Annotated in this window: 39 protein-coding genes and 1 tRNA gene; 13 read left to right on the top strand and 27 right to left on the bottom strand. The window is 68.6% G+C overall.

The genetic code is table 11. From position 1 onward, the window contains the following. The first annotated feature begins 108 nt into the window (after window positions 1-108). The 6 genes from E3O49_RS08530 (at window position 109) to E3O49_RS08505 (ending at window position 6,211) form a co-directional block, all read left to right on the top strand. Complete coding sequence (locus E3O49_RS08530) at window positions 109-981, top strand: MBL fold metallo-hydrolase (protein WP_134366820.1); 873 nt, start codon at window positions 109-111, stop codon at window positions 979-981. Between the two features lie 475 nt (window positions 982-1,456). Then, the gene (locus E3O49_RS08525; RefSeq protein ID WP_160141064.1) at window positions 1,457-2,149 is read left to right on the top strand and encodes a ferric reductase-like transmembrane domain-containing protein; all 693 of its coding nucleotides are present in this window, start codon (window positions 1,457-1,459) and stop codon (window positions 2,147-2,149) included. Then, window positions 2,128-2,868, top strand: a complete 741-nt coding sequence (locus E3O49_RS08520; protein WP_134366822.1) for a ferric reductase-like transmembrane domain-containing protein — start codon at window positions 2,128-2,130, stop codon at window positions 2,866-2,868. The genes E3O49_RS08525 and E3O49_RS08520 overlap by 22 nt, the downstream gene beginning before the upstream one ends. After that, the gene (locus tag E3O49_RS08515) at window positions 2,868-3,347 is read left to right on the top strand and encodes an FMN-binding protein (RefSeq protein WP_134366853.1); all 480 of its coding nucleotides are present in this window, start codon (window positions 2,868-2,870) and stop codon (window positions 3,345-3,347) included. The genes E3O49_RS08520 and E3O49_RS08515 overlap by 1 nt, the downstream gene beginning before the upstream one ends. Window positions 3,348-3,360: 13 nt before the next feature. Further along, the gene (locus E3O49_RS08510) at window positions 3,361-4,170 is read left to right on the top strand and encodes an FAD:protein FMN transferase (RefSeq protein WP_420898194.1); all 810 of its coding nucleotides are present in this window, start codon (window positions 3,361-3,363) and stop codon (window positions 4,168-4,170) included. A 256-nt stretch (window positions 4,171-4,426) separates the two neighbouring features. Beyond that, window positions 4,427-6,211, top strand: a complete 1,785-nt coding sequence (locus tag E3O49_RS08505; RefSeq protein ID WP_134366823.1) for an ATP-binding protein — start codon at window positions 4,427-4,429, stop codon at window positions 6,209-6,211. Window positions 6,212-6,617: 406 nt separating this feature from the next. Here E3O49_RS08505 and E3O49_RS08500 read toward each other — a convergent pair whose 3' ends face one another. Continuing rightward, window positions 6,618-7,079 (bottom strand): SRPBCC domain-containing protein, encoded by a 462-nt coding sequence (locus E3O49_RS08500; RefSeq protein ID WP_160141063.1) that lies wholly within the window; start codon window positions 7,077-7,079, stop codon window positions 6,618-6,620. Between the two features lie 202 nt (window positions 7,080-7,281). Further along, window positions 7,282-7,371 (bottom strand) — tRNA-Ser (locus E3O49_RS08495). Between the two features lie 100 nt (window positions 7,372-7,471). Between E3O49_RS08495 and E3O49_RS08490 the strand changes: the two genes are divergently transcribed. Together E3O49_RS08490 and radA are read left to right on the top strand one after the other, a co-directional pair. Next, window positions 7,472-8,413 (top strand): SGNH/GDSL hydrolase family protein, encoded by a 942-nt coding sequence (locus E3O49_RS08490; RefSeq protein ID WP_241976067.1) that lies wholly within the window; start codon window positions 7,472-7,474, stop codon window positions 8,411-8,413. A 10-nt stretch (window positions 8,414-8,423) separates the two neighbouring features. Then, entirely contained in the window at window positions 8,424-9,788 is a 1,365-nt protein-coding gene (radA, locus tag E3O49_RS08485; protein ID WP_134366825.1) for a DNA repair protein RadA, read from the top strand. A 50-nt stretch (window positions 9,789-9,838) separates the two neighbouring features. On the opposite strand, the gene E3O49_RS08480 is transcribed toward radA, so the two are convergent. From E3O49_RS08480 to E3O49_RS08450, 7 genes are all read right to left on the bottom strand, one after another. Further along, a complete protein-coding gene (locus E3O49_RS08480; protein ID WP_134451359.1) occupies window positions 9,839-11,173 on the bottom strand; it encodes an HNH endonuclease signature motif containing protein in 1,335 nt (444 codons plus the stop codon). A gap of 125 nt (window positions 11,174-11,298) precedes the next feature. Continuing rightward, window positions 11,299-12,810, bottom strand: coding sequence for a GGDEF domain-containing protein (locus tag E3O49_RS08475; RefSeq protein ID WP_134366827.1), 1,512 nt, complete (start codon window positions 12,808-12,810; stop codon window positions 11,299-11,301). Window positions 12,811-13,006: 196 nt separating this feature from the next. Next, entirely contained in the window at window positions 13,007-13,441 is a 435-nt protein-coding gene (locus tag E3O49_RS08470) for a dehydrogenase (protein WP_241976069.1), read from the bottom strand. A 21-nt stretch (window positions 13,442-13,462) separates the two neighbouring features. Beyond that, the gene (locus tag E3O49_RS08465) at window positions 13,463-14,095 is read right to left on the bottom strand and encodes a hypothetical protein (protein ID WP_134366829.1); all 633 of its coding nucleotides are present in this window, start codon (window positions 14,093-14,095) and stop codon (window positions 13,463-13,465) included. A 121-nt stretch (window positions 14,096-14,216) separates the two neighbouring features. After that, window positions 14,217-18,908 carry an ExeM/NucH family extracellular endonuclease gene (locus E3O49_RS08460; protein ID WP_244285270.1) on the bottom strand — a complete coding sequence of 1,564 codons (4,692 nt, stop codon included), beginning with the start codon at window positions 18,906-18,908 and terminating at the stop codon, window positions 14,217-14,219. 261 nt (window positions 18,909-19,169) lie between these two features. Then, a complete protein-coding gene (locus E3O49_RS08455) occupies window positions 19,170-19,676 on the bottom strand; it encodes an amino-acid N-acetyltransferase (RefSeq protein ID WP_134366856.1) in 507 nt (168 codons plus the stop codon). A 227-nt stretch (window positions 19,677-19,903) separates the two neighbouring features. Next, window positions 19,904-22,429, bottom strand: a complete 2,526-nt coding sequence (locus E3O49_RS08450; protein ID WP_134451355.1) for an ATP-dependent Clp protease ATP-binding subunit — start codon at window positions 22,427-22,429, stop codon at window positions 19,904-19,906. A 770-nt stretch (window positions 22,430-23,199) separates the two neighbouring features. Between E3O49_RS08450 and E3O49_RS08445 the strand changes: the two genes are divergently transcribed. Next, window positions 23,200-24,423 carry a hypothetical protein gene (locus E3O49_RS08445; RefSeq protein WP_134403053.1) on the top strand — a complete coding sequence of 408 codons (1,224 nt, stop codon included), beginning with the start codon at window positions 23,200-23,202 and terminating at the stop codon, window positions 24,421-24,423. 140 nt (window positions 24,424-24,563) lie between these two features. Here E3O49_RS08445 and E3O49_RS08435 read toward each other — a convergent pair whose 3' ends face one another. Continuing rightward, window positions 24,564-25,328: a GntR family transcriptional regulator gene (locus tag E3O49_RS08435; RefSeq protein WP_241976073.1), complete on the bottom strand. Its 765-nt coding sequence runs from the start codon at window positions 25,326-25,328 to the stop codon at window positions 24,564-24,566. A 68-nt stretch (window positions 25,329-25,396) separates the two neighbouring features. Between E3O49_RS08435 and E3O49_RS08430 the strand changes: the two genes are divergently transcribed. Next, the gene (locus tag E3O49_RS08430; RefSeq protein WP_134451353.1) at window positions 25,397-26,131 is read left to right on the top strand and encodes a DsbA family protein; all 735 of its coding nucleotides are present in this window, start codon (window positions 25,397-25,399) and stop codon (window positions 26,129-26,131) included. Continuing rightward, window positions 26,131-27,003 (top strand): cytochrome c biogenesis CcdA family protein, encoded by an 873-nt coding sequence (locus E3O49_RS08425; RefSeq protein WP_134366834.1) that lies wholly within the window; start codon window positions 26,131-26,133, stop codon window positions 27,001-27,003. Before E3O49_RS08430 ends, E3O49_RS08425 begins: the two co-directional genes overlap by 1 nt. Before the next feature lie 17 nt (window positions 27,004-27,020). Here the strand turns inward: E3O49_RS08425 and cls are convergent, their stop codons facing one another. Continuing rightward, window positions 27,021-28,484, bottom strand: a complete 1,464-nt coding sequence (gene cls / locus E3O49_RS08420; RefSeq protein ID WP_134366835.1) for a cardiolipin synthase — start codon at window positions 28,482-28,484, stop codon at window positions 27,021-27,023. Window positions 28,485-28,490: 6 nt separating this feature from the next. Further along, window positions 28,491-28,667: a hypothetical protein gene (locus E3O49_RS16690; protein WP_166787168.1), complete on the bottom strand. Its 177-nt coding sequence runs from the start codon at window positions 28,665-28,667 to the stop codon at window positions 28,491-28,493. Window positions 28,668-28,772: 105 nt separating this feature from the next. On the opposite strand from E3O49_RS16690, the gene E3O49_RS08415 reads away from it, so the two are divergent. After that, the gene (locus E3O49_RS08415) at window positions 28,773-30,029 is read left to right on the top strand and encodes an ROK family transcriptional regulator (protein ID WP_241976075.1); all 1,257 of its coding nucleotides are present in this window, start codon (window positions 28,773-28,775) and stop codon (window positions 30,027-30,029) included. Here E3O49_RS08415 and E3O49_RS08410 read toward each other — a convergent pair. The 14 genes from E3O49_RS08410 to tilS all read right to left on the bottom strand — a co-directional run bounded on the left by E3O49_RS08410 (window position 30,022) and on the right by tilS (window position 41,967). Then, complete coding sequence (locus E3O49_RS08410; protein ID WP_134366836.1) at window positions 30,022-30,246, bottom strand: hypothetical protein; 225 nt, start codon at window positions 30,244-30,246, stop codon at window positions 30,022-30,024. The genes E3O49_RS08415 and E3O49_RS08410 overlap by 8 nt on opposite strands. A gap of 7 nt (window positions 30,247-30,253) precedes the next feature. Next, window positions 30,254-31,795, bottom strand: a complete 1,542-nt coding sequence (gene lysS, locus E3O49_RS08405; protein ID WP_134403054.1) for a lysine--tRNA ligase — start codon at window positions 31,793-31,795, stop codon at window positions 30,254-30,256. 12 nt (window positions 31,796-31,807) lie between these two features. Next, entirely contained in the window at window positions 31,808-32,677 is an 870-nt protein-coding gene (gene panC / locus E3O49_RS08400) for a pantoate--beta-alanine ligase (protein WP_241981074.1), read from the bottom strand. A 32-nt stretch (window positions 32,678-32,709) separates the two neighbouring features. Then, window positions 32,710-33,489, bottom strand: a complete 780-nt coding sequence (locus tag E3O49_RS08395) for a Rossmann-like and DUF2520 domain-containing protein (protein WP_134451351.1) — start codon at window positions 33,487-33,489, stop codon at window positions 32,710-32,712. After that, the gene (locus E3O49_RS08390) at window positions 33,486-35,048 is read right to left on the bottom strand and encodes a PH domain-containing protein (protein WP_134366840.1); all 1,563 of its coding nucleotides are present in this window, start codon (window positions 35,046-35,048) and stop codon (window positions 33,486-33,488) included. The genes E3O49_RS08395 and E3O49_RS08390 overlap by 4 nt, the downstream gene beginning before the upstream one ends. Beyond that, entirely contained in the window at window positions 35,045-35,542 is a 498-nt protein-coding gene (locus E3O49_RS08385) for a PH domain-containing protein (protein WP_134366841.1), read from the bottom strand. Before E3O49_RS08385 ends, E3O49_RS08390 begins: the two co-directional genes overlap by 4 nt. Beyond that, window positions 35,535-36,005, bottom strand: a complete 471-nt coding sequence (locus E3O49_RS08380) for a DUF3180 domain-containing protein (protein ID WP_134366842.1) — start codon at window positions 36,003-36,005, stop codon at window positions 35,535-35,537. Before E3O49_RS08380 ends, E3O49_RS08385 begins: the two co-directional genes overlap by 8 nt. Then, window positions 36,002-36,523 carry a 2-amino-4-hydroxy-6-hydroxymethyldihydropteridine diphosphokinase gene (gene folK, locus E3O49_RS08375; RefSeq protein ID WP_134366843.1) on the bottom strand — a complete coding sequence of 174 codons (522 nt, stop codon included), beginning with the start codon at window positions 36,521-36,523 and terminating at the stop codon, window positions 36,002-36,004. Before folK ends, E3O49_RS08380 begins: the two co-directional genes overlap by 4 nt. Further along, on the bottom strand, window positions 36,520-36,885 hold the full coding sequence (folB, locus tag E3O49_RS08370) for a dihydroneopterin aldolase (RefSeq protein WP_134366844.1): 366 nt from the start codon (window positions 36,883-36,885) through the stop codon (window positions 36,520-36,522). The genes folK and folB overlap by 4 nt, the downstream gene beginning before the upstream one ends. Continuing rightward, window positions 36,882-37,676 (bottom strand): dihydropteroate synthase, encoded by a 795-nt coding sequence (gene folP / locus E3O49_RS08365; protein ID WP_134366845.1) that lies wholly within the window; start codon window positions 37,674-37,676, stop codon window positions 36,882-36,884. The genes folB and folP overlap by 4 nt, the downstream gene beginning before the upstream one ends. Window positions 37,677-37,720: 44 nt before the next feature. Further along, window positions 37,721-38,290 carry a GTP cyclohydrolase I FolE gene (gene folE, locus E3O49_RS08360; protein ID WP_134366846.1) on the bottom strand — a complete coding sequence of 190 codons (570 nt, stop codon included), beginning with the start codon at window positions 38,288-38,290 and terminating at the stop codon, window positions 37,721-37,723. 9 nt (window positions 38,291-38,299) lie between these two features. Beyond that, window positions 38,300-40,297 carry an ATP-dependent zinc metalloprotease FtsH gene (gene ftsH / locus E3O49_RS08355; RefSeq protein ID WP_134366847.1) on the bottom strand — a complete coding sequence of 666 codons (1,998 nt, stop codon included), beginning with the start codon at window positions 40,295-40,297 and terminating at the stop codon, window positions 38,300-38,302. A gap of 97 nt (window positions 40,298-40,394) precedes the next feature. Continuing rightward, on the bottom strand, window positions 40,395-40,946 hold the full coding sequence (gene hpt / locus E3O49_RS08350) for a hypoxanthine phosphoribosyltransferase (RefSeq protein ID WP_134366848.1): 552 nt from the start codon (window positions 40,944-40,946) through the stop codon (window positions 40,395-40,397). Then, complete coding sequence (gene tilS / locus E3O49_RS08345) at window positions 40,927-41,967, bottom strand: tRNA lysidine(34) synthetase TilS (RefSeq protein WP_134366849.1); 1,041 nt, start codon at window positions 41,965-41,967, stop codon at window positions 40,927-40,929. Before tilS ends, hpt begins: the two co-directional genes overlap by 20 nt. Before the next feature lie 44 nt (window positions 41,968-42,011). On the opposite strand from tilS, the gene ppa reads away from it, so the two are divergent. After that, on the top strand, window positions 42,012-42,503 hold the full coding sequence (ppa, locus tag E3O49_RS08340; protein ID WP_134366850.1) for an inorganic diphosphatase: 492 nt from the start codon (window positions 42,012-42,014) through the stop codon (window positions 42,501-42,503). A 122-nt stretch (window positions 42,504-42,625) separates the two neighbouring features. Here the strand turns inward: ppa and E3O49_RS08335 are convergent. Further along, window positions 42,626-43,193 (bottom strand): C40 family peptidase (locus E3O49_RS08335; protein WP_174235692.1); only part of this gene is annotated, 568 nt, incomplete at its 5' end.

Raw genomic sequence — 43,193 nt, 5'->3', positions numbered from 1 at the left:
ACGACGACCGCCACAGCAACGCCCCGCCCGCTGCGGCCAAATCGGCCCGGATCTCGTCGCATCAACTTCGAATAGGCGTTACTGACACACGCTCCTAGGCTTCCCGGCATGGGCAACGACGCACACCCGCCGGTCGGCATCGAGCGGAGCATTCAGCGCAGCAGCCCGCTCACCCGGAAGCTGCTCGCGCCCAACCCCGGACCGATGACCCTCGACGGCACCAACAGCTACCTCATCGCCGCGCCCCGTTCCGCCTCGGCTGTGGTGGTCGACCCCGGACCGCTCGACGACGCCCACCTGGCTGCGCTCGCGGCAACGGGTTCGGTTGCCCTGGTGCTGATCACGCATCGCCATGCGGACCACAGCGCGGCGAGCGCACGGTTCGCTCGGCTCACCGGTGCGCCGGTGCGGGCCCTCGACCCGGCGTTCTGTGTCGATGCCGGACCGCTGACCGACGGAGAGGTGATCGAGGCCGGGGGAACGCGCATCCGTGTCATCGCCACGCCGGGGCACACCGCGGATTCGGCGTGTTTCCAGTTGCCCGATGATGGACCGCACGGGTCGGTGCTCACCGGGGACACGATCCTCGGGCGGGGAACGACGATCATCGCTCCCGACGGCACGCTCGAGGGTTACCTGCGTTCGCTCACCGCCCTGCGGGCGCTCGGGCCCGCCACGGTGCTCCCCGCCCACGGGCCGGTGCTGCCGAACCTCGAGGCGGTCTGCGACGCCTATCTCGCGCACCGCCACCAGCGCCTGGCCGAGGTTCGCCGTGCTCTGGCCGAGCTGGGGCCCGACGCGACGGTCGCGCTGGTCACCGATCGCGTCTACGCCCACACGGATGCTGCCGTCCGCTTCGCCGCCGAGGCCTCGGTTCACGCGCAGCTGGCCTACCTTCGCGGCGCGGAGCCGGTGCCGGTGCCGGTGCCCGCGCTGGTGCCCGCGCCCGCGCCGCCGCTGGTGCCCGAACCGGACCAGTGAAGGTTCCCGGCGCCTCCGGACCGCCCCCGCCCCGGCCGCGCTCCCGGGGGCCCCAGTCCCTCCCGACGGGGAACGAATTCGACGGAGATCTTGCTCTAAACAGCCTGTTTTGGGCCAAAACAGCCCGATTTCGGCAAAATCTCCGTCGAATTGGTTAGTCAGTGAGCTGGTTCGTGGGACCTCGCCGCACCGGGGCAATGCGGGCTCCTCACGCCCGGCGCCGGATTACCGCGGCCGGCCGCGAGGCGCGGCGCCGACCGGCCCCCGCACCCGGCCCGCGTCTCGCACCGAGTTCGACAGTTCCGGTCGAGTTCGACCGGCTCAAGTGTCCGGCTCGACCGGAACGGTCGAACTCGGCGTGACTCATCGCAGAAAGACAGCGTCGACGATCTCCGGGGTACCCTCGGCTCTCACCCGCGCGCAGGCGCGGAACCGACTACATTGAGAGCCATTCGGTGAGATGAAGGGGAGCGACGTGACTCGGCCCAACGGTGTTGGTGTCCATTCCGTCGCGCAGACCGCCGAACCGCCCGCGCGGCGATTCTTGTGGCGTCAACGCCGGGCGGACGCGCTTGAAGGTCTGGCCTGGTTCTCGATGGCCGTGGTGCTGGCTCTCTTCCTGGCCGACGGGGGCTGGACATACTTCACGAATATCCGGGACGTCACCACGGGAATAGGGATAGTGGCCGGCCTGGTCGGAAGCAATCTCCTGCTCGTCATGCTCCTGCTGGCCGCCCGGTTGCCGGTCATCGACGGGGCGATCGGCTACGACCGTGCCCTCGCGGCCCATCGACGGCTCGGCAAACCTGTGCTGTATCTGATTCTCGCCCACATGGTTCTGCTGCTCATCAGCTACGGCCTCGCGCTGGGGCGCAACCCCGTGGCCGAGGCAATCGCCATGATCACGTCCATGCCGGACATGCCGCAGGCCTTCATCGCCCTCGTCCTCTTCGTGCTCGTTGTCGTGACCTCCCTCGTGATCGTGCGGCACAAGCTGCCGTACCTGGCCTGGTACCTGGTGCATCTCCTGGTCTATGCCGCCGTGCTGCTCGCGCTCCCCATCAGTTCGGTCAGGGCGAGCTTTTCGCGGTCGGAACGTGGGCGCGCTGGTACTGGCTGTCCCTGTATGTCGGCACCCTGGCCGCCGTGGCAGTGTTCCGGTTCCTGATCCCCCTCGTTCGCAACCTGCACCACCGGCTGCGGGTGTCAGAGGTGCGCGCCGAGGCTTCCGGCGTAGCGTCCATCGTGATGACGGGTCACGACCTGGACCGGTTGGCCGCGCACGGCGTTCAGTTCTTCAGCTGGCGGTTCTGGTCGCCCGGGCTTCGCCTGGAGGCGCATCCGTATTCACTGTCGGCGGCTCCCGACGGCCGAAGCCTGCGGATCACCGTGCGCAATCTGGGCAACGGGAGTCACCGCCTTCTCGGCGTGCAGCCGGGAACCCGGGTCTTCTTCGAGGGACCGTACGGCCTGTTCACCGCCTCGGCCCGCACCACCGGCAGGGCGGTGCTGATCGGCGGGGGAATTGGAATCACCCCGATCCGAGCCCTCCTGGAGGACATCGACACGCCAGCCGGGGCGCTCACCGTGATCCTTCGCGGCGACGACCCTGAACACGTGTACCTGAGGCGGGAGGTCGAAGAGATCTGTGGCCGTGTCGGCGCCCGCCTCGAGGTGCTCGTGGGTTTGCCACCCCACGAAGGTCATACCTGGCTGCCGTCGGCCGTGTTCGCTGCGGGCCAGACTATTTCGACTCTCGCGCCCGACATCCCCGATGTCGACCTCTTCGTCTGTGGCCCGAAGCCGTGGGCCGAACTCGTGATCCGCGATGCGCGCGAGGCCGGTATTCCCGCACACCGCATCCATGCCGAACGGTTCGACTGGTGATGCGACGCTTGAGCACCGCCATCGTCGGGGTGGGCTCCGTCGCCGTGCTGGTCGTGGGCTGGCTGGCAGGTTCGAACAGGTTCACGGATGACGTACCCGTCGCCCCCTCGACGCGGCTCCCGACCACGACACCAACCTCGCCCCCATCGGATTCCGGGCCGAGTGCGGTTCCGTCGCCCACCGAGGCGGTGCCGCTTGCCACGGCCTACGACGGCCAGCTGATCGAGACCAAGTACGGAACGGTGCAGGTGCGGGTCGTCTTCACGGACGGTGTGATCACGGATGTCGTCGCCCTGAAACTCACCGACACGAGTGAGACCTCGGTGGAGATCAGTGCACGGGCGGCGCCGATCCTGCGGGAGGAGGTGCTGGCGGCGCAGTCGGCTGCCGTGAGCAACGTCAGCGGGGCGACCTACACGTCCCAGGGCTATCTCGGTTCGGTGCAATCGGCGCTCGATGCCGCGGGATTCACGGGATAGCCGGGGCAACCCGATGGGCGTGCACACGTTTGAGACCATGGGCACCGTGGTCAGCATCCGTCTGGCAACGGATGCCGGTGCCAGCGCCGGCGCCCTGGCCGATGTCCACCGGGTTTTCGACGACCTCGACCAACGGTTCAGCCTCTACGCCCCGGAGTCGGAACTGTCGCTGATCGTCGCAGGCGTGCTGCCGCTCTCCCACGCCGGCCCGGAAATGCGCGGCGCCTACACGGATGCCCTGGGCTGGCGGGAGCGCACAAACGGGGCCTTCACCCCGCACCGGCCAGACGGCGTGCTCGATCTATCGGGCCTGATCAAGGGTGTCGCGGTGGAGCAGGCCGGCCTGGTCCTCGAGCGCCACGGACACCGGGTCTTCTCCATCAACGCGGGTGGCGACATCCTGACCGGAGGCGTGCCCGCGGAAGGCACCTGGATCACCGGGATCACCGATGCGGCCGACCGGACCAGGCTGCTGACCAGCGTGGGCCTCACTCCCGACTGGCCGGCCGCGGCGACGTCGGGTTCGGCCGAACGCGGCAACCACATCTGGCGGCGACCAGACACCGACCGATCCTTCCTCCAGGCCACCGTCATCGCCGGGGACATCGTGACCGCGGATGTCCTGGCCACAGCGATCATCGCGGGCGGACGGCCGACGCTGGATCACGTCACCGACAGATTCCGCATCGCCGCGCTCGTGCAACTCGCCGACGGCGCCCTGCTGGCGAACCCGGCCTTCCGCGCGCTCATCGCCCGCGATCCCGACGGCACCCCCAGCAGCATTCCCACAGCATCGGCGGCTGGTTCGTCAACGCAGTCATGAGGGCTCAGGCGATCGACCCGCCTCCCGCTGATCACTCCGCATGACCTCCGGCGCTCGGCGGCCAATCTCGCCATTAACGCCGACGCGAACGTGAGAGCCAACGTCCGCGATAGGAAGTCCTGCGCACGGAGCCGCGACCTGCTCGGAGGCAGTATGCTCAGTGGGCTTCGTGCCGGTCCCGTCTTTGGCGGCGAGATTCGATTGATTCTTCTTTGATTTAAGTGCAAGACTTGCAGAACTATCAAAGGACCGATCAATGAACGACGAGATATCTGCCGCACTCCGGGCAATTCATTCAGGCTCGGCTGTCGCCGACAAGCGCGAAAGTGTAACGCTCGACTTCAAACGTCAAGACAATTCAATCTCGGACACCAGCAACAACATTGCGGACGCCGTGGTCTGCTTCGCTAATGCCGGAGGGGGATCGGTGATTCTGGGGGTTCGTGATCGCATCGAGGGCCCAGATGCAATTGAAGGCACGAGTCTCGACGCATTGGCTTTGCGCAAAAGGATTCGTGAGGTCACCGCACCGAGTCTCGATGCAGTTGTTGCTGAGTTTGAATTTGAGGGCAAACGTCTCCTGGAGATTACCGTTCAGGAAGGTCTCGATGTGTATGTTTCACGCGGCAAGGTTCCGTCCCGGAGATTCAATGACGAATGCATCCCGATGACGACTGCCGAGATTAGCCGCCTCCACCAAGAGCGTCAGGGAGGCGATTGGAGCGCCCAAGACACAGGGCGCCCAGTTCAGGACATCGACCCGGACGCCATACTGAGAGTGAAAGCGCTGCTGCGTCAGCTTCCAGATGAGACTCGCAGAGCGATCGCGGATGCCGACACTGAGTTCATCCTCGCCACTTTGGGATTAATCACCAGCAATGGCACCCTCACTCGCACCGCTTCGATACTCCTTTGTCACAGCGACACGAACCCGACGGTGGAGGTTCTCGTGTATCAGCATCGGGAAAACATGGGAGGAGAAGTCAATGCCGGGCGACGCTGGACAGGCCCGCTACTCACGGCGCTAGTCGATGTCCTAGGAGTCATCGAAGCGCGCGTACAGACGACACCGATCAACCTCGCTTCGGGCCAACAAATTCAGATTCAGGACTACCCACTCGAGGCGGTTCGTGAGGCAGTCGCAAATGCAGTGATGCACGGCGACCATCGGCTTAATCGACCGATCACAATCGAGCATTCCGACCAATCGCTGGAAGTCCGCTCGCCGGGGCCCCTCGTCTCCGGTGTGACGCCGTCCAACATCCTCACACACCCCACGAAACCCCGCTTCCCATTGCTGGCTGACACGATGAGAGGGCTCGGGTTGGCCGAGAAGTGGGGCCAGGGTGTCGACCGCATGTATCGGGAAATGATTCGGAGCGGCAAGAAAGCACCAACGATCGAAGTCTTTGACGGCGATGACCCTGAGACATCGGTTACTTTCAGCGGCGGCAGCCCCAACGCACGTGTCGCGAAATTCTTCTCCACGCTTCCGCCCGGCGTGCAGAACGACACCAACGCACTGGTCGTCGTCTCGATGCTCACCGCCAAGCGCACTGTGACTGCGTTGGAAGTCGCCCCAATGATTCAAAGGGATATCGGCGTGACACAAGCAGAGCTTCAACGTTTGGCGAACGGCGAGGCAGAGCTCATCGAGCCGACGCCACGCACCGTCACCAGAAGCAACCCCGACTACCGGCTGCGAGCGAGTGCGTTGGCAGGGCTCGGATCCGCGCTCGGCTACCAGCCGCGGGGACGAAGCGACCGTGATCAGAAGATCATCGCCCATCTTCACGAGTACGGTTCCATCAACAACGCCACGATCCAGCGCATGTTCGATCTCGACGTCTTTAACGCGCGAAACGTGATTCAGGATCTCGTCGGCCGTGAGATCCTCGTCCGCACAACGAAGGCGAAGAGCGGAACTGCAGTCCGCTATGGACCAGGCGCGAAGTTCCCGGCCCGAGTTAAAGGTCGGAAGAATACGGGTCTTTCTCGGGAGCCGGCGACCCAGCTGGACCTGGAAATAGGCGAGGATTAGGTCACGAAATATTCAATAACCCAACAGATACATCGTGTCTCGACATTCCGCGAAAAGGGCCGCAGGCGTTGCGGCTCAGTCGGGGATGACTGACCGCGCTTCCATTGGCGCTCGGAATTGCTACCTTCGACACCTTCGCTCTTGAGCGGAGAATCCTGTTGCAGCGCGCAGACCCATCGAGGCGTCAATCCTCGCCTGAGCGTGCGTTGATAAAAGCAAAACCCCAAGTGTCTGCTTGGGACAGCAACGTTGCGTGGCACAGCGAGCGAGTTACCCCATACGGGCAACTCACAGGCCGCTGAATCACTGGGCAGTTATTCGGCACTTTCGCGCACATCCTCTTCGCTCTGCCAAATAGCTTGCTACCGGCCGCCAACTCGTCGAGCGACTCCCCCGTAATTGTGAACTACGGGGTGCCACCCTCGAGCAGGAGCGCGAGCTCGTCGAGTTCGACGTCCCAGCCCTCTCGGTTCTGCTCAAGACGCTCGCGACGGTAGAGGGTGCCGCCGGGAAGTGTGTCGAAGCCCGATTCGATCACCGTGACATCCGTCCCGGTACCAGCATCGGCGATGGTAAAGCGCACGTGCGTCGCGTACTCGTCGAGCTCTTCGGCGGGGATTCCCGACCAACGGAAGCCGAACGAGGCGTCGGGCACCACCTCGGTGATTTTAATCGGGAAGCTGCCGTAGTCATCCCAGTCGATGCTGCCAGTAGCACCGGGCTCGAGCGCGGCGAACCCCACACCGTCTCCGAACCACTTGACCATCACCTCGGGGTCGGTCAGCGCCTTCCAGACGCTGGGGCGCGAGGCCTCGATGTGCACGGTGCGGGTCACGGTGTGGCCCTTGATTCTTGCGTGATCAGACACGGTGTTTCCTTCACGTTCGAGCTGAGCGCGACGGGACATTGCCCGCCGAGCGGCACGTCAACTAGTTCCGCAAAACGCACCTCATCGAGCGTACCCATGATTGCGCATCTGTTCACGGGCGGAAGAACTCCTCACTGGGTCAATCCCGGCAAGAAAAACCCCCTGCCTCCCAATCAAATAACGGGCTGCAGGGGGTTTTCCGTGGCGGTACCGGTGGGATTTGAACCCACGGTGGAGTCTCCCCCACACAACTTTTCGAGAGTTGCACCTTCGGCCGCTCGGACACGGTACCGAGGGAAAGTGTAGTTGAGAAGCGGGTGCCGGCGCCAATCGCGATCCGGGCATCCGTGTCTGAACGGCGCGCACCCAGCCGGCCGCTGTAATCTCGCGAGGTGATATCAGCGAACAACCGGCTCCGTTCCCTTGCCCTGACGGTCGGCGCCGTGTCGACGGCCGCCGGCATCGGCGTGGCCGTCGTGGCCAACCACCGGGCCTTCCAGCAGCGCGTCTCCGCGAGCGCTGTCATCCTAAACGAGACCCTGCCGGTGCACTCGCTGTGGTGGCGCACCCGGGCGAAGGACAAGGGCGAGCTCCTCTACGCCGTCATCGGTGACAGCGCCGCCCAGGGGATCGGCGCGAGCTCCCCGCACCGCGGCTACGTCGGCATCCTGGCCGACCAGATCGCGCTGACGACCGCCCGCACCGTGCGGGTGGTCAACCTGAGCGTCTCGGGCGCGACGGTCGGACTGGCCGTGCGCGACCAGCTGCCAAAGTTTGTGAAGCTCACCCCCGACATCGTGACGGTCGCCATCGGCGCCAACGACATAGCCCTCTGGGACGCGGTGGCGTTCGAGGCAGGCATCCGCACGGTCTTCGCGGCACTCCCCCCGCATGCGCTGGTCGCCAGCCTGCCCTGCTTCCACCTGCCCCGCAACGAACGGATGGTCGCAGTCGCCAACCGCATCATCGCCGAGGTGGCCGCGGAGCACCGGCTCACCGTGGTGCCGCTGCACGCGACCACCAAGCGGCTCGGGCTGCGCAGCGTCGCCACGCACGTCGCGGGCGACCTGTTCCACCCCAACAACCGTGGCTACCGGGCCTGGGCCGACGCGTTCCTGCCGGCGCTGGAAGCGAGCCTCACCCGGCGGTTCCCTCCCCTCGAAGCGGAGTCCGCACCGGCGGGCGCGGCGACCTCGGCACCGGCGCCCGCGGCGGCACCCACCACGGCAACGGACCCCGCGGAGGCACCACTCACGGCAACGCCGACCGGGTCCGCAGCCGAAACGACGGCCGCAACAACCCCCAACACAAGCGGTGTCGGCGGCCCCAGCTAGGCTCGCAGGCATGGCCAGACCCGTTTCCAACTTCCGTTGCACCGAATGTGGCTGGACCACCCTGAAATGGGCGGGCCGCTGCGGCGAATGCCAGCAATGGGGCACCGTCGTCGACATGACCGAGAAGGCGAGCCTGGCCCGCGCACTTAAGCCGGCCAGCGTCAGCGGCGACGGCATCGCCCGGCCGATCACCCACGTCGACACCAACGCGGTCTCGCACTGGCCGACCGGCATCGATGAGTTCGACCGGGTGCTGGGCGGCGGCATCGTGCCGGGATCCGTCATCCTGCTCAGCGGCGAGCCCGGGGTCGGCAAGTCCACCCTGCTGCTCGAGGTCGCGTCGAAGGCCGCGGCCGCGAAGTCCCGCGTGCTCTACGTCAGCGCCGAGGAGTCGGTCAGCCAGGTGCGCCTCCGCGCCGAGCGCACCGGGGCGCTGCAGCCCGAACTGTTCATCGCCGCCGAGACCGACCTGGCCACCATCCTCGGCCAGATCGACGCGGTCAAACCCAACCTCGTCATCATCGACTCCGTGCAGACCGTGGCCAGTTCGCTCTCCGACGGCCTCGCCGGCATGCCCAGCCAGGTGCGGGAAGTGGCCTCCACCCTGATTCGGGTCGCCAAAGACCGCGATCTGCCCATCCTGCTGGTCGGACACGTCACAAAAGACGGCACGATCGCCGGCCCCCGCCTGCTCGAGCACCTCGTCGACGTGGTGTGCCAGTTCGAGGGCGACCGGCAGACGGCGCTGCGTTTCGTGCGCGCGCTGAAGAACCGGTTCGGTTCCACCGACGAGGTGGGCTGTTTCGAGATGACCGGCGACGGCATCGCCGAGGTACCCGACCCGAGCGGACTCTTTCTCAGCCGCGGCAACTCGGCCGTCTCGGGTACCTGCGTCACCGTGGCGCTCGAGGGCCGGCGGGCGATGCCGGTCGAGATCCAGGCCCTGGTCATCAAGACCCAGGCCCCCAACCCCCGTCGCGTCACCAACGGCGTGGACTCCTCCCGGGTGGCGATGCTCCTCGCCGTGTTGGAACGGCGGGCGAACCTGACCGGCCTGGGCGGGATGGATGTCTACGTCTCGACCGTGGGCGGCATCCGTCTCACTGAGCCGGCCGCTGACCTCGCCATCGCCCTCGCCATCGCGTCGGCGTTCCGGGACCGGCCGATCGCGCAGAACACGGTCGCATTCGGCGAGATCAGCCTGGCCGGCGAGGTGCGGCCGGTGTCGGCGTCCAAGCTTCGCACGGCCGAAGCGGGCCGCCTCGGCTTCACCACCCGCATCGACGCCGAGGCCGGGTCGATCGGTACCGCGGTCGCCGCGGCGATCGCGACCGGCGTCTCTGCCCGCGAGGCGGAACTGGACCGCTCCTTCTAGGGCCTCGGCTCGCTGAAGCCTCGGATCGCTCAGGCCTCAGATCGAATCTCTCAGAAGGGTGCGGGGTCGCCGGGCGGTTCGGGTGATCCCAATGAATTCGGCGCCACAGGGTGCCCAGGCGTCACAGCTTGCACAGGCGTCACAGCTTGCACAGGCATCACAGGTGCCGCCGCACGGATGACCGTGGCCGGCTCGGTCACAAATGCTCGCCCGCTCGGTGACCTCCACTCCAGAACGCCATTTTCGAGGTGTTTCACGCTCCACCCGGTCTCGCTCTTCAGCGCAGGGCACGGCGGACACAGGTGCGCGAGGTTGTCCTCGGCGGTCAAACCGTTGAACTGCCAATCCAACGAATGGTCGATGCCCGAATGGGCCGTCGAACGGTTGCAGCCCGGGAACCGGCACGTCTCGTCCCTCACCCGCAGATACTTTTTGAGGTCCTTGGGCACCTTGTACCGGTCTCGACCGACCGAGAGCACCACCCCGGTCTCCGGGTGCACCAGAAGCCGGGTGAAGCTCGGTGCGCCGGCGGCGATTCGCCGCGCGGTGTCGGCGTCGATCGGGCCGTACCCCTCCAGGTGGGCGGGTTCGTCAGTGAGACCCATCAGGCTGAACACCGGGACCGTGATGTTCACCGAGCCCCGAATGCCCTTGCCGAGTCCCGACGGCGTGACCCCGTCGAGGATGAGATCTTCGAACACGTCCGCCTTCAACTGGGTCAGGGTTCGTTCCTCCTCGGCGCACTGCAGGCTCAGGGCCATCAGCGTCACCCGTTCGTAAGCCGCCTGCGCCTTCTCCGCACTGGCGTAGAAGGTGAGGGATGCCATGCCGTCCTGTTCGGGCTCGAAGAACACGGCCCGGTCAAGCACGGACTTCTGGTACCGGGCCTTGATCGTCTCCGGATGCCACCGCTCTCGCAGAATCCGGGCGTTGTACTTCAGCTTCGACGCGGTGAGAGTGCCTGCCGACTTCAACACCGCGGCTTCGAATTTCGCCCGCCCTTCTGCGGGGACCGACCACGCCTGGTTGACCACCACCTGCGCGTGCCGGTAGCTGATCTCTCCCGACGCCAGCGCAGCCCGGGTCGCGGGGAGATCCACGGCCAGGGCCCGGCTCTCCGCGACCAGGTTCTCCGCCGTGCGCTGCGGCACCCGGATCGTGCAGGCCAGCTCGCTCGAGAACTCCCGCTCGGCGACCTCCCGTGCGTCCCAGCGGGCCCCCGGCCCCCGGGCCGCGGTGCGGGCGATGGCCTGCCCGAATCGGCGGGCATCCTCGACCCGTTCCGCCCGCCGGGCGAAGGCCGCGGCGAGGTCCCGCTCGGCCTCGGCGATGGCATCGAAATGCCGGCCCATGGCCTCACGCTCTTCAATGAATGACGGCTTCATGAGGGACAGATTACGGGCACCCACCGACACTCCCCCGGCATCCGTGCACACGGTGGAAAACCTGATCAAAGCCACATTGTGGAGGGATCGGACAGGGTCCAAACTAGGGTGGGGACGCGGCCGCGCTAAGCGTGCACGACCTGGTTTCGGCCGGCCTGCTTGGCTACGTAGAGGCGGGTGTCCGCGGCCCGCAGCAGGTCCGAGGTGTGTTCGCCGTCGAGCGGCGCCACCGCCACGCCGATGCTCGCCGTCACGGGCAGGTTCTCGGTGATCGGCCACCAGTCGAAGTCGGCGATGGTTCGCCCGAGCTCGTCGAAGACGGCGCGGGCCTGGTTCGCATCCGTTTCCGGCAGGATCAGCAGGAATTCCTCGCCACCCAGCCGCGCGGCGATCCCGCCCGGCACGGCCCATACGGCGTCGATCAGGATGCGCCCGATCGCGCGCAGCACCTCGTCGCCGATCTCGTGGGAGAACGTGTCGTTGATGCGTTTGAAGTGGTCCAGGTCGAGCATCGCGACCGCCAGTTCCGGTCCGCCCTCCCGCAGCCTCATCAGGGCCAGACCGAGGTGCTCGTCGACGAACCGCCGGTTGTGCAGCCCGGTCAGCGGGTCCCGTTCGGCCAGCTCGCGATACCGGTCGCTCTCCCGACGGGACTCCGCGGTCTGGAACATGGCATCGAGGATGCGTCCCCGCGCCTCGTTCTCGCTCGCGCCGAGGGCCTCGAACTGCTCGTGGTAGTGGCGGTAGGCCTCGAACGCGAAGCGGTAGTCGTCGTTCGCGGCATGAGTCTCGGCCTGCTCGCGGGTCGTTTCCGTCAGCCAGCGATTGAGACCGTTGCGCTGGGCGATGTCACGGCAGCGGTCGATCACGAGCTGCGCCTTCTCGAGCCGCCCGTCCAGGCGGTACAGCTGGGCCAGGGCGACCAGGGCGGCCGCGGAGCTGTCCGGGTGCGCGTCGCTGATGGCAGGGTCCATGGCCGTCAGCAGCATCTGCTCCGCCTCGTCGATGCGACCCACCGTCAGGTAGATCCGCGCGATCGTGTCCCGGGCGGACATCCCGATCTGGCGGTCGCTGAGCTCCGACAGACCGACCAGGCGGTCGACCGCGGCGAGGGCCTCGACCTGGTTGTGTGCCAGGTGCTCCGTGAAGGCCAGGTTGTTGAGGATGATGTAACGGATGTTGGTTTCCGGGTCATCGATCACCAGCCGCAGCGCATCGTCATACCGCCTCCGCGCCTCGTCGAGAGAACCTGCCGAGCCGAGGGCATCCGCGAGGCACTTACGGGCGGCGGCCCGCATCAGCGGAGTCTCGGACTCGTCGAGCAGATCGTTCGCTGTGACGGCATGCTCCAGCGCGAGGGCGCGATCGCCGACCATCTCGAAGACCGAGCCCAGAACGTCGTGGCACCGGGACTGCAGCGCGACCTCGCCGTGCTGTTCCGCCCAGCCCAGGATCTGCTGCACATCGGTGGCGATCTGGCCCGGGTCGGTGCGATGGATGCGCACGGCGGCGATCAGCACAATCAGGCGACGCGACGTGGCCCCCGAGTCTGCCTCGCCGAGTTCCGCGAGCCACTCCTCGGCGGCTTGGAGCGCCACGTCCCGGTCGATCCAGAACTCTCGTTCAATGCGCGCCAAGCGTGCGGTGTCCCGACCACGCACAGTCCCCACCACCACGTCCTGCTCCCTGACAGATGCAGAAAGCAGACCGTGAAAAGTCCGTCGGATGCTCCGCTGGTGAGAGCGGGCCGAACACTGTCGCGCTCAGCCTAGCGTGGGCCGCCTGCTCGGCCGGGTGTTTGCGAACCCCCAGCCTGAGGGGAGAAGAGGCGAGTTACTCGCCGTCGCCATCGCTGTCGCTGTGAGCGGGTTCGTCTTCGCCCGGGAGCGGACCCAGAGCCCGCAACAGGTCGGCCGGGGCAGCCTGCATCACGTGCGGGCCGGCGATGTCGAAGAACACCATCTCCAGCACCTGCTTGTGCACGGTGAGGAACTCCCGCAGCCACTGGCCGTCGGCGACCATCACCTGCGGGTCGACCTCGTCCGGCACCATGCGGGCATAGTTCTCGGCGGAGGAGAAGAGCAGCAGCATGCGCCGGTCGGTGCCCTCGCGCCCGAACACGCGCACCTGCTCCGCCTGGCCGTTGACGACCAGCTGGGGCACGATCATCACGTCGTTGCGCAGGGCGTAGGCCACGGCGACCACGTCCTGCTCGGCCAGAGCAGTGGCAAGGGCGAGGGAATGGGTCGGTGGAGTCGCGTCAGTCACGGCATCCATTCAACCAGTTGATCAGGACAGGAAGAACTGCTTCGGCGTGGCCGACTCGATCCCGTCGACGGAGACGCTTAGGTTGTACGCCGCTCCCCCGGCCGGCGCTGCATCGCGGGTGGCCTCGTCGCAGGTGTCCGGGCTCGACCGCACCCGCTCCCACTCGATGGCGGCCGACGAGCTCACCGGCTGGCCGGGCTTGAGGGTCACCTCGGCGTCGGCCGGGTCGGTGAGGCAGTCGGTGGACGTCCAGTAGACGTCCGCGCCGCTGGAGATCGTGAAGACCTGCTTCGACGTTCCCACGTTGATCACGCAGGGCTCGGTGCCGGTGTTCGTCAGGCTGAGCGAGAGTGCCGGCTGCTGTCCGGGCTCGTAGCTGACCGCGTCGGTGATGGCCTCCACCTGCACCCTCGCCGGGTTGCAGGCGGATGCCCCGGCGGCCGGGTCGGACGCCGCGGCGGCCGGCGCATCCGTCGTTGCGGCGCTGGCCGCCGATTTCGGGGCGGTGCCCTGCTCGTCGGGGCCCGCACCGGGCCGCACGATGATCAGGAAGATAATGACAAGCACGAAGAGCAGGCCCACACCCACGATGAGGCGACGGCGCCAGTACACCTTGCTGGACTGGGGCCCGACCGGATGTTTGATCGTCGACATGACCCAAGGCTAACGAGGTATGCCGGCGCCGCCGGGGAATGCTCAGCGTGTCGAGCGGGAATATAGGAAGAGGCGCGGCCGAGCCCGGAGAGGCTCGGCCGCGCCCGCGCACGTCCTATGGTCAGCGAGGGGCCTTGACCTTCGCAACCGTGATCTCGGTCCACCCGAGCACGGCACCGGTCGCGTCCTGCACGACGAGCTGGTACTTGCCTGCACGGATGTCGGCCGGCAGTGTCGTGCTGACCTCACCCTTCGCGTTCACCAGAAGCCAGCCGCCCAGGTTCTTGACCGGCTTGGACTGCAGCGACACCGAGACGAACTCGCCCGCGTGCGCCGCTCCGACGTCGACCGTGACCGTGGCGCCCGCGGCGTAGGCGGCCGCGTACGTGTCGACCTTGTCCTTGAGTGCCTTGGTCAGGGCCTTCGGGCTGGCGGCGGTCGGATCGGTCGCCGGCGGCACCGGCACGTTCACGGTGATCGGCACCCGCACGATCGTGCCGGACTCCGTGGCCCTGAGAACGAGCTCGCTGTTCGCCGCGGCATCCTGCGGCACCGTGACGGTGACCGCGGCCTTGCCGGAGGCGTCGACGGCTGCCGTGCCCGGGCCGGCACTGCTGCCGGACCAGAGCAGCGTCAGCGCCGTGTTCTTCGGGGCGCCGAGCGAGCTCAGGTTCAGGTCGCCCACGGTGAACGTGACCGAGGCGCCGCGCTCGACGGCCCCGCTCGGAACGCCCGTGACGCTGGCCTGGCGGGCGGCGAACGACGGTGCCACTGGACTCTTGGCCGTGAGGTAGGAGATCCAGGCGTCCCGGTCGACCAGACCGGAGTCGCGCGTGCCCGTTCCATTCTTGAACTCCCGGAAGTTGTCGCCGCCGGTGAGCAGGAAGTTGAACGAGCCGACCCGGTAGGAGCGCGCCAGGTCGATGGCCGAACCGTCGATCCAGATGCCCGTGATGCGGTCGCCCTCAGCCCGGGTGGCGTCGAACGTGTAGTTCACGTTGTCGGAAAGCCCCAGCTGCAGGTACGGGCGGCTCGGGATGTTGCCGGCCGCGTCACGCTGCCACTGCTGTTCCAGAACGGTCTTGAACTGATCCCCGGTGAGGCTGGTCGTCCACAGGTTGTTCAGGAACGGCAGCACCGCGTTGGCCTCGGCGTAGGTGACGACACCGTCCGGCGAGTACAGCAGTTCGGCGCGCATGCCGCCCGGGTTGACCACGCCGATTTCGGCGCCGCCCTTGGCCGGGTCGGCCAGCGATTCGCGCAGGGAGTTCGCCACCAGCGTGCCCATGGCAGACGGTGCGGCCCGGTTCTCGGCGCACGGTGAGGTGCCGCCGAGGCAGGCGCGGGTGATGTCGGCGGTGACCGAGCCGATCGGCTGGTTGCCGATGACGGCCGCCTGGGCGAGCGCGGCATCCGTGATCGTCTTCACCGCGGCGACCCGCGGGTATGCGGCGACCAGGGTGGCGTCGGCCGTGACCGAACGCTTGACGTTCTGGTTCTTCACGGTCGTGGTGTCACCGGACGCAACGTCGTAGTTGAGCACGACCTGGCCGATGTTCTCGCCGTAGCTTCCGGTCTGGAGCACCGGGCGGGTGACCCCGGCGGCCGCACCGGGGAGCTGGGCGTTCCACGCGTACTGCTTGTGCGTGTGGCCGGTGAAGATCGCGTCGACCTCGGCGGAGGTCTGCGTGACGATCCGGGCGAACGCGCTGTCGGTGAGGGCGAGCTCCTGCTCGAGGGAAGCGCCGTCCGGCGTTCCGGCGCTGGCCCCCTCGTGGTACTCGGCGATCAGCACATCGGCTTCGCCGTTGGCGGGGTTGCCGTCGGTGAGCTGGGCCGAGACCCGGTTGACCGCGGCGACCGGGTCACCGAAGCTCAGGCTGGCGATGCCGTTCGGCGAGACCAGCGCCGAGGTCTCCTCGGTGACCGCGCCGATCACGCCGACCGTGACGCCGTTGACGACGTAGGTGGCGTACTCCTGCATGGCCGGGGTTTCGGTGCCGAGCTGGTAGACGTTCGCGCCCAGGTAATCGAAGTCGGCGGCGTCGGCGACGCGGCCGGTCAGGTCGGAGAAGCCCTGGTCGAACTCGTGGTTGCCCACGGCCGAAGCCTTCAGGTCGAGGGCGTTCAGCACGTCGATGGTGGGTTTGTCACCCTGCGAGGCGGAGGCGAACAGGGAGGCGCCGATGTTGTCACCGTCGGAGAGGAACAGGGTGGACGCGTCCCCGTATTCCGCGCGGAGCTGCTCGACCGTTCCAGCGAACTTGACCGTGTTGGCGTCGATGCGGCCGTGGAAGTCGTTGATGTTGAGCAGGTTGATGTCGACGTCGGTGGGGCTGGCGAGGTTCAACCCGACGACGGCCGGGTCGTGGTCGGACGAGCGGAACGCGTCGGCCAGGTAGAAGTCGGTGACGTTGTTGTTGTACCGGCTGTACTCCAGGGCGACCGACTCGACCGAGTTGATGTTCCAGACGTCCACATCGGTGACCGCGGCATCCGCCTCGGGCGACGCGAACACGTGGTCGAGCGAGCCGACCATGCCGCCGAACGCGTAGGTGTACTCGCCGCTCTTGGCTTCCTCGCTGAGGTAGCCGGCGTCGGTGATGACCTTGATCGGGTCTTCCTGGTCGTAGGCGTTGAAGTCACCGGTGAGGAAGACGCGCGCGATGCCGGTGCTGGTCTTCAGCGAGTCGGCGAACCCGACGAGCGCCGTCGCCTGGTTCACACGGGACAGGTTCGAGGCGCCCTGGCCGTCGCCCGTGTCGGCGTTGGCGCCGGTTCCGGACCCCTTCGACTTGAAGTGGTTGACGATCGCGAGGAAGCGGCTGCCGGTGTCGCCGACCAGCTGGAAGGCCTGGGCGAGCGGCTGGCGGGCGTTGACGAAGGCGGCGTGGTCGAAGATGGTCGACCCGCCGACAGTCTCGACGGCGGCGGTCTTGTAGATGAACGCGGTGCGGATGACGTCTTCGCTGACCGGGAGGGCGGCCGGTGAGGGCACGAAGGCCCAGACCGGGCTGCCCGCGGCGGTGTTCAGCGCGGCGACGAGGTTGGCGAGGGCGGAGTCGCGGTCCTTGCCGAAGCGGGCCGAGTTCTCGATCTCCTCGAGCGTGACGACCTGGGCGTCGAGCGCGTTGATCGCGGAGACGACCTTCGCCTGCTGGCGCTCGAAGCTGACCTGGGTGGCCGCGCCGCGGGCGTCGCAGCCGCTGTTGACCGTGATCGGCGTGCCGGCCCGGTCGGTGTAGTAGGTGCAGCCGGTGATGGAGTCACCGGTGGTGGCGAAGTAGTTGAGCACGTTGAAGGTGGCCAGACGGATGTCGCCGCCCACCGGTCTGGGCGCCGCTGTGCGGGTGTTGGCGAAGGTCGCGGGCTGCACGGCGGCGGTCGCGGGCACCAGCTCGGCGGTCGGCTGGAACTTCCAGTTGCTGTTGCGGAAGTCGAAGATGACCGGCTTCGTGAACGTGACGGCCGCACCGATGCGCACGGGGTTCGCGGTGGACAGATACGGAACAGGGAGGCCCTTGTTCGTGGCGCTGCCGAGGTAATTGGTCGTGGCGCCGTCGTCGAGGGTGACCGCGCGCGCCTTGTTGGCGGCGACGGCCGCGGTGTACGCGTCCGTTCCCGGGCGGGCGGTGACGGTCGGGCCGACGAGCGGGGTGCTCCCGGCGGCGAGGCCGATCTCGCCGTACTGGTTGGTCGAGTAGTTGTTCGTGACGGTGAACGCGCCGGCGGGGGCCAGGAGCATGCCCTCGAGGGACTCGCGCGCGGCATCCGTGGCCGGAAGGCCGACCGTGGCGGGTGCCGGGGCGACGATTCCGGCCTTGTCCAGGGCGGTGACGTCGCTGAGCGCGCCGACGGTGAGCTGCGTGAGTCCGAAGAACTCGGACGCGGTGCCGGTCACCGAGACGTAGTCGCCGGCCGTGACGGGGGCGACGAGCGCGTTCGTGTAGACGAAGATTCCGTCCGAGGCGGTGTGTGTGGTCAGATCGACCGCGCCGCCGGTGCCGGGGGTCTGCAGGTAGAAGCCCCTGAAGCCGCCGGCCGGGTAGGTGGCGGTCACCACGCCGGTCGTGGTGACGAGCTTGCCGGTCTGGGCGCCGGCATCCGTGCTGCCCTGGATCTCATTGATCGGGAGCGCGGCGGCGGGCGCCGGCGGGGTGGTCGGCGCCGGGGTCGGAGTGGGCGTGGTGGTGGCCGCGGTCTCGCCGGCGGCGTTGGTCGGGGTGGGGGCCGCGAGCGTGAAGTCGCCCGAGTTGACGTCGGTGTCGAGGCCCGTCGCGCGGCTGAGCGCGGTGGTGACGGATGCCGCGGGCGCCGCCGTGGTCTCGAACGTGAGCGACGAGCCGTACCCGATCAGGTCGATGACGCCGGGTGCGTTCAGCAGGGATCCCGTGGGGGGAGCGGTCAGCGCCGTGGTCTGGTTGGCGAGGAAGAGGGTTCCGCCGCCGCCAGCGAAGGAGGAAGAGAGAGAAGCGTTCGGAGTAGGGAGGGGGGCGCCGTTGGCGGTGTTCGAGTTTCCCTGCACGAGGTAGTAGCCCCTGGCCGGGATGGACCCGGTCAGCGGGAGCACGGCGGTCGGGTTCGCGGTGCCGGTGGCCGAGCGGTACTGCAGCGAGGTGCCGTCGAGGGTGACGAGGGCATCCGTCGGGTTGTAGAGCTCGACGAACTTGTTCAGGTAGGTGGCGCCGGCGCTGCCGCCGTTCAGGTAGGCCTCGTTGATCACGACCCCGGTGCCACCGACGTCTGCGACGGCCGGCAGCGCCACGAGCGGGCTCGCGACCAGGCCGAGGCCGAGGAGAGAGGCGAAAGTCAACTTCCAACTGCTGTGTGCTGCAGGCGACATGGGTTCCCTAAGTAGGCGACGACATTGATCGCAATGCTACGGAGGCAGGGCCCTGCTTGAGCGTCCTGCAAAATAACAAAAGGTGAATTCAGGCGTTCTGCTCGAATGAGCAGAAGAATGCGAAAATACCCCCACATGAGCGCCGCCCGAAGGGGTACTGTGCGCTCTTCACTCTGCTCTTCACTGTGCTGGCAGGCCGGCACGAGCCGGTCCGGTCCACCCGGCTCCGGGTCAGACGAGCCGCTTGACCATCCGGGTATTGCCGAGTGTGTTCGGCTTCACGCGGGCCAGGTCGAGGAACTCGGCGACGCCCTCGTCGTGCGAGCGCACCAGTTCGGCGTAGACCCGCGGGTCCACCGTTTCGGAGCCCATGTCGCTGAAGCCGTGCCGGGCGAAGAACGGCACCTCGAAGGTCAGGCAGAACAGGCGGCTGAGTCCGAGCTCGCGGGCATCCGCTTCGAGCCGGTCCATCAGTGCGTGGCCGACGCCGCGGCCCAGCCAGTCGGCGGTCACGGCGAGAGTGCGCACCTCGCCGAGGTCTTCCCACATCACGTGCAGGGCGCCGCAGCCGATCAGGTTGCCGTCGGCATCTTCGACCACCCGGAATTCCTGCACGGCCTCGTAGAAGACGACGCTTTCCTTGCCGAGCAGGATGCGCTCCTGCACCAGCGGCGCGACGATGGCCTGGATGCGGGGCACGTCGGTGGTGCGTGCCCGGCGAACCGAATACTCCTGCATCTGTCGCCGACCGGCCTTTCCTGCTGATTCATCCCGCACCATCAATCTCCCAGTCTAGGAACCAATTCGACGGAGATTTTGCCGGATATGCCCATTTCCGGCCCAAAACAGGGTTGTAGAAGCAAAATCTCCGTCGAATTGGTGAGGGACGGAACGTGGAAAGGGGCGGGCGAGAACGCAGAAGGGCCCGGCGGATGCTCCGCCGGGCCCTTCTGAACGGGGTTGCGCTAGTCGCTGGTCACCGCGAGGTCGGGCGAGCCCGGCCCCGTGCCGATCGCGGCCGTCGTGTTGACCCCGACCCCGACCGCTGAGGCGCGAACGGTCGTGGTGAAGACGTACTCCCCGCCCACGTAGTCCACGTGCACGTGGTCGCCGGCGTTGAGCTCGCCCTGCAGGATCTTCTCTGACAGGCGGTCCTCCACCTCGCGCTGGATCGCGCGGCGCAGCGGCCGGGCACCCAGTGCGGGGTCGAAGCCGACCTCGATCAGGTGTTCCTTCACCGCGAGGGTCAGGTCCACCGTCATGTCGCGGTCGAGCAGACGCTCGCCCAGCCGCTTGATGAACAGGTCCACGATCTGCAGCAGTTCCGGCTTGGTCAGCTGCGGGAAGACGATGACCTCGTCCACGCGGTTGAGGAACTCGGGCTTGAAGTGCTTCTTCAGCTCTTCCTTGACCTTGCCGCTCATCCGGTCGTAGCTGGTGGCCGTGTCGCCCTCGAGCTGGAAACCGACGGGCGCGCCGCTGATGTCCTTGGTGCCGAGGTTCGTGGTCATGATGATCACGGTGTTCTTGAAGTCGATGACGCGACCCTGGCCATCCGTCAACCGGCCCTCTTCCAGAATCTGGAGGAGGGAGTTGAAGATGTCGGGGTGGGCCTTCTCGATCTCGTCGAACAGCACCACGGAGAACGGCTTGCGGCGCACCTTCTCGGTGAGCTGGCCGCCCTCTTCGAAGCCGACGAACCCGGGAGGGGCGCCGAACAGTCGGGACACGGTGTGCTTCTCGCCGTACTCACTCATGTCGAGCGAGATCATGGCGGCCTCGTCGTCGAAGAGGAACTCGGCGAGCGCCTTAGCCAGCTCGGTCTTGCCGACGCCGGTGGGGCCGGCGAAGATGAACGAACCGCTCGGGCGCTTCGGGTCCTTCAGGCCGGCACGGGTGCGGCGGATGGTCTTGGCGAGCGCCGAGATGGCCTCCTCCTGACCGATGACGCGCTGGTGCAGGGCCTTCTCCATGAAGACGAGCCGCGAGGACTCCTCTTCGGTGAGCTTGAAGACGGGGATGCCGGTCGCCTGGGCCAGGACCTCGGCGATCAGTCCTTCGTCGACGACGGCGGTGGTCTTGACGTCGCCCGACTTCCACTTCTTCTCGAGGCGCAGCCGCTCGCCGAGGAGGTTCTTCTCCTCGTCGCGCAGGCCGGCGGCCTTCTCGAAGTCCTGCTCCTCGATCGCGGTCTCCTTGGCGGCGCGCACCACGGCGATCTTCTCGTCGAATTCGCGCAGCTCGGGCGGGCTCGACAGGATCGACAGGCGCAGGCGGGCGCCGGCCTCGTCAATCAGGTCGATGGCCTTGTCCGGCAGGAACCGGTCGGACACGTAGCGGTCGGCGAGGTTCGCCGCGGCCACGAGGGCGCCGTCGGTGATGGACACCTTGTGGTGCGCCTCGTACCGGTCGCGCAGCCCCTTGAGGATGTTGATCGTGTGGGGCAGAGACGGCTCGGCGACCTGGATCGGCTGGAAGCGGCGCTCGAGCGCGGCATCCTTCTCAAAGTGCTTGCGGTACTCGTCGATCGTGGTGGCACCGATGGTCTGCAGCTCGCCGCGGGCGAGGAGAGGCTTCAGGATGCTGGCCGCGTCGATCGCGCCCTCGGCGGCACCGGCACCGACGAGGGTGTGGATCTCGTCGATGAAGATGATGATGTCGCCGCGGGTGCGGATCTCCTTGGTGACCTTCTTCAGGCGTTCCTCGAAGTCACCGCGGTAGCGGCTGCCGGCGATGAGCGAGCCGAGGTCGAGCGAGTAGAGCTGCTTGTCCTTCAGCGTCTCGGGCACATCGCCCTTGACAATGGCCTGGGCGAGGCCCTCGACGACGGCCGTCTTGCCGACGCCGGGCTCACCGATCAGAACCGGGTTGTTCTTGGACCTGCGGGACAGGATCTGCATGACCCGTTCGATCTCTTTCTCGCGCCCGATGACCGGGTCGAGTTTGTTGTCGCGGGCGGCCTGCGTCAGGTTCCGGCCGAACTGGTCGAGAATCTGGCTGCCCGCCGGACCGCTCGCCTGCTCGTTCGCGCCGACCTGCACCTGCTCCTTGCCCTGGTATCCAGACAGGAGCTGGATGACCTGCTGGCGCACCCGGTTGAGCTCGGCGCCGAGCTTAACGAGCACCTGGGCGGCAACGCCTTCACCCTCGCGGATGAGGCCGAGCAGAATGTGCTCGGTACCGATGTAGTTGTGGCCGAGCTGCAGCGCCTCGCGCAGACTCAATTCGAGCACCTTCTTAGCGCGCGGCGTGAACGGGATGTGCCCGGTCGGCTGCTGCTGGCCCTGGCCGATGATGTCCTGCACCTGCTCGCGCACGGCGTCGAGGGATATGCCCAAGCTCTCGAGGGCCTTGGCGGCGACACCCTCGCCTTCGTGGATCAGGCCGAGCAGGATGTGCTCGGTACCGATGTAGTTGTGGTTGAGCATCTTGGCCTCTTCCTGGGCCAAAACGACGACGCGACGAGCTCGGTCGGTAAATCTCTCAAACATGTGATCGCTCCCTTGGCGCCAGGGCAGTTGTGGCGCCGATACATCGAGAGTAACGAGGGAACCCTGAAATGCATGCCTCTGTTCGCCGCAGGCGTGACGGATGTCGCCGCGCACCCGCCGAGGCACCCGCCGCCGCGCCCGCCGCCGCGGCCCCGAGGCACCCGCCGAGACATGGCCGAGAGATCGCCGAGTTCGACCGTTGCGGCCGAGTTCGCCAGGCATGCCGGGCGAACTCGACCGGAAGTGGCGAGCTCGGCGGTGCGCGGGTACGGGGGGCGGCATGGGCAGGGGTGCGGCGTGGGCAGGGGGCGGGCGACATGGGCAGGCGTGACGGATGTCGCCGCGCACCCGCCGAGGCACCCGCCGTCGCGGCTCATAGGCACCCGCCGTCGCGGCTCATAGGTACCCGCCGCCGCGGCCGGCCGCGCGCTCCTTACGCATCGACCGGCGAGCGCAATAATGACTCCGAACGGTGGCGGGGAACGCGCCCCGGGGGGCCATGACAATCGCAGGCGAGAGGCGGAGGCAGTGGACCGGACCGGAAGTCCCGAAGCGGAAAGCACGGCTGCGGCGGAAAGCACGGAAGCGGCGCTNCCCCCCCCCCCCCCCCCCCCCCCCCCCCCCCCCCCCCCCCCCCCCCCCCCCCCCCCCCCCCCCCCCCCCCCCCCCCCCCCCCCCCCCCCCCCCCCCCCCCCCCCCCCCCCCCCCCCCCCCCCCCCCCCCCCCGCACTCCTCCCCCTTCCCGCCACCGATGGCGCGCGTTCCTGGCGGTGCTGCTGGTCACCGTCGGCGTTCTGCTGGCGCCGGTCGCCGTGGTGGCCCACTGGACCCGCAACGTGGTGACTGACACCAACACGTTCGTGGCCACCGTTGCGCCGCTGGCCGACGATCCCGCATTCCAGGCCTACCTGGTCGATGAGATCGTCACCGTCGTCGACGAGAAGGTCGATATCCAGGGGGTGACGAAAGACCTCTTCGACGGGCTCTCGAGCCTCAACCTGCCGCCCCGGGCGCAGGACGCCCTCGCCCTGCTGGAGGCGCCGGCCGTGCGCGGAGTGGAATCCCTCATCCGTTCCGGCGCCGAGCGGGTCGTCACCTCGGATGCGTTCGCGCAGGTCTGGGAGGAAGCCCTGCGGCTCAGCCACACCCAGATCGTCGCGGCGCTGGAGGGCGAGACCTCCTCCGCGCTCGTGATCAGCGGCACCGGCGAGGTCGGGATCCAGCTCGGGCCGATCATCGCCGAGGTGAAGAAGCAGCTTGTGGCGCAGGGCTTCGGCCTGGCCGCGAACATCCCGGAGGTCGATCGCACGATCCCGATCGCGCAGGCGGATGCCCTCGTGCAGGCCCGAACCGCGTACCAGCTCCTCGACGTTCTCGGCGCCGTGCTGCCCTGGGTGAGCCTGCTGTTGATCGCCGCCGGCGTGCTCGTGGCCAGGCGCAAGTCGCGCGCCCTGATCTGGGCGGGCGTGACTCTCGGTCTCTCGATGGCTCTGCTGGCCGCGGGGATCTCCGTCGGCCGCATCCTCTTCGTCAACGCTATATCGCCCGCCGATCTGCCGGCCGACCTCGCCGGCACCGTCTATGACGCGCTCGTGCCGCTCGTGCCGCTCGTGTACGCCACCGCGCTGTCGGTGGGCCTGGCCGCGGTGACCGTCGCCGTGGTCGCGTACCTGGCCGGCCCGTTCCGCGGGGCGATCGCCGTTCGTCGCCTGACCCGCGACGGGGCCCGAAGCCTGCGCGGCTCCGCCGCGCGGAGCGGCGTGACCACCGGGCGGGCTGGCGTCTGGCTCTACCGGGCCCGGCGCTACATCCGGGCAGCGGTCGGCGTGGCGGCCGCCGCGGTCGCGATCTTCTGGCGACCGCTCACCCCGGCCGTGATCATCTGGACCGCGTGCTCGCCCTTCTGGTGGTGCTGCTGCTCGAGCTGCTGCAGCGCCCGCCGGACGAGGTGCCGCCCCTCACTCCCGACGCGCCGACGGAACCGACCGACCTGACCGAGACGGCCGAAATACCGGCTGAGGGTGTCACGGTTGGAGCGGGGCCGGTGGGCTCAGAGGCCGTCGGCTCCGGGCCGCCCCCGCCCAGCCGCGACGACGTCGACTAGCCCGCACCCGGCACGGCACTGCACATCGGCCTACGAGGGCACGCCCGCCCCGAAGGTGGCGGTCACGGAGTACCGCTCGCCCAGAATGTGGCTGCAACGCAGTTCAACGGCGGCTCCGCGCTGGTAGCCGATTCTCTCGATCCGAAAAATAGGGGCTCCGGGGGCGCAGCCGAGACGTTCGACGTCCAGAGCCGAGGCGGTGTCGGCGCGTAGCTCCTCAACCCCGCCGTCCACGGTGATGCCACATCGCTCGCGCAGCTCCTTGTAGAGCGCGGTTGCGGCGAAGTCGACGCTCAGGAGCGGGCGGACCCGGTCAGCGGGGAGCCAGACGTGATCGACCGCGAACGGCTCCTCGTCTGCGAGACGCAATCGAGACAATTTGAACAACTCCTGGGCCGGCGGCAGCGAGAGGCGTTCGGCGACGGCCGGATCGGTGACCAGCCGGCGCTCCAGAACAACGCTGCGCTGGGTCATCCCGGATTCCTGCACGGATGCGAACAGGCTGTAGACCGGGCCGAAGGCGCTGCCCAGGCCGCCCACGATCACCCGGGGCTTCCTGCCCCTCTGAGCGGTAACCGACCCCGTCTCCCTGAGCGGGCGAAGGGCGCTGCGGATCGTACCCCGGCTGACGCCATAGGTCGCGGCCAGTTCCAGCTCACCGGGGAATCCGTCCGCGAATTCTCCCCGGGCAACGCGAACCGCGAGGTCCGCGCCGATGCTCTCCCAGAGCGGCCTGCGCGGGGCCGATTCAGACGGATCATGAGCGCGTGCGCCTGGCTGGGCAGGTGCTGCCACGGCTGTCCTTTCTCACTAAATGTCTATACATTGTAAATGTCTCATCAAAATCCGGGAGGGCGACGACCATGGCATCTGCGCAACCCAAGAACGCGTCGTCGGGCTCCCGCCGACGCGGCCTTGTCTACCTGATCGCCGGCGCTGTCGCGATTGTAGTCGTCCTCGGGGTCGGCTTCGCGGCCCAGTCCGGCACGGCAGAGCAGGCATCGCCCCCAGCCGGCGCCGACGAGCAAGGCTCCGAACCGGCCTTCGACATGTCCCGTCGAATTGACGGCGATCCGACGGCGCGGGGTGACACGGATGCCCCGGTGGTGCTGGTCGAGTATTCGGACTACCGCTGCCCGTTCTGCGCCGTCTTCGCCCGAGAGACCCTCCCGCTGCTCATCGGCGAATATGCTGATTCGGGCCAGGTGCGCATCGAATGGCGGGATCTCACGGTCTTCGGCCAGGAGTCCATTGACGCCGCCGTTGCGGGACGGGCAGCCGGGGCGCAGGGCCTGTTCTGGGAGTTCAACGAGGCGACGTTCCGGGATGCCCCCGAGAGAGCCCACCTCGCCCTGCCGCGGGAGCGTCTGCTCCAGATCGGCCGCGACATCGGAGTGCCTGACATGGCTCGTTTCGAGAGCGACCTGGCCGACCCCGCGCTACTGGCGGCTGTCACCAGGGACACCGACGAGGCTCGCTCGTTCGGCGCGACCGGAACACCGCTGTTTCTCGTCAACGACACGCCCATTTCCGGCGCCCAACCCGTCGAGGCCTTCCGCCAGGCCATTGATCGAGAACTCGCCGAAGCCGCCGAATAATGGATATCGGTTACGCCGGCGCGCTGATCGGCGGGGTCCTGACCCTGCTCAGCCCCTGCTCGGTCCTGCTCCTTCCCGCGTTTTTCGCCTACGCGTTCTCGACGCCGACGAAGCTCCTGGCCCGCACGGGACTCTTCTACCTGGGGCTGATCACCACACTCGTGCCGATCGGTGTCCTCGCCGGCACGCTCGGAGCGTTTTTGACGCAGAACCGCGCCGGGTTCGTGGCCGTCGCCGCATCCCTCGTGATCGCCCTCGGACTGGTCCAGCTCATCGGCATCAGGCTTCCGGCGTTCGCCAGGGACGGGGGCGGTGAGGGCACCTCCTCGGCCTCGGTCTTCCTCCTGGGATCGGTCTACGGGGTGGCCGGGGTGTGCGCGGGCCCCATTCTCGGATCGGTCCTCACGGTTGCCGCCGTCGGCGGAAACGCCGCCTACGGCGGCATCCTGCTGGCGATCTATGCGCTGGGAATGACCGTGCCCCTGTTCGTGCTGGCGCTGGTTTGGAACCGCCTGAGGATCGCGGAGCGCGGCTGGCTGCGGCCGCGAATGGTGCGGATCGGACGCTGGCAGAATTCGTGGCTGCTGGTCGTGTCCGGCCTGCTCTCGATCGGAATCGGAGCACTCCTCCTGCTGACCGAGGGCACGGCCGGACTCGGTGGCATCCTGACCATCGGCGAGCAGTTCGCCGCCGAGTCCTTCGTGCTGAACGCCTCCTCGGGCGTCTCCAATCTCGTCTTCGGCCTGGCGGCCATCGTGGCACTGATCATCATCGCCGTGATCTTCTTCGTGCGCGGCCGGCAACCGGCAGCTCCGGCGCGAGCCACAGAGCAGGCCGAACCCGGGCGATCAGCAGAGCCGATCGCCCGGTGACGAGTGCCAAGGGGCTCCTACTGCACCGCGGAGGTCAGCCGGGCGAGGTTGTCGAGCACCGTGGAGCGCAGCGGCTGCTTCATCCACTCCTCGAGGGTCAGTTCGCGGCTGTCGGCGCGGTAGCCGTCCTGCACCGCGCGCAGTTGCTGCACGAATGAGCGGCCGCGCACCATCATCGACACCTCGAAGTTGAGGCTGAACGAGCGCATGTCCATGTTGCTCGACCCGATCACGGCCACCTCGTCGTCGATCGTGAAGTGCTTGGCGTGCAGCACGTACGGCGCCTTGTACATGAAGATCTTCACGCCGGCCCGCAGGAGTTCCTCGTAGTAGGAGCGCTGCGCGTGGTAGACGAGGGCCTGGTCGGCGACCTCGGACACGAACAGTTCCACGTTCAGCCCGCGCTGGGTCGCGGTCGTGATCGCGTACAGGATCGATTCGTCCGGCACGAAGTACGGGCTCGTGATGATGATGCTGTCCTGGGCGTAGTAGAGCAGCGCCAGGAACAGCCGCAGGTTGTTCTCGCCCTCGAACCCGGGCCCACTGGGCACCACCTGACAGTCCAGCGAATGCGGAACGACCTCGGTCGACACCGGCTGGATATCGCGGGTGAGCAGGTCGTTCGTCTCGCTGTACCAGTCCGTGATGAAGATCGCGTTGAGTCCGGAGACGATCGGCCCCTCGACCCGTGTCATGAGGTCTTTCCACTGCAGTCCGCGACGGATGTTGGCGGGCATGTTGTAGCTGCGGTCGATGACGTTCTGTGACCCCATGTACCCGACCGTGCCGTCCACGATCAGCAGCTTGCGATGGTTGCGCAGGTCGGGACGCTGCCATTTGCCCTTCAGCGGCTGCAGCGGCAGCAGCAGCTCCCACTTCACTCCGGAGGCGGTGAGCCGGTTCAGCGTCGCCCGGTAGCCGGGCTTCCGCATGGACTGGATGTGGTCCATCAGCACGCGCACCGTGACGCCGCGCTTGACCGCGTTCTCGAGGGCGTCGAAGAACGGCGCCGTGGTCCTGTCGAGCGAGAAAATGTAGAACTCGACGTGCACGAAATTGCGCGCCTGGTCGATGTCGGTGACCATCTCGGCGAAAGTGCCCTCGTAGTCACCGAGCAGCCGGGCCTCGTTGCCGCCGACCAGCGGCATGGACCCCAGCGTGCGGTTGAGTTCGACGACCGATTCCAGCCACGGCGGCCACGGATGGTCGCGGCGCACCTGGTCGATGCCCTCGGTGCTGTCGAGGATGAACTGGTTGATCTCCTCCTGCATCTCCAGGCGCTTCCTCGGCAGGGTACGGTAGCCGATCATCAGGAAGAGCAGTGCGCCGATGAACGGCAGGAAGAAGATCGCGAGCAGCCAGGCCATCCCGGAGGTCGGCCGTCGGTTGCGGGGCACGACGATGATCGCAACGACACGGATGGCGAAATCGACCACCAGGGCGATCACCAGGATGACGGTCGAGACATCGATGCCGAACATGCGGTGCTAGGTGACCGGCTTGTCGAGCCCGAGCTTGGCGCGCTCTTCCGCCTCGATCCGGGCGTATACCTTACGTTCCGTTCGGTCGGCACGCAGGATGGACCGCATGATCACCCAGAAAATGAGCCCGACCAGAATGGTGGGCAGGAGCGACCAGAATGCGCTGACCCAGAAGTTGTCCATAGTCCCTCCAACGATACGGGAAAACGGTGGGCGAGGGCACAGGTCCACGGGGCTGTTCGGCTCGACCCGGGGGCTTTGTGAAGTGTTGATGGCTAAGCTTGCCCGGTGCCAGAAGGAGGACGGATACCGAAGCCCCGCGCGGCGTTGACGACCGCCACGAGCCGCGGCCTGGTCCTCGATCTGATCCGGTCGGCGGGGCCGATCAGCCGGGTCGAACTGGCCGAACGCACGGGTTTCACCCAGGCGACCATGTCCACCGTGGTGCGGCAGTTGATCCGGGAGGGCCTGGTGCGGGAGGCCGGCAGGAGCGAGTCCACCGGCGGCAAGCCGCGGGTGCTGCTCGAGGTCGACCCGGACGCCCGCTTCGCCGTCGGAATCCAGCTCGGCGCGGACTTCATCACCTTCGTGGTCACGAACCTGAGCGGGGCTCTGGTGGGAGGCACCCGCATCCGTGGGGTCGGGCCTAGCGATCCCGACCTCACGGTGGCACGGATGGCCGCCCAGGTCGACGCGCTCCTCACCGGGCTGGGCGTCGCGCCCGGCCGCGTGGTCGGCATCGGGATCGCGGCCCCGGGCCCGCTGGACCTTGATTCCGGGAGCCTGCTCGCCCCTCCGACCCTGGCGGCCTGGCGCGACTTCCCGATCCGAGACGCGGTCCGGCGCGCGACCGGGTTTCCGGTCACCATCGACAATGACGCGACCGCGGCTGCCATCGGCGAGTTCTGGAGCGGCTCCATCGCCGGCACGGCGGCGCACTGCACGGTCTACATGGGCGCCGGGATCGGATCGGGCATCGTGCTCGGCGGCACTGTCTACCGCGGCGCCAGCTCGAACGCCGGCGAGATCGGCCAGCTCTGGGTGAGCGCCCCCGACGGGGCGGGACCGGGAGCCACCGTGGAGGACCTCGCCGGGCCGAAGGCGATCGCGGCCAGCGCGCGGGCCGGTCTCGCCGAGGGACGCCGGTCGGCCGTTGAGCTGTCCCCCGAGGGAGACCCGTTCCTCGACTTCGAGCTCGTCGCCGCGGCCGCCGTCGACGGCGACCCGTTCGCCCTGGAGCTGATCACCCGGTCGGCCGACCACCTGGCCACGGCCATCGTCGCGGTCGCCAACATCCTCGACCTGGACTCGATCGTGCTGGCCGGCCCCTCCTTCGCCACGGCCGGCCCGCTCTACCTCGTTGCGGCCGAGCGCCGCCTGGCGGAGGGGTTCTTCGCCCGGGCGCGGCACCGCGTGCAGGTGCGCCTCTCCGCCCACGTCGCAGACGCCGCCGCCGTCGGCGCGGCCGCCCTCATCCTGCACCAGGAGCTCGCCCCGCACTCCGCCGGGCAGACCGCCCCGCGGGCGCGGCGACTTCCTATTTGACCAGGATGCCGTAGAGGCCGGTGACGACCAGGTACAGGCCGATGCCGCCGCCGATGATCCAGACCACGATCCGGTTCCGCGAGGGCCCGTTCCGCCGGGGCCAGCCGGATTCGGTGGGCTCGCCGGGCGCGGGGGTGCCGGAGGCGGGCGTGTGGGGGTTCGGCGTGCCGGAGGCGGGCGTGTGGGGGTTCGGCGTGTCGGAGGGCGTGATGCTCATGCGTCCATCATTTCACCAACGGGAACAGAATGGTCTCCCGGATGCCGAGGCCGGACAACGCCATCAGCAGGCGGTCGATGCCCATGCCCATGCCGCCGGTGGGCGGCATCCCGTACTCGAGGGCGCGCAGGAATTCCTCGTCCAGGCGCATCGCCTCCGGGTCTCCGCCGGCCGCGAGACGGGCCTGCTCGATGAAGCGCTCCCGCTGCACGACCGGGTCGACGAGCTCGGAGTAGCCGGTGGCCAGTTCGAAGCCGCGCACGTAGAGGTCCCACTTCTCGACCACGCCGGCGGTCTCCCGGTGGCCGCGCACGAGCGGGCTGGTGTCGATCGGGAAGTCCATCACGAACGTGGGGCGGGTCAGTCCGCCCTTCACGAAGTGCTCCCACAGTTCCTCGACGTACTTGCCGTGGATGGGGTGGTCGATCTCCAGGCCCTCCCGGTCGGCCAGCGTCTGGAGCTCGGCGAGCGGGGTTTCGGATGAGATGAGGTAGCCGACGGCCGCGGACAGGCTGTCGTACATGCCGATCCGGTCCCAGTCGCCGCTGAGGTCGAACTCGGTGCCGTCGGCCCAGGTCACCACATGCGAGCCGGCGATGGCCAGCGCGGCATCCTGGATCAGGGTCTGGGTGAGGTCGGCGATGGAGTTGTAGTCGCCGTATGCCTCATAGGCCTCGAGCATCGCGAACTCGGGCGAGTGGGTGGAGTCGGCGCCCTCGTTGCGGAAGTTGCGGTTGATCTCATAGACCCGGTCGATGCCGCCGACGACGGCTCGCTTGAGGAACAGCTCGGGGGCGATCCGCAGGTACAGGTCCGTGTCGAACGCGTTGCTGTGCGTCGTGAAGGGGCGGGCGGATGCGCCGCCGTGCATGACCTGCAGCATCGGCGTCTCGATCTCGATGAAATTGCGCTCGGTGAAGGTGCGGCGCAGGCTCGCGACCGTCTGCGAGCGCTGCACGACGCTGCGGCGGGCCTGTTCGCGGCTGATCAGGTCGAGGTACCGGCTGCGCACCCGGGTCTCCTCGCTGAGCTCGGTGTGCAGGTTGGGAAGCGGCAGCAGCGCCTTCGCGGCGACCTGCCACTCCGCCGCCATGATCGACAGCTCACCGCGGCGGGAGGAGATGACCTCGCCGGAGACGAACAGGTGGTCGCCCAGGTCGACGAGGTCCTTCCAGGCGGCGAGGGACTCCTCGCCCACCTCGCTGAGGGAGACCATGACCTGGATGCGGGTGCCGTCGCCGGACTGGAGACTGGCGAAGCAGAGCTTTCCGGTGTTGCGCAGGTGCACGACGCGGCCGGCGAGGCCGACGGTGACGCCGGTGACGGCATCCGCTTCGAGGTCGCCGAAGCGCGCGCGGACGGCCGGGATCGTGTCGGTCACGGGCACCGACACCGGGTAGGCACCCCCGCCGGGGCCGGTCGCGGCGGCGTTCAAGCGGTCACGCTTGGCCAGGCGCACGAGCTTCTGCTCGTTGCTTTCGGCCTCCGCTGCTGCGGCTGCCGCGGCGTTCTCGGCGTCGGTCGGTTCGGGGTTCTGCTGCTCGCTCATGCGGTTCTCCGTCTAGGGGATGTCCAGGGCCACGTTGTCGATCAGTCGGGTGTTCCCGACCAGCGCCGCGACCAGCATCCGGGCCGGCCCGACGTGGTCGGCGCCGACCGGAAGGAAAGTCCGCGGATCCACGACAACGAGATAGTCCAGTTTAACCAGCGGCTGAACGTCGATCCGCGCGTGGGCCGCGGCCAGCGCGGCGGCGACGCCCTGGGGGGCAGCGGATGCCGCCGCGTCGAGACCGGCGCTCAGCGACCGTGCGGCCAGGCGCTGGGCGGGATCGAGGTTGCGGTTGCGGCTGGAGAGGGCCAGTCCGCCCTCTTCGCGCACGATCGGCACGATCTCGAGGGCGAGCCGGAAGTCGAGGTCGGCCAGCATCCGTTCGACCAGGAAGACCTGCTGGGCATCCTTCTGGCCGAAGACGGCCAGGTCGGGGCCGACGATGTTGAACAGCTTCGCCACCACGGTGAGCATGCCGTCGAAGTGGCCGGGGCGCGCGGCGCCCTCGTACAGCGCGCCCACGGCGCCGGCGGTGACCCGGGTGGAGGCTGCGCCCGCCGGGTACATCACCTGGCTGGTCGGGGCGAAGACGAAGTCAACGCCCTCCTCGGCCAGGGCGGCGACGTCCGCGTCCAGGGTGCGCGGGTAGGTGTTCAGGTCCTCTCCCGCCCCGAATTGCAGCGGGTTCACGAAAATGGAGACCACGACGATGTCCCCCCGGCTGCGGGCGCGGCGCACCAGGGTCAGGTGGCCGGCGTGCAGGGCGCCCATGGTCGGCACCAGGACGATCCGCGCGTCGCCGGGAACGGCCCGCTCCCGTGCGGAGGCCAAGCGGCTCCGCAACTCGTCGATGCTGGTGATTACTTCTGGTGTGGTGAGCACGTTCACTCGTCCTCCGGTGTGTTGCGGTTGAATCATTCGTCGAAATCGTCGCGGTCGTCGGGCCGGTCAGGGGGGTCGAGTCCGGCCGGACCCCCGAGCCCCTCGAGGTGCGAGAGGTCGAGCCGGTCGGGGCTGGTGCGGGCCAGCGCATTCTCCATCGCCGAGCGCATCAGGGGGGCGATCACGGCCCCCGGATGTTCGATCCCGATCCCCGAGAGCAGCCCGGTGGCCTGCTCCACGATCGAGGTGGAGAACGCGGTCGCGGTCTCCACGGCCTCGGCGTACCGGGCCCGGTCGGCCTCCGCGACGATCACGGGCTCGCCGCCCATCTCCACGACGAGGGCCTGCCCGATCGGCAGCACCGGGGTCGGCGCGGTCACGGCGAAGTAGGTGTCGGCCAGACGGGCCAGGTCGATGCTGGTGCCGGTGAAGCTCATGGCCGGGTGAATGGCCAGGGGGATGGCGCCGCCGGCCTGCGCCGGCGCCAGCACCGCGGTGCCGTAGCGCGCCGAGGTGTGCAGCACGAGTTGTCCGGCCTGCCAGGTGCCGGTTGCGGCGAGCCCGCTGACCAGGCTCTCCAGCTGGGCGTCCGGTACCGCGATGATGACCAGTTCGCTGCGCTCGACCAGTTCGCGCACGCTGAGGATCGGCACGAACGGAAGGATGGCCTCCGCCCGGTCGCGGCTGGCCTGGGAGATCGCGGAGATTCCGACGATGGCGTGGCCGGCGCCGGCGAGGGCGGCGCCGAGGATGGGGCCGACGTGGCCGGCCCCGATGATGCCGATTCCGAGGCGGCCGGGACGCTGGCTCATTCGAGGGCTCCGTTCGGGAGGTTCCAGTGGTGGGTGGTGTCCGCTTGGGCGGACGTGATCGCTCCGGACGAGACCTGCTCGAACAACGCCACGGCTTCGCCCGCGTCGAGCACGCTGAGGGTCGCCACCACCGGTCCGGCGACGGTGTGCAGGCGCGCGGAGGCGAGGCGCAGCATCCGTTCGACCGGGCCCTGGTTGATGCCCACGCTCTGCAGCCGGGCCAGAGGAACGAGGATCAGCTCCCGGGAGAGCACGCCGCGGCGGAGCAGGGCGACCCCCTCGGAGAGGGCGTAGCCGGTGCGGCGCCAGGAGAACGGCAGCAGCCAGGCGGCGCGGCGCGGCGCGTTCGTGAAGCCGTCGTCGCCCCCCGTGGAGCGGAGCCCCCGCTCGATCAGGGCCTGCTGAGGCGCGGAGTCGAACCCCGGCAGGATCAGTTCGAGTACCCGGGCGACGTCGGCGAGCGTGCCCACCGGCAGCGTCGTGGTGTCGGCCTCGCCGCCGGCGCCCTTGTTCGTGGAGTGGCCGGCCGTGTTGATGTGCACCTGCCACCAGCCGAACGGGCGCCAGAGGATGGGCTGGGAGACACGGATGGCGTGGATGCGGCCCGGCGGCAGGGTCTCGTTGCTGGTGGTCAGCAGGCCGAACCCGACCCGCACGCCGTCGGCGGTGCCGGCGATGCTGTAGCGCAGCGACCTGGTGACGCGGGAAAAGTAGAAGCTGACGCTCGCGATCAGGCCCGGCAGGATGACCACGAGCAGCCAGCCGCCGGTGTCGGCGGTCCAGCCGAAGACGGCCAGGGCGATGGCCGCCAGGACCAGGAAGACCGTGAACCTGCTGAAGAGGACGGAGCCGATCAGCCGTCCGGGCGGGATCCGCACGACGGATTCCGGCGGCGCCGCGTCGGGGTCAAGCTCGGGAGCGAAGAAGTCGGCGGCCCGGTGGGCGGCGAACGCGCCGAGCCCGGCCGGGGTTCCCGCGCCGGGGACCACGGCGGCGGCACCCTCGAGGGGAGCGGCGGCGCCCGGCTGCACCGGCGCGGGCTGCCGCAGACCTGACGCGAGGCGAAGGATGTCCCGGCGCAGCTGGTCCGCGTTGGCCGACCCCAGGTAGGCGAGCTGCACGTTCGCGTCCTGGCCGGCCACGCTCACCTCGAGCTTCGCGGCTCCGAACAGGCGCGGCACGAAGGGGCGCACGATGTTGACGCCCTGGATCCGGTCGAGGCGGGCACGGCGGTTGCTGCGGAAGACCAGGCCGCTGCGCACCTCGACCACCTCGCCGGTGACCCGGAAGGTGTGCATGCGCCAGGACAGGTAGAAGCCCGCCAGGATCGCGATCAGCACGGCCGTGAGTCCGAGCAGGGCCCAGCCGACGGCGCCGCGCTCGAGGATCTCGTCGATCGGGTCACCGCCGTAGCGTGGAACCCCCAGGAAGAAGTCGACCAGGCGTTCGCGCAGGTTCGCGACGATGAAGCCGAGCACCGCGACGATGAAGATTCCGCCGCGCAGCAGGGGGCTGGCCGGGTGCAGCCGGTGCCACTCCCCGTCGGCCAGCTCGGTCACAGTCCGGCCCGACGGCTCTCGGCCAGTTCGACGAGAGCGTCGCGCAGGCTCTCCGCATCCGCCTCGGTGAGCCCGGGGATGAGGACTCCGGAAGAGGCGGCGGCCGTCACGAACTTGAGGTCGGCGAGTCCCAGCCGGCGCGCGATCGGTCCGCGGGTGATGTCGACCAGCTGCATCCGCCCGTAGGGAACCGACACGAACCGGGTGAACATGATGCCCCGCCGGAAGAGCAGGTCGTCCTGGCGCAGCTGGTAGCCGATGGCGCGCACCCGGCGCGGTTCGAACGCGACCGTGACCGCCGTGATCACGATGATGGCCGCGAGCAGGTACGGCGCCCACTGCACGTCCGCGACCAGCCACAGCGCGGAGGCTGCGGCGCACAGGGCCAGGCCGAAGAGCACCGTCCCGACGATCTCCACCACCACGTACCTGGGCGAGACGCGCTTCCACTCACCCGCCTCGGGCAGGTCCAGTCGTCCGGCGGTCTCAGGCACGTATTCCGCCCTGCTCGTCGTCCTCGTCGTCCGGGGGGAGCGTGCAGAAGTGCTCGGCGACGAGACAGAGGGTCAGCAGGATCGCGGCCCCGAGCGCCATCCCGAGTGCGGACCAGACCGACGTTGCCGCCGGCATCACGGACCGGGTCAGGGCGTAGAGCACGATGCCGAGGCCGAAGCCGAGCATCAGCGCCCCGCTCAGCGCTGAGGCCTTCGCCAGGACGGCAACGCGCATGGCGAGGAAGGGGTTGACGTGCCGGCGCACCTTGCCCCGGGTCGCCTGCCGGATCGGCCACGCCAGCGCCACCACGGCGATGGCGATTCCGACCAGGGCCACCGGCAGCGTGGCCGGGGGCAGGACCATCGCGGCCCCGGTCGCCGCCGAGGTGATTTCGACCAGGAAGCCGACGACCAGGCCCAGCATGGTCAGGGCGATGACGGGTGTCGCGCGGGTGCGCTTCACCGGGCGCCGCCGATGTCGTGCGGCAGACGGTAGGGCCGCACCGTGGAGCCGACGGCGGCGAGCAACGCGCGCACCGTGCCGTGCCCCGGCAGGACGGCCTCGGGGTCGAGGTCCAGCCACGGGGCCAGCACGAAGTCGCGCTCCCAGGCCCGAGGGTGCGGGAGGGTCAGGCGGGCGTCATCGATTTCGAGGTCGTCGAAGGCGATGATGTCGATGTCCAGGGTGCGATCACCCCACCACTCGGCGCGCACCCGGCCGTGGTCGTTCTCGATGGCGTTCACGGCGTCCAGCAGGGTGTGCGGGTCGCCGTCGTAACGGATGCCCACCACCAGGTTGAGGTACCGGGGCGCGTTCTCGTCGACGCCGTGCGGCTTCACCGCGACCGATTCGTACACCGGGGACACGGCGGTCAGCTCGAGCCCGTGAATCCCGGCCAGCTCGTTCACGGCCGCCGCGAGGGTGGCCGCCCGGTCGCCGAGGTTGCTCCCGAGGGCCAGCAGCGCCGGCTGCCCGCTCATTCGCGGGTCCGCAGGATCTGCACCGCGACATCCGTGAACGGCACGGAGATCGGCGCCTGCGGCTTGTGCACCGTCACCTGCACCCGCTCGGCCACGTCGTGGGCCAGGACCACGGCGGCGATGCGCTCGGCCACGGTTTCGATCAGGTCGACCGGGTTGTGCCGGGCTGCATCGGTGACCTCGACGGCGAGTTCGCCGTAGTGGATGGTCTGGGTCACGTCGTCGGACGCCGCGGCCCGCTGCAGGTCGAGCCAGACCGTCACGTCGATGACGAAGTCCTGACCGTTCTCACGCTCGAAGTCGTAGACGCCGTGATGCGCGTTGACTCGGAGCCCGGTCAACGTGATGGAGTCGCTTCTCATAGTTCCATTGTGGCCGAGTCGACCAGTGCGAGCACGTTCAGTGCCGTGCGCGTCGCCGCGACGTCGTGCACGCGAACCGCCCAGGCGCCGGCCTGGGCCGCCAGCACGCTGACCACCGCGGTCGGCAGGTCGCGCTCGGAGAGGCCGACGTCGGCGGGGAGCGCCCCGGCCAGGAACCGTTTCCGGGACGCGCCCACCATCACGGGAAGCCCCAGGTCGGCGAAGGACGTCAGGTGCGCGAGCAGTTGCCAGTTGTGCTCGGGCAGTTTCGAGAAGCCCAGACCGGGGTCGAGCACGATGTTGCCCCGCAGCACGCCGGCCTCGGTGAGCGCCTCCACCCGGGCGGAGAGTTCGGCGCGCACGTCGGCGACGACATCGCCGTACCGGGCCAGCGCGTCCATCTTCCGGGCGTGTCCGCGCCAGTGCATGGCCACGTAGGTGAGCCCGCTGTCCGCAGCGACGGATGCCATCACCGGGTCGGCCAGTCCCCCGGAGACGTCATTGATGACGCTCGCGCCGGCGGCGGCGGCCGCCGCGGCGGTGCCGGAGTTGAGGGTGTCCACACTGATCCGGAGACCCTGGCGGGCCAGTTCGGTGATCACCGGGATGATCCGGGATTGCTCCTCGGCGGGCGAGACGCGGCCGGCGCCGGGGCGAGTGGACTCGCCGCCCACATCGATCAAATCGGCCCCCTCGCCCGTGAGCGCGAGGGCGTGGGCGATGGCGGCATCCGTGGAGGCCCACTTCCCGCCGTCGCTGAAGGAGTCCGGGGTGACGTTGAGCACCCCCATCACCAGGGTCCTCGGCGGGGTCGGCGCCGACGAATGCGGGGGCGTCACCGCCCGGCCCCGATCAGGGCCATGATCTCGGCGCGCGCGGCGGGCTCGGACAGCTCGCCGCGGCTGGCCATGGTGACGGTCGAGCTGGCGGACTGCCTCGGGCCGCGGGCGGTCACGCAGCCGTGCACGGCGTCGAGGACCACGAGCACCCCGCGCGGCCGGAGCCCCGTGTGCAGGGCCTCGGCGATTTCCTCGGTCAGCCGCTCCTGCAGCTGGGGCCGGGTGGCCAGGGTGTCGACCACGGCGGGCAGCTTGCCCAGCCCGACGACGCGTTCGTCGGGCAGGTAGGCGAGGTGGGCGGTGCCGAGGAACGGCAGCAGGTGGTGTTCGCAGACCGACCGGAAGGCGATGTCCCGCAGCAGCACGAGCTCGCCCGTGTGGGGTCCCACCGGGATGGTGTCGCGCAGGTGGTCGACCGGGTCGACGTCGAGCCCCGCGAAGAATTCAGCGTAGGACTCCGCTACCCGCCGGGGCGTCGCCTCGAGCCCCGGCCGGGCGACATCCTCGCCGATTGCGGCGATGATCTCGGCGACCGCGGCTTCGATCCGCGCCCTGTCTACTGCCACCGGCGCGACCTAGGCGGTGGCGGGACGGGGGCTGCGGGCCGGCGTGCGGGCCGGCTTGCTCGCGACGGCGTCGCCGTCGAGCACGCCGGTCGGGGCGGAGATCTTGGGTGCCGGCATCGGGATGGGAGGCTGGTCGGAGACGGGGCGCTTGTCGCTGGACAGCCACTGCGGCCGGGTCGGGAGCTTGACGACGCCCTCGAAGATATCGGCCAGCGCGTGCTGGTCGAGCGTTTCGTGCTCGAGCAGCGCCGCGGCCAGCCGGTCCAGGATCTCCCGGTTGGTGTTCAGCACCTCGTAGGCCTCGTCGTGCGCGTCTTCGAGGAGCTGGCGCACCTCGGCGTCGACGCTCTCGGCGACCCTTTCGGAGTAGTCGCGCTGGTGGCCCATGTCGCGGCCGAGGAAGACCTCACCGGATCCCTGGCCCAGCTTGAGCGGGCCGACGGCCGAACTCATCCCGAACTCGGTGACCATCTTGCGGGCTGTGGACGTGGCCTTCTCGATGTCATTCGAGGCGCCGGTGGTGGGGTCGTGGAAGATGATCTCCTCGGCCACCCGGCCGCCCATGGCGTAGGCGAGCTGGTCGAGCAACTCATTGCGCGTGACGGAGTAGCGGTCTTCGACCGGCATCACCATCGTGTAGCCGAGGGCGCGACCGCGGGGCAGGATCGTGATCTTCGTCACCGGGTCGGTGTTGCGCATCGCGGTCGCGACCAGCGCGTGGCCGCCCTCGTGGTACGCGGTGATCAGTTTTTCCTTGTCGCGCATGACCCGGCTGCGGCGCTGCGGACCCGCCATCACCCGGTCGACGGCCTCGTCCAGGGCGCGGTTGTCGATCAGCTGGGCGTTGGAGCGGGCCGTCAGCAAGGCGGCCTCGTTCAGCACGTTGGCCAGGTCGGCGCCGGTGAAGCCGGGAGTCTTGCGGGCCAGCACCTCGAGGTCGACGCCGGGGGCCATGGGCTTGCCCTTGGAGTGCACCTCGAGGATGCGCTTGCGTCCGAGCATGTCGGGGGCGTCCACGCCGATCTGACGGTCGAACCGGCCGGGGCGCAGCAGCGCCGGGTCGAGGATGTCCGGACGGTTCGTCGCAGCGATCAGGATGACGTTGGCCTTGACGTCGAAGCCGTCCATCTCGACCAGGAGCTGGTTGAGGGTCTGCTCACGCTCGTCGTGACCGCCGCCCATGCCGGCGCCGCGGTGGCGCCCGACGGCGTCGATTTCGTCGATGAAGATGATGGCCGGGGCATTTTCCTTGGCCTGCTGGAACAGGTCGCGCACGCGGCTCGCGCCGACGCCGACGAACATCTCGACGAAGTCGGAACCGGAAATGGCGTAGAAGGGCACGTTGGCCTCACCGGCCACGGCGCGGGCGAGGAGAGTCTTTCCGGTGCCGGGAGGGCCGTAGAGCAGAACGCCCTTCGGGATGCGCGCGCCGACGGCCTGGAACTTGGCCGGTTCCTTGAGGAAGTCCTTGATCTCTTCGAGTTCTTCGATCGCCTCGTCGGCGCCCGCGACATCCGCGAACGTGACCTGGGGGCTCTCCTTGGAGACGAGCTTGGCCTTGGACTTGCCGAACTGCATGACCTTGTTGCCCCCTCCCTGCATGCCGGAGAGCATCAACCAGAAGAACACGCCGATCAGCAGCAGCGGCAACAGGATCCCGAGCAGGGACAGGAACCAGCTCGATTTGGGCACCTCGTCGGTGAAACCGTTCTTCGGGTCTGCGTTCGTGACGGCGGTGATGATCTCCTCGCCGCGCGGGGCGACGTAGTAGAACTGCACCTCGCTGCCGAGTTTCGGATCGGCCTTGGTCAGGGTCAGGTCGACGCGCTGCTCGCCGTCGACGATCTTGGCCTCGGAGACCTTCCCGTCCTTGAGGAACTCGAGCCCCTGTTGGGTCGAAATCTCTTTGAATCCCGACATGGTAATGAGGCTCGACCCTACCCAGACGGCAACAAATGCCAGCAGAATGTAGAGGAGCGGCCCGCGCAGTAGCTTCTTGACGTTCATCGTGGTCACAGGCTACCTTGCCGCCACTGAGCGGGAACCGTGTGTTCGCCCAAAGCGCTATGTGTGTCAGCGCCAGGGTGTCAGCGCTCCGTGCGGGTCAGGCGTAGATGTGCGGGGCGAGCACGCCGACCGAGCGCAGGTTGCGGTAGCGCTCGTCAAAGTCGAGGCCGTAGCCGACGACGAACTGGTTCGGGATGTCGAATCCGAGGTACTTCACGTCGATGTCGACGCGAGCCGCGGCGGGCTTCCGCAGCAGCGCGCAGATCTCGACGGATTCGGGTCCGCGCGACTTGAGGTTGGCGAGCAGCCAGGAGAGCGTCAGCCCGGAGTCGATGATGTCCTCGACGATCAGGACGTTCCGCCCGTGCAGGTCGGTGTCAAGGTCCTTGAGGATGCGGACGACGCCGCTGGACTGCGTGCCGGAGCCGTAGGAGCTCACCGCCATCCAGTCCATCGTGATCGGGTGCACGAGTTCGCGGGCCAGATCCGCCATGACCATGACCGCGCCCTTGAGAACGCCGACCAGCAGCAGGTCCTTGCCGGCGTAGTCCTTCTCGATCACGCGACACAGCTCGGCGAGCCTGGCCCGGATCTGCTCCTCATCGATCAGAATCTCGGTGAGGTCGCCTTCAATGTCGCGGGGTTCCATGGGAGCGGGATGTTCCTTTGCTTGGAGTGTGTCCAGGCGCGGCGAAAATCAGCCAACCGTCCTGCCGTACAACTCTAACGCCTGGCAGGTCCAGCGCCTTCTGTCCGTGCCAGTCGGTGACCAGCCGAAGCGCGGCCAGCGTGTGCACCCGTTCCAGGGATGCGCCGAATTCGCGCTCTACCGCGAAACGGATGATCCGCTGCCGCAGCGCGGGCGGGTTCGCTTCCAGCCCGCTCACCGCCAGCCGCACGCCGCCCGTACTTAGTTCGCAGAGCTCCTCGGCCCGCTGCCGGGCCAGGTCGTCCAGGGCGCCGGAGTCCTCCCTCAGGTGGTCGGCCGTGCGCGCGAGCGCCTCGGCGACGCCCGGGCCCAGTTCGTCCTCGAGCAGCGGCAGCACGGTGTGCCGCACCCGCACCCGCGCGAATCTTCGATCGAGATTATGGGGGTCCTGCCAGGGCGTCAGTCCGACGTCGAGGCAGAACCGGCGCGTCACGGCTCGGCGAATGCCCAGCAGCGGCCGCAGGAACGGCCCGCTGACGGCGCTCATCCCCTGCAGGCTGGTCGGGCCGGAGCCCCGCGCCAGCCCGAGCAGCACGGTCTCGGCCTGGTCGTCGAGGGTGTGGCCGAGCAGCACGTGGCTCGCACCGGTCTCCGCCAGCGCCCGGTCGAACGCCGCGTACCGCGCCTGGCGGGCGGAGGCCTCCGGCCCGCCGGCACCCGCGCCTTCGTCGACGGTGACCCGCAGGGTGAGCACCGGGTCGAGGCCGAGCGCACCGGCCTGACGGGCCGCCTCGGCGGCGACCTCGGCCGAGCCGGCCTGCAGCGCGTGGTCGACGATGACCGCCCCGGCGCCCAGGCCGGCGCGCGACGCCTCGAAGGCGGTGGCGGCGGCGAGGGCGAGCGAGTCGGCTCCCCCGCTCAGCCCGACCAGCACGAGACCGGCCTCGGGGAGCAGCTCACGCACCATCCGCCGCACATCGGCGATGGCCGGGCTGAGCCTCGGACGGCGGGGGGACTCCATCCAGTAACGTTAGCGGCAGACTTTGATCAAGGGAGAAACAGGCCATGGCCGCATACGACGCAGTAATCGAAATCCCCCGTGGGAGCCGTAACAAGTACGAGGTCGACCACGAGACCGGCCGGGTCTACCTGGACCGGGTGCTCTACACGAGCTTCGTCTACCCGACCGACTACGGCTTCTTCGAGAACACCCTCGGCCTGGACGGCGACCCGGTCGACGTTCTCGTGCTGCTCGACTTCCCGCTCTTTCCGGGCGTCGGGCTCTCCGTGCGTCCGGTCGGCGTGTTCAACATGACGGATGACGGCGGCTCAGACGCGAAGGTCATCGCCGTTCCGGCCGGCGACCCGCGCTGGGACCACATCCAGGATGTCAAGGACATCCCGGAGTACACGCGCAAGGAAATCGAGCACTTCTTCGAGCACTACAAGGACCTCGAACCCGGCAAGTGGGTCAAGACCGAGGGCTGGGGCGACGCCGCCGAAGCCGACCAGATCGTGCGCGACGGGATCGAGAAGCTGGCGACCGAGGGCCACTAGCCTCCGCTCCTCCAACACCCACACACACTCGCCGAACCGTGAGAAAAGCCCCTTCCCGGAGTCCGGGAAGGGGCTTTTCTCACGGTTCGGCGTAGAAGGGCCGGCCGGATGAGGGGTCGGGGTCAGCCGGTGGGCCGGCCGACGTACGGGGCTACGTCCCCGGGCGACCAGATGCTGTGGATGCGCACCGGCTTGCCGACGTCCGGAGCCTCGAGCACCTGCCCGCCGCCCACGTAGATGGCCACGTGGTAGTAGTCGCCGCCGCCGCCCCAGAAGACGAGGTCGCCGCGCTGAACCTGGCTGAACGACACCAGCCGGCCCTGGTTGGCCATCGTGCGGTACTGCGCGGTCGCCGAATGCGGCCCGACGTAGACGCCGGCCGCACCGTAGGCGGCCTTGGTCAGGCCGGAGCAGTCCCAGACGTCGGGACCGGATCCGCCCAGTTGGTAGCGGTCGCCGAGCTGCTGACGGGCGAAGTTCAGTGCCGTGTCGACGGCGCTCGCGTTGGGGGTCGGTGCCGAGGCGGCCGGCTGAGCCGGCGCAGGTGCGGGTGCCGGCGCAGGTGCCGGCGCAGGTGCGGGTGCCGGCGCAGGAGCAGGAGCCGGCGCAGGAGCCGGAGCAGCCGGCTTAGCCGCAGCGGGAGCCGGCTGGGCGGCCGGCGCCGGACGGACGGCCGCTGCGGGTGCCTGG

Source organism: Cryobacterium shii (assembly GCF_004402595.1).
Taxonomy (GTDB): domain Bacteria; phylum Actinomycetota; class Actinomycetes; order Actinomycetales; family Microbacteriaceae; genus Cryobacterium; species Cryobacterium shii.
Note: the sequence above shows the minus strand (reverse complement) of the source record. Positions and strands in the feature narration are given on the sequence as shown.

Coding starts and splice junctions, on each gene's coding strand:
- lysS (WP_134403054.1), bottom strand. CDS start 31,795: ATGAGCGAGCAGCAGAACCCCGAACCGACCGACGCCGAGAACGCCGCG.
- radA (WP_134366825.1), top strand. CDS start 8,424: ATGGCCAGACCCGTTTCCAACTTCCGTTGCACCGAATGTGGCTGGACC.
- E3O49_RS08425 (WP_134366834.1), top strand. CDS start 26,131: ATGGATATCGGTTACGCCGGCGCGCTGATCGGCGGGGTCCTGACCCTG.
- E3O49_RS16690 (WP_166787168.1), bottom strand. CDS start 28,667: ATGGACAACTTCTGGGTCAGCGCATTCTGGTCGCTCCTGCCCACCATT.
- hpt (WP_134366848.1), bottom strand. CDS start 40,946: ATGGAACCCCGCGACATTGAAGGCGACCTCACCGAGATTCTGATCGAT.
- E3O49_RS08505 (WP_134366823.1), top strand. CDS start 4,427: ATGAACGACGAGATATCTGCCGCACTCCGGGCAATTCATTCAGGCTCG.
- E3O49_RS08510 (WP_420898194.1), top strand. CDS start 3,361: ATGGGCGTGCACACGTTTGAGACCATGGGCACCGTGGTCAGCATCCGT.
- E3O49_RS08455 (WP_134366856.1), bottom strand. CDS start 19,676: ATGCAGGAGTATTCGGTTCGCCGGGCACGCACCACCGACGTGCCCCGC.
- cls (WP_134366835.1), bottom strand. CDS start 28,484: ATGTTCGGCATCGATGTCTCGACCGTCATCCTGGTGATCGCCCTGGTG.
- tilS (WP_134366849.1), bottom strand. CDS start 41,967: ATGGAGTCCCCCCGCCGTCCGAGGCTCAGCCCGGCCATCGCCGATGTG.
- E3O49_RS08515 (WP_134366853.1), top strand. CDS start 2,868: ATGCGACGCTTGAGCACCGCCATCGTCGGGGTGGGCTCCGTCGCCGTG.
- folB (WP_134366844.1), bottom strand. CDS start 36,885: ATGAGAAGCGACTCCATCACGTTGACCGGGCTCCGAGTCAACGCGCAT.
- E3O49_RS08410 (WP_134366836.1), bottom strand. CDS start 30,246: ATGAGCATCACGCCCTCCGACACGCCGAACCCCCACACGCCCGCCTCC.
- E3O49_RS08430 (WP_134451353.1), top strand. CDS start 25,397: ATGGCATCTGCGCAACCCAAGAACGCGTCGTCGGGCTCCCGCCGACGC.
- E3O49_RS08530 (WP_134366820.1), top strand. CDS start 109: ATGGGCAACGACGCACACCCGCCGGTCGGCATCGAGCGGAGCATTCAG.
- E3O49_RS08395 (WP_134451351.1), bottom strand. CDS start 33,489: ATGAGCCAGCGTCCCGGCCGCCTCGGAATCGGCATCATCGGGGCCGGC.
- ftsH (WP_134366847.1), bottom strand. CDS start 40,297: ATGAACGTCAAGAAGCTACTGCGCGGGCCGCTCCTCTACATTCTGCTG.
- E3O49_RS08450 (WP_134451355.1), bottom strand. CDS start 22,429: ATGTTTGAGAGATTTACCGACCGAGCTCGTCGCGTCGTCGTTTTGGCC.
- folP (WP_134366845.1), bottom strand. CDS start 37,676: ATGGGGGTGCTCAACGTCACCCCGGACTCCTTCAGCGACGGCGGGAAG.
- ppa (WP_134366850.1), top strand. CDS start 42,012: ATGGCCGCATACGACGCAGTAATCGAAATCCCCCGTGGGAGCCGTAAC.
- folK (WP_134366843.1), bottom strand. CDS start 36,523: ATGAGCGGGCAGCCGGCGCTGCTGGCCCTCGGGAGCAACCTCGGCGAC.
- E3O49_RS08480 (WP_134451359.1), bottom strand. CDS start 11,173: ATGAAGCCGTCATTCATTGAAGAGCGTGAGGCCATGGGCCGGCATTTC.
- E3O49_RS08465 (WP_134366829.1), bottom strand. CDS start 14,095: ATGTCGACGATCAAACATCCGGTCGGGCCCCAGTCCAGCAAGGTGTAC.